This is a genomic window from Draconibacterium orientale, from assembly GCF_900111425.1.
GTDB lineage: Bacteria > Bacteroidota > Bacteroidia > Bacteroidales > Prolixibacteraceae > Draconibacterium > Draconibacterium orientale.
Map to the genome: position 1 here is coordinate 57,672 of NZ_FOHT01000009.1, position 57,671 is coordinate 115,342.

47 protein-coding genes (2 of these 47 cut by a window edge) are annotated in these 57,671 nt (G+C 42.9%); 27 read left to right on the forward strand and 20 right to left on the reverse strand.

What is annotated here, in order from left to right:
• On the forward strand, positions 1 to 204 hold the 3' portion of the coding sequence (locus tag BMW53_RS06885) for a DUF3810 domain-containing protein (RefSeq protein WP_168136397.1). 873 nt of this gene lie to the left of the window's left edge; only the last 204 of its 1,077 coding nucleotides appear in the window; its start codon lies off the left edge, out of view; its stop codon occupies positions 202 to 204.
• Positions 205 to 288: 84 nt separating this feature from the next.
• Complete coding sequence (locus BMW53_RS06890; protein WP_038556957.1) at positions 289 to 1,125, forward strand: MBL fold metallo-hydrolase; 837 nt, start codon at positions 289 to 291, stop codon at positions 1,123 to 1,125.
• A gap of 53 nt (positions 1,126 to 1,178) precedes the next feature.
• On the opposite strand, the gene rlmN is transcribed toward BMW53_RS06890, so the two are convergent.
• From rlmN to BMW53_RS06920, 6 genes are all read right to left on the reverse strand, one after another.
• On the reverse strand, positions 1,179 to 2,210 hold the full coding sequence (gene rlmN / locus BMW53_RS06895) for a dual-specificity RNA methyltransferase RlmN (RefSeq protein ID WP_038556958.1): 1,032 nt from the start codon (positions 2,208 to 2,210) through the stop codon (positions 1,179 to 1,181).
• Between the two features lie 278 nt (positions 2,211 to 2,488).
• Positions 2,489 to 3,472, reverse strand: coding sequence for a glycosyltransferase family 9 protein (locus BMW53_RS06900; protein ID WP_038556960.1), 984 nt, complete (start codon positions 3,470 to 3,472; stop codon positions 2,489 to 2,491).
• Positions 3,473 to 3,584: 112 nt separating this feature from the next.
• Entirely contained in the window at positions 3,585 to 3,827 is a 243-nt protein-coding gene (gene atpC / locus BMW53_RS06905) for an ATP synthase F1 subunit epsilon (protein ID WP_038556962.1), read from the reverse strand.
• A 17-nt stretch (positions 3,828 to 3,844) separates the two neighbouring features.
• Positions 3,845 to 5,350, reverse strand: a complete 1,506-nt coding sequence (gene atpD / locus BMW53_RS06910) for a F0F1 ATP synthase subunit beta (RefSeq protein WP_038556964.1) — start codon at positions 5,348 to 5,350, stop codon at positions 3,845 to 3,847.
• A 134-nt stretch (positions 5,351 to 5,484) separates the two neighbouring features.
• The gene (locus BMW53_RS06915) at positions 5,485 to 6,468 is read right to left on the reverse strand and encodes a polyprenyl synthetase family protein (RefSeq protein WP_038556966.1); all 984 of its coding nucleotides are present in this window, start codon (positions 6,466 to 6,468) and stop codon (positions 5,485 to 5,487) included.
• A complete protein-coding gene (locus BMW53_RS06920; RefSeq protein WP_038556968.1) occupies positions 6,468 to 8,870 on the reverse strand; it encodes an efflux RND transporter permease subunit in 2,403 nt (800 codons plus the stop codon). Before BMW53_RS06920 ends, BMW53_RS06915 begins: the two co-directional genes overlap by 1 nt.
• Before the next feature lie 510 nt (positions 8,871 to 9,380).
• On the opposite strand from BMW53_RS06920, the gene BMW53_RS06925 reads away from it, so the two are divergent.
• Positions 9,381 to 10,562: a hypothetical protein gene (locus tag BMW53_RS06925; RefSeq protein WP_038556970.1), complete on the forward strand. Its 1,182-nt coding sequence runs from the start codon at positions 9,381 to 9,383 to the stop codon at positions 10,560 to 10,562.
• Between the two features lie 30 nt (positions 10,563 to 10,592).
• Here BMW53_RS06925 and BMW53_RS06930 read toward each other — a convergent pair whose 3' ends face one another.
• The 3 genes from BMW53_RS06930 to BMW53_RS06940 are packed head-to-tail and all read right to left on the reverse strand — an operon-like array spanning position 10,593 to position 13,263.
• Positions 10,593 to 11,513: a HEAT repeat domain-containing protein gene (locus BMW53_RS06930; RefSeq protein WP_168136398.1), complete on the reverse strand. Its 921-nt coding sequence runs from the start codon at positions 11,511 to 11,513 to the stop codon at positions 10,593 to 10,595.
• A gap of 13 nt (positions 11,514 to 11,526) precedes the next feature.
• A complete protein-coding gene (locus tag BMW53_RS06935) occupies positions 11,527 to 12,537 on the reverse strand; it encodes a hypothetical protein (RefSeq protein WP_139178050.1) in 1,011 nt (336 codons plus the stop codon).
• A gap of 24 nt (positions 12,538 to 12,561) precedes the next feature.
• On the reverse strand, positions 12,562 to 13,263 hold the full coding sequence (locus tag BMW53_RS06940; RefSeq protein ID WP_038556976.1) for a protein-L-isoaspartate(D-aspartate) O-methyltransferase: 702 nt from the start codon (positions 13,261 to 13,263) through the stop codon (positions 12,562 to 12,564).
• Positions 13,264 to 13,495: 232 nt separating this feature from the next.
• On the opposite strand from BMW53_RS06940, the gene BMW53_RS06945 reads away from it, so the two are divergent.
• From BMW53_RS06945 to BMW53_RS06960, 5 genes are all read left to right on the forward strand, one after another.
• Positions 13,496 to 14,092, forward strand: a complete 597-nt coding sequence (locus BMW53_RS06945) for a YceI family protein (protein ID WP_051567681.1) — start codon at positions 13,496 to 13,498, stop codon at positions 14,090 to 14,092.
• 52 nt (positions 14,093 to 14,144) lie between these two features.
• Positions 14,145 to 15,308 (forward strand): porin family protein, encoded by a 1,164-nt coding sequence (locus BMW53_RS06950; protein WP_038556978.1) that lies wholly within the window; start codon positions 14,145 to 14,147, stop codon positions 15,306 to 15,308.
• A gap of 63 nt (positions 15,309 to 15,371) precedes the next feature.
• A complete protein-coding gene (locus BMW53_RS06955; protein WP_038556980.1) occupies positions 15,372 to 15,788 on the forward strand; it encodes a hypothetical protein in 417 nt (138 codons plus the stop codon).
• A complete protein-coding gene (locus BMW53_RS21480; protein ID WP_394331163.1) occupies positions 15,700 to 15,966 on the forward strand; it encodes a YceI family protein in 267 nt (88 codons plus the stop codon). The genes BMW53_RS06955 and BMW53_RS21480 overlap by 89 nt, the downstream gene beginning before the upstream one ends.
• A 12-nt stretch (positions 15,967 to 15,978) precedes the next feature.
• Entirely contained in the window at positions 15,979 to 16,407 is a 429-nt protein-coding gene (locus BMW53_RS06960; RefSeq protein ID WP_038556982.1) for an RrF2 family transcriptional regulator, read from the forward strand.
• A gap of 21 nt (positions 16,408 to 16,428) precedes the next feature.
• Here the strand turns inward: BMW53_RS06960 and BMW53_RS06965 are convergent, their stop codons facing one another.
• Complete coding sequence (locus tag BMW53_RS06965; RefSeq protein ID WP_038556984.1) at positions 16,429 to 17,826, reverse strand: PQQ-dependent sugar dehydrogenase; 1,398 nt, start codon at positions 17,824 to 17,826, stop codon at positions 16,429 to 16,431.
• A gap of 191 nt (positions 17,827 to 18,017) precedes the next feature.
• Between BMW53_RS06965 and BMW53_RS06970 the strand changes: the two genes are divergently transcribed.
• The 5 genes from BMW53_RS06970 (at position 18,018) to BMW53_RS06990 (ending at position 23,955) form a co-directional block, all read left to right on the forward strand.
• Complete coding sequence (locus BMW53_RS06970) at positions 18,018 to 18,797, forward strand: SDR family NAD(P)-dependent oxidoreductase (protein ID WP_038556986.1); 780 nt, start codon at positions 18,018 to 18,020, stop codon at positions 18,795 to 18,797.
• Between the two features lie 16 nt (positions 18,798 to 18,813).
• Positions 18,814 to 19,920, forward strand: a complete 1,107-nt coding sequence (locus BMW53_RS06975; RefSeq protein WP_081804786.1) for a metallophosphoesterase — start codon at positions 18,814 to 18,816, stop codon at positions 19,918 to 19,920.
• Between the two features lies 1 nt (position 19,921).
• Complete coding sequence (locus tag BMW53_RS06980; RefSeq protein ID WP_038556989.1) at positions 19,922 to 20,587, forward strand: NAD-dependent epimerase/dehydratase family protein; 666 nt, start codon at positions 19,922 to 19,924, stop codon at positions 20,585 to 20,587.
• 143 nt (positions 20,588 to 20,730) lie between these two features.
• Entirely contained in the window at positions 20,731 to 22,026 is a 1,296-nt protein-coding gene (locus tag BMW53_RS06985) for a transglutaminase-like domain-containing protein (RefSeq protein ID WP_051567682.1), read from the forward strand.
• Between the two features lie 3 nt (positions 22,027 to 22,029).
• Positions 22,030 to 23,955: a peptide-N-glycosidase F-related protein gene (locus BMW53_RS06990; RefSeq protein WP_051567683.1), complete on the forward strand. Its 1,926-nt coding sequence runs from the start codon at positions 22,030 to 22,032 to the stop codon at positions 23,953 to 23,955.
• Between the two features lie 79 nt (positions 23,956 to 24,034).
• Here BMW53_RS06990 and BMW53_RS06995 read toward each other — a convergent pair whose 3' ends face one another.
• A complete protein-coding gene (locus BMW53_RS06995; protein WP_038556991.1) occupies positions 24,035 to 26,761 on the reverse strand; it encodes a family 78 glycoside hydrolase catalytic domain in 2,727 nt (908 codons plus the stop codon).
• Between the two features lie 133 nt (positions 26,762 to 26,894).
• Between BMW53_RS06995 and BMW53_RS07000 the strand changes: the two genes are divergently transcribed.
• The 8 genes from BMW53_RS07000 to BMW53_RS07035 all read left to right on the forward strand — a co-directional run bounded on the left by BMW53_RS07000 (position 26,895) and on the right by BMW53_RS07035 (position 40,769).
• The gene (locus BMW53_RS07000; RefSeq protein ID WP_174416368.1) at positions 26,895 to 28,193 is read left to right on the forward strand and encodes a cysteate synthase; all 1,299 of its coding nucleotides are present in this window, start codon (positions 26,895 to 26,897) and stop codon (positions 28,191 to 28,193) included.
• 539 nt (positions 28,194 to 28,732) lie between these two features.
• Positions 28,733 to 30,289 (forward strand): acyl-CoA carboxylase subunit beta, encoded by a 1,557-nt coding sequence (locus BMW53_RS07005; protein WP_038556994.1) that lies wholly within the window; start codon positions 28,733 to 28,735, stop codon positions 30,287 to 30,289.
• Between the two features lie 11 nt (positions 30,290 to 30,300).
• On the forward strand, positions 30,301 to 30,486 hold the full coding sequence (locus tag BMW53_RS07010; RefSeq protein ID WP_038556996.1) for a hypothetical protein: 186 nt from the start codon (positions 30,301 to 30,303) through the stop codon (positions 30,484 to 30,486).
• Between the two features lie 41 nt (positions 30,487 to 30,527).
• Entirely contained in the window at positions 30,528 to 32,435 is a 1,908-nt protein-coding gene (locus BMW53_RS07015; RefSeq protein ID WP_038556998.1) for a pyruvate carboxylase subunit B, read from the forward strand.
• 228 nt (positions 32,436 to 32,663) lie between these two features.
• On the forward strand, positions 32,664 to 35,861 hold the full coding sequence (lacZ, locus tag BMW53_RS07020) for a beta-galactosidase, LacZ type (protein ID WP_051567684.1): 3,198 nt from the start codon (positions 32,664 to 32,666) through the stop codon (positions 35,859 to 35,861).
• 100 nt (positions 35,862 to 35,961) lie between these two features.
• Complete coding sequence (locus tag BMW53_RS07025; protein WP_038557000.1) at positions 35,962 to 36,651, forward strand: lycopene cyclase domain-containing protein; 690 nt, start codon at positions 35,962 to 35,964, stop codon at positions 36,649 to 36,651.
• Between the two features lie 11 nt (positions 36,652 to 36,662).
• Positions 36,663 to 37,901 (forward strand): 3-deoxy-D-manno-octulosonic acid transferase, encoded by a 1,239-nt coding sequence (locus BMW53_RS07030; protein ID WP_038557003.1) that lies wholly within the window; start codon positions 36,663 to 36,665, stop codon positions 37,899 to 37,901.
• 315 nt (positions 37,902 to 38,216) lie between these two features.
• Positions 38,217 to 40,769, forward strand: coding sequence for an adenosylcobalamin-dependent ribonucleoside-diphosphate reductase (locus BMW53_RS07035; RefSeq protein WP_038557007.1), 2,553 nt, complete (start codon positions 38,217 to 38,219; stop codon positions 40,767 to 40,769).
• Positions 40,770 to 41,497: 728 nt separating this feature from the next.
• Here BMW53_RS07035 and gcvH read toward each other — a convergent pair.
• Complete coding sequence (gcvH, locus tag BMW53_RS07040; protein WP_038557010.1) at positions 41,498 to 41,878, reverse strand: glycine cleavage system protein GcvH; 381 nt, start codon at positions 41,876 to 41,878, stop codon at positions 41,498 to 41,500.
• Between the two features lie 232 nt (positions 41,879 to 42,110).
• Between gcvH and tsaE the strand changes: the two genes are divergently transcribed.
• The 4 genes from tsaE to BMW53_RS07060 all read left to right on the forward strand — a co-directional run bounded on the left by tsaE (position 42,111) and on the right by BMW53_RS07060 (position 45,444).
• On the forward strand, positions 42,111 to 42,533 hold the full coding sequence (gene tsaE / locus BMW53_RS07045) for a tRNA (adenosine(37)-N6)-threonylcarbamoyltransferase complex ATPase subunit type 1 TsaE (RefSeq protein ID WP_038557014.1): 423 nt from the start codon (positions 42,111 to 42,113) through the stop codon (positions 42,531 to 42,533).
• A 107-nt stretch (positions 42,534 to 42,640) separates the two neighbouring features.
• Complete coding sequence (locus BMW53_RS07050; RefSeq protein ID WP_038557018.1) at positions 42,641 to 43,852, forward strand: alanine dehydrogenase; 1,212 nt, start codon at positions 42,641 to 42,643, stop codon at positions 43,850 to 43,852.
• A gap of 16 nt (positions 43,853 to 43,868) precedes the next feature.
• A complete protein-coding gene (locus BMW53_RS07055) occupies positions 43,869 to 44,717 on the forward strand; it encodes a LytR/AlgR family response regulator transcription factor (protein WP_038557022.1) in 849 nt (282 codons plus the stop codon).
• 214 nt (positions 44,718 to 44,931) lie between these two features.
• Positions 44,932 to 45,444, forward strand: coding sequence for a hypothetical protein (locus BMW53_RS07060; RefSeq protein WP_038557026.1), 513 nt, complete (start codon positions 44,932 to 44,934; stop codon positions 45,442 to 45,444).
• On the opposite strand, the gene pulA is transcribed toward BMW53_RS07060, so the two are convergent.
• The 4 genes from pulA to BMW53_RS07080 all read right to left on the reverse strand — a co-directional run bounded on the left by pulA (position 45,426) and on the right by BMW53_RS07080 (position 51,686).
• A complete protein-coding gene (gene pulA, locus BMW53_RS07065) occupies positions 45,426 to 47,372 on the reverse strand; it encodes a type I pullulanase (protein ID WP_051567685.1) in 1,947 nt (648 codons plus the stop codon). The genes BMW53_RS07060 and pulA overlap by 19 nt on opposite strands.
• Positions 47,372 to 47,920 carry a hypothetical protein gene (locus BMW53_RS07070; RefSeq protein WP_038557029.1) on the reverse strand — a complete coding sequence of 183 codons (549 nt, stop codon included), beginning with the start codon at positions 47,918 to 47,920 and terminating at the stop codon, positions 47,372 to 47,374. The genes pulA and BMW53_RS07070 overlap by 1 nt, the downstream gene beginning before the upstream one ends.
• A gap of 113 nt (positions 47,921 to 48,033) precedes the next feature.
• Complete coding sequence (locus BMW53_RS07075; protein WP_038557031.1) at positions 48,034 to 49,404, reverse strand: aminopeptidase P family protein; 1,371 nt, start codon at positions 49,402 to 49,404, stop codon at positions 48,034 to 48,036.
• Positions 49,405 to 49,829: 425 nt separating this feature from the next.
• Positions 49,830 to 51,686, reverse strand: a complete 1,857-nt coding sequence (locus BMW53_RS07080; protein ID WP_038557034.1) for a Xaa-Pro dipeptidyl-peptidase — start codon at positions 51,684 to 51,686, stop codon at positions 49,830 to 49,832.
• A 554-nt stretch (positions 51,687 to 52,240) separates the two neighbouring features.
• Between BMW53_RS07080 and BMW53_RS07085 the strand changes: the two genes are divergently transcribed.
• Entirely contained in the window at positions 52,241 to 53,545 is a 1,305-nt protein-coding gene (locus tag BMW53_RS07085; RefSeq protein ID WP_038557036.1) for an MFS transporter, read from the forward strand.
• The gene (locus BMW53_RS07090; RefSeq protein WP_217642902.1) at positions 53,538 to 54,506 is read left to right on the forward strand and encodes a glycoside hydrolase family 130 protein; all 969 of its coding nucleotides are present in this window, start codon (positions 53,538 to 53,540) and stop codon (positions 54,504 to 54,506) included. Before BMW53_RS07085 ends, BMW53_RS07090 begins: the two co-directional genes overlap by 8 nt.
• Positions 54,507 to 54,599: 93 nt before the next feature.
• On the opposite strand, the gene BMW53_RS07095 is transcribed toward BMW53_RS07090, so the two are convergent.
• The 4 genes from BMW53_RS07095 to BMW53_RS07110 all read right to left on the reverse strand — a co-directional run.
• A complete protein-coding gene (locus BMW53_RS07095; RefSeq protein ID WP_074780402.1) occupies positions 54,600 to 54,977 on the reverse strand; it encodes a hypothetical protein in 378 nt (125 codons plus the stop codon).
• 46 nt (positions 54,978 to 55,023) lie between these two features.
• The gene (locus tag BMW53_RS07100; protein ID WP_038557041.1) at positions 55,024 to 55,776 is read right to left on the reverse strand and encodes a LytR/AlgR family response regulator transcription factor; all 753 of its coding nucleotides are present in this window, start codon (positions 55,774 to 55,776) and stop codon (positions 55,024 to 55,026) included.
• Between the two features lie 95 nt (positions 55,777 to 55,871).
• Positions 55,872 to 56,249, reverse strand: a complete 378-nt coding sequence (locus BMW53_RS07105; protein ID WP_038557043.1) for a GxxExxY protein — start codon at positions 56,247 to 56,249, stop codon at positions 55,872 to 55,874.
• A 139-nt stretch (positions 56,250 to 56,388) separates the two neighbouring features.
• Positions 56,389 to 57,671 carry the final stretch of a sensor histidine kinase gene (locus BMW53_RS07110; RefSeq protein ID WP_175463506.1) on the reverse strand. Its footprint extends 1,726 nt past the window's final position, so the window shows 1,283 of its 3,009 coding nt (coding positions 1,727–3,009); its start codon lies beyond the right edge, outside the window — the gene reads right to left on this strand; the stop codon is at positions 56,389 to 56,391.

Sequence of the window (57,671 nt, forward strand, 5' to 3'; positions counted from 1 at the left end):
GCCGACATCAACAGAATAAGTGAACATTGGAACCAACTGCGCAATGCAACCATGGACAAAACAGCATCAAAACTCAACGATGCCTACCTGAAACACAACAATATAAAGTCGGGGATAAAAGATTACACCGGCGTGGTTGACCATGTTATGAACTTTACGTTAGATTCAGCTTTTCAGCAACGCCACGGACTTGCGCCCCATTAAAATCATTTATTTTTACAGCGATTAACAAAAGTTGGAAAAGGAAATGAAGTAAAAACCTCCTGTTTCCGACTTCAAACTTTTTATATGAAGCTAACACCGATTTCTGCCGGTCATTTTCATTGCGATGGAGGAGCCCTGTTTGGCGCCATTCCAAAAGTATTGTGGAACAAAGTTTACCCGTGCAACGACGATAATTTTACCCGATTAACTTTGCGTTGCTTGCTAGTTGAAACCGGTGAACGCAAAATATTGATCGAAGCCGGAATTGGAAACCACTATCCCGAAAAACACCTCCGAAATAATGGCGTAACTTCGGTTGATGCGTTGGAAAAATCATTAGCCGAAAAAGGTTATTCAGCTACCGATATTACTGATATATTTTTTACGCATCTGCACTGGGACCACTGCACCGGAGCCGTTAAAACTATTGACGGCAAACTGGAATTAGTATTCGCGAATGCCACTTTGTGGAGCAGCAAAACACAGTGGGAACATGCCAAAATTTCGAATCCGCGTGAACGGGCAGCTTTCCATCGCCCGGTGCTGGACTTTATGATGGAATCGGGAAAATTAAAGCTGATTGAAAAAGAAGGTGAATGGCTCCCCGGCTTTGAGATAAGACTATTCGATGGCCACACCCCGGGGCAAATGCTGCCCATCCTTCACACCGAAAAACACGTTTTTGTTTACACTTCAGATTTAATTACCACTGCGGCAAACATTCCTCTGCTTTGGATTTCCGCTTACGATCTTGATCCGGTGAAAGTGATGGAAGAGAAAGGCAAATTTCTGAAAGAAGCTGCTGAAAAAGACTACATCCTGTTTTTTGAGCATGATTATTATACCGAATGTGCCTCGGTGCAGGAGACCGAAAAAGGTGTGCAACTGAAAGAGAAGTTTAGCTTAGCAGAATTGGGTTAAAACAAATTTAGAACTCAGAAAGCAGTTTTCTGCGATCATCTGTTAAATCAGTGTCATCTGCGTTCAGTCTTCACCAGTTCCTTAGTAGAAAGCAAACCACAGGCCGCATAAATATCCTGGCCACGCGACGCACGAACAGTGGTAAGAATTCCCTTTTTATTCAGTGCATCTTTAAATCGCTGAATGGTTTCTTCACCCGGACTTTTTAACGGTGTTCCCGGCACGGGGTGAAAACGAATCAGGTTGATGCGGCATTTTAACCCACTAAGCAGGCGGGCCAGTTCATCAACATGCTTTTGTGAATCATTCAGGTCTTCGAACAAAATATACTCGAACGACACGCGGCGCTGACGGCCAAAATCCCAGCTTTTAATTTCGTCAATCACCTCTTCAATCGGGTAAGCCACCTGAACCGGCATAATTTTCTGACGCTCTTCGTGGAATGGAGTATGCAAACTCACGGCCAGGTGCGCCTCGCTTTTTTCAAGGAAAGTCAGCATGCCCGGAATAATACCGATAGTTGAGACGGTTATCCGTCGAGGACTCATGGCAAAACCCCATTCCGAAGTCAGGATTTCAAGGCTTTTCAACACTTCCTCAAGGTTATCGAAAGGTTCGCCCATGCCCATGTACACGATGTTGCTTACCTCTTCTACTTCATCGATACTTTTTATCTGATTGATGATTTCGCCGGCCGAAAGTTGCCCCTGAAAACCCTGTTTGGCCGTAAAACAAAACAGGCAACCCATTTTACAACCTACCTGCGAACTCACACAAACGGTTTTGCGGTCGCGCTCCGGAATCATCGCCGTTTCGATAAATTTATTCTGGATCGTAGGGAACAGGTATTTGCGTGTACCATCAATACTGGCACTTACTTTTGTATAAGGCGTTAAGCCAAATTCAAAACGTTCGCTGAGCAATTCACGGGCTTTTTTCGAGAGATTTGTCATCTCCTCAATCGAGCTGATCTGCTTTTTATACAGCCAATCGGTGATTTGTTTTGCCGTAAATTTTGGCAGCCCCAGCTCTACTACCAGCTCCTGTAACTCCCCTAATGTTTTCCCGAATAAACGCTCCTTCATACCTGTAAATTTGCTGCAAAGATAACGCAAAAATTTTTTGCAAGATTTCCCTCAATGAATTCGATACTTGTATCACCGCCTTAAAAGACGGTGCAAAGAATACTATTCGCTAAAGTTGATTACTGCTATCCAATGCAAGTTTCTTAAACAACAAATTTGAAGAAGAGTTTTATCCCATCAGCGATTTTTTAAAATCCAATGGGCAATTCGTCAACAAATCCCATGGGCTTCCTAACCTTCGGATTTCTATTCACAAAAGAGCCAAGGTGACATGGCAATCAGAAATTAGTGCTGATCCATTCAACAGCCTTTTCAATATCAATGTCTTCCATACATTTAAAATGCTTTTTGGGGCATTTCTGGTGGCCTAACTTGGAACAGGGCCGGCACCTCAAACCGGTTACCTGCATTACCTCCGACGACCCGCCGGGTTGGTAGGGCGTCATTCCAAACTCGGGAATGGTATTTCCCCAAAACGAATAGATCTTCTTTTTAAAAGCTGCTGCAATGTGCATCAATCCGGTGTCGTTCGTTAATACGAGGCGCGAATCGCGCAACAATGAAGCAGACTGGTTCAGCGAAATTTTTCCGGCAAAATTCAGCACATTCCCCTTCGACTGCGAAAGTACCTTTTCGCCTTCGTCGTATTCATTTTTACCGCCCAGCAATATTACCGGGTACGGAATCTGCTGGCATATTTCGCTCACCTTATGAACGGGCAGCTTCTTGGTGAAATAAGTTCCGGCAATTACAAAGGCCACATACCCGTTCTGAAAAGGTTCGGGCAGATCATCCTGTTTAAACGAAGTTGTTTCATCGATAAAATAATCGAGCCCTTTGTTGTCTTTTTTTACATCAAAAACCGTAACCGTTTCCAGGTAACGATCCACAATGTGCACATCGGGCAGGCGATTCATTTTTAACCGAATCATCAGAAACTTCTCCCAGTTGATTTTATTCACCGCAAACGACTGCATTTTTAGCCGGCGTTTTATTTTGTTGCTTCTGAAATTATTATGGAGATCGATGATATAATCGTAATTCTCTTTCGCCAAATCGTGAATTAGCGCGCCAATATTATCCTCGAGGAAATGGATTTTATCGATATAAGGATTGGAGTACACCAGGCAGGCAAATTTCTTTTTGGTAACAAAATGCACTTCGGCATTCTCTACCTGCTGCTTCAAACCACGCACAACCGGCGTTGTAAGAACAATATCGCCAATGGAGCTAAAACGTATTACCAGAAATTTGACCTTCATTTTTTACAAAGTATCTAAGATATCATAATTTTGGAGAACTTGAATTGGAGACACAAAAAATCCCCGCAGAAGATTTCTACGGGGATTCTTTAACTAGCTTATCTTTATCGTACTATGTCGATTCAACCAACACAATAATTTTATTTGCTTTATTTTCAATTACACCACCATCAACTTCAAAATGCTGCTCTACGCCACTGGTTTCTACAATTTTAAGTACTCCTTTTTCCAATGTTGAAATAATGGGAGCATGGTTTTTAAGTATTTCAAAGCCACCTTTGCTTCCCGGAAGCTGAATAAGCTTTACATCGCCCTCAAAAACTTTTTTATCCGGTGTAATTATTTCTAAATGCATGGTTTTCCTTTCCGATTTTAGTTGTCAGCTAACAATTTCTCGCCTTTTTCGATGGCCTCTTCAATAGTACCAACAAGGTTAAATGCAGCTTCAGGATATTTGTCCACCTCGCCGTTCATAATCATTCTGAAACCTTTGATGGTATCTTCGATTGAAACCAGTTTTCCTTCCAGCCCGGTAAATGCCGAAGCCACAAAGAATGGCTGCGAAAGGAAACGCTGCACACGACGTGCCCGGTGAACCACCAGCTTGTCTTCTTCCGAAAGTTCGTCCATACCCAGAATGGCAATAATATCCTGCAACTCGGTATAACGCTGTAACAACATAATTACATCCTGCGCGCAGTTGTAGTGTTCGTCGCCAACAATTTCGGGCGTAAGAATACGCGACGAAGAATCGAGCGGATCAACCGCAGGATAAATACCCAGCTCGGCAATTTTACGACTCAATACCGTTGTTGCATCGAGGTGAGCAAACGTTGTTGCCGGCGCAGGGTCGGTCAGGTCATCAGCAGGCACATAAACCGCCTGAACCGATGTAATCGAACCATTTTTAGTAGAAGTAATCCGTTCCTGCATCACCCCCATTTCGGTGGCCAGCGTTGGCTGGTAACCTACTGCCGATGGCATACGGCCAAGCAGTGCCGAAGTTTCAGCACCCGCTTGCGTAAAACGGAAAATATTATCAACAAAGAAAAGGATATCGCGACCACCTCCGGCAGAACCGTCGCCATCGCGCAAACTTTCAGCAATTGTGAGTCCTGAAAGCGCAACACGTGCACGTGCACCCGGTGGCTCATTCATCTGACCAAATACCATGGCCAGCTTCGATTTTTTCAATCGCTCCGGATCAACTTTCGAAAGATCCCAACTTCCTTCTTCCATCGATTTTTTGAATTCTTCGCCATAATCAACAATGTTGGCTTCAATCATCTCACGAAGCAGGTCGTTTCCTTCACGGGTACGTTCTCCAACACCGGCAAACACCGATAATCCCGAGTGCGCCAAGGCAATGTTGTTGATCAGCTCCTGAATCAATACAGTTTTACCCACACCGGCACCACCAAACAAACCAATTTTACCCCCTTTTGCATAAGGCTCAATCAGGTCGATTACCTTTATACCGGTGTATAAAACTTCGGTTTCAGTGGTTAAATCTTCGTATTTTGGTGGTTCGTTATGAATGTTCAAACCTTCTTTTGGCAATTGCTCCAATCCGTCAACCGAGTCGCCTACTACATTCAACAAACGACCCAATGCAATCTCTCCTTTTGGCATGGTAATCGGGCTACCCAAAGCATTTACGGCCGTCCCTCGCTGTAATCCGTCAGTTGAATCCATTGCAACACAACGAATGGTGTTTTCGCCAATGTGTTGCTGACATTCTATTATTAAACTTTCTTTGCCTTCGCGGGGAATTTCCAATGCATCGTAAATTGATGGAAGTTCACTGCCTTCACTATCGAAACTAACATCTACTACAGGCCCGATAACCTGTAATATTTTTCCTATGCTCTGAGCCATATTGGATTAGATTTAAGTCCGGTTGAAACCGTTTTTCGTTAAAATTTTTTAAACCCAACAAATTTAGCATTGTTTTGTTTTTATGCAAGATTGCGCCGGGCATTTGTTCGATAAATTAACTTCATCAAAAGACTTTAATGCTTACGTGTAAGCATTTTGTGCGCAAGATTCCGAAGTGGCTGTTTTACAACATCCTGCACATTTAAATCATCTAAAATGCGGATAGCACGATTGAAAAAGTCATTTACTTTTTCTTCGGCAATATTTTTTACTCCAATCGATTGATACAATCCGGTAACAGCAGCTATTTTTTCTTTCGGATCAAAGTCTGTTTTTTCGATCCAGCTTATTAGCGCTGCTTTCTCATTTTCAGAAGCTTTTGCCAGTGCGTTAATCAGTAAAAATGTTTTTTTATTAGCCAGAATATCGCCGCCGATTTGCTTGCCAAATACCGCCTGATCGCCAAAAGTATCCAGCAGATCATCCTGCAACTGGAAAGCCAGTCCCAGGTTAATTCCAAAATCGTAAAGCTGATTCGCCAGGTTTTCGGGCGCGTTGGCCAAAAGTGCACCAACTTTTAAGCTGCATGCCAACAAAACGGCTGTTTTCAGCCGGATCATTTCCAGGTATTCCGCTTCGGTAACATCCATACGCTGTTCAAAATCCATATCGAATTGCTGGCCTTCGCACACTTCTATTGCTGTTTTACTGAATACCTCCAGCACTTCGGGCAGCGCTTCCGAGCGTTGTTCAAGGAAATACCGATACGATTGAAAAGCCATGGCATCGCCGGACAAAATAGCTGCATTTTCGCTGAATTGTTTATGAACAGTCGGGCGGCTTCTGCGCACATCCGCTTTGTCCATTATATCATCGTGAAGCAGCGTAAAATTGTGGAAGACTTCAATACCAACTGCTGCCGGAATTGCCTTTTCAATAGCTTCGGAAAACATATTGAAAGCCAGTAAAACCAACACCGGGCGCAAACGTTTTCCGCCCATATCGAGCGAATACTTTATAGGCGCATACAATTCAACCGGTTGATTACGGAGCAGTTCTTTCGAGCGCTTTTCAATTTCGGCACTCACGCTGTTTTGAAGTTCTTCTACGGTGTACATCACTTTCCCAGGTTTAATTCGTCATCAGGAACAATTTCCAGGTCATCGAGTTCAATATCTTCTTCTTCATCGTAAATATGAAGCAATGGTTCTTTAAAGGCTTCGGTTGTTGTAAGCCGCTCGAGGCCCGACAATAACGATGGCAGCAATATCAGGTTTGAGGTTACAGCAACCAACAAGGTTAACGAAACCAAAATTCCCATGGCCTGTGTTCCGCCGAAATTTGAAATAGTAAAAATTCCGAAACCAAAGAACAGCACCACCGAAGTATACAACATACTAACACCGGTTTCTTTTAAGGCAATTACCACCGATTTCCGGATGTCCCAGTTGGTCATATTCAGCTCCTGCCGGTATTTGGCCAAAAAGTGAATCGTATTATCAACCGAAATACCAAAGGCAATACTAAATACCAGAATGGTTGAGGCCTTTATCGGAATTCCCGTAAATCCCATTACCGCCGCCGTAAATATCAGCGGAATAATGTTCGGTGTCAGCGATAAAATCACCATTCTCCACGACGAGAACATAATGGCCATAAATGTGGATATCAATAAAATAGCCAGGCCCAAACTCGAAAAAAGGTTCTTTAATAGATACTGGTTTCCTTTAAACGCAATAATACTCGATCCGCTAATGGTTACATCGTATTTGTCGGTAGTAAATATCGAGTCGATATCGGCATTAAACTGCGTATATAATTCTTCCATTCGTTTGGTGCCCACATCTTTTACGCGAATGCTGATACGCGTAATTTGCCGCGTGCTATCCATAAACGAATGTAACAATCCGGCATTCTCTTCGCCCGTTGCGGCATATTGCAGAATAAAGTTTTTTTCGCGGTTATTGGGCACACTGTAGTAGCGCTCGTGGCCATTATAAAAGGCTTGCTTGGCAAACTTTAACAGATTAAGCAAGGAGATGGATGCCGACAATTCAGGATATTCGGCCAGGCGTTCTTCCAACTGCTCTATTTTCTGGAAAGTGCTGAGCTGCATTACGCCCTGTGGCTTTTTGGTGTCCACCATAATTTCCAAAGGCATCAGGCCGTTAAAGTTGCTTTCAAAAAATTTCAGATCGACATACACTGGATCATCTTCCGGGATATCATCGAGCATATAACCCGAACTTTTCATCAGGGTAATTCCGTAAATGCTTACCACAATTATACCGATGGTAGCAAAATAAACCACCTGACGGTAATTTTGGGTAATGTGCATCAGTTTACGGATTATCGAGGTAACAAGCTTATTATCGAGGTGACCAACGTGGCGCGACGAAGGCGGTCCGATAAAACTGAATATAATTGGAATAAGCAGCAACGAAAGGATAAAAAGCCCCAAAATATTCAGCGAGGCAATGATACCAAACTGACGCAAAATATCGCTCTTTACAATAATAAATGTAGCAAATCCCGAAGCCGTGGTGAGGTTGGTTAAAAAGGTAGCGTTACCAATTTTAATGATCACCCGCTGCAGCGCTTTTATTTTATTTCCGTGGCTAACGTATTCGTGGTGGAATTTATTCAGCATGTAAATACTGTTCGGAATTCCGATAACAATTAGCAAAGGCGGTATCATTCCGCTTAACAGGGTAATTTTGTAGCCAAACAGCGACAACATTCCCATGGCCCAGATAACACCAACGATTACAATAAGCACCGGAACAAAAACAGCTTTAAACGACCGGAAAAACAGGAACAAAACCACGATACAAATCAACAGCGCCAGCCCACTGAACATATACAGCTCGCGCTTAATTTTTACCGAGTTTACTACCCTAATGTAGGGCATACCCGAATAATGAAGCTTCACATCTTCTTTCTGCTCGAAATTATGGCAAACCTCCTGAATTCCGGCAACCAGCTCTTCGCGCTCCTTACTTGCCATTTTATCTTTGTTTACCGTAATGGCCAGCAGATAGGTGTCGGTTTCGTCGTTATAAACCAGCTTGCGGTAAAAGGGCAGCCGCTTAAATTCGGCCACGCAAGCATCCAGTTCTTCCTGCGTTGAAATCGTATCCGGAAAGGTGTTTACAACTTCAAACTTCTTTTCGTCCTTGTTTTTTTCAAGGTTATAGGTGTTTGATACCGAAAGCAAATTTTCAACGCCATCCACCTTTTTCAAATCATTACACAGCGATTTCCATGCATTAAAATGATCGAGGCGAAAAAAATTCGTGTCCTGCACTCCAACAATGATCAGGTTCCCCTCCTGACCAAATACTTTTACAAAATTCTGATAATCTTTATAGGCTTGATCTTTCTTGGGCAGCAATGACGCATACTCGTACGACATTTCCACCTTTCGGGCATGATAGCCCAAAAAGACAGTAATAACAGCCAAAACTGAAAGAAAGAGGATCCGATTCCTAAGGATTACTCTGGATAGTTTAATCCACATGTTTAAATTTCTAAATAAGCGACGAAAGTATATAAATTCCTGAGTTTTGAAAAATGCTTTAATCCAAGGTTAAGCGAATTTAAAACTTTTTAAAATTCATCATTCCATTTCAGAAATAGCAATGACACTTTCGGCCGTTCGGAATAAAAGGTAGCCCCCGGCAATGGCCGGTGTCGAAATCGCGGTCTGTTCCAATTTATTCGTTGCTAAAAATTATACCCAAACCATTTTACAACTCTCATTTTGCCTTTGCTAATTTAGTGAAAGTTGACCGTTCTTAAAACTTTGATTTTTAATTTTTACGGCATGCATTTTAATCTTTCCTAACCGGGAAGCAATTTGTATATGGCAATCGGAAAGAAAACCATAATCATTTGTGGATCACCTGCTGAAACCCCTACCCGGCATTTTGGGTATAAAGACATGAAACCAAAATACTGGAAAACCAACTACCCATTGTTTGCATACAATTGATGAATTCCGGCTAAAAACTAATCGAGAACTAATAGCATGCGAAAAACACTGATCTACACCATTGTTTTTTATTTTGCCAGCCTCGCTTTCTCGTTTGCGCAAATACCCGAACCTCAGTGGCAAAAACAATCGGGCGCCAGGGGCTGCGACTTCTATACCGATATTATTGAAGATGCCAACAAAGGTTACGCTGTTACAGGCGCAATAAAAGTTTCGGGTCGTTCCTTCGATTTTCAGCTGATTCGTTTTGCAGAAAACGGCGATACGCTTTGGACAAAAACCATCGGAACAGAAAAAAAGGAAATTCCGAAGCGCCTAACACAGCTCACCGACAAAAGCTATGTTTTGCTGGGCACTTCTTACGAGGGCGAAAAGCAAAGTTGCCTTTTGGTGCGGCTGGATGAAAACGGAACGAAGCTATGGGAAAAAACATTAGCCCCACAATACCTGTCGGTTGACGATATTATTTCGCTGCCTGAAAACCGCTTTGCCATTGCCGGCTCGAAAAGCGAAAACCCCGACGATCCTAAGGTTTTAATGGCCACGCTGAACGAAAATGGAGAAATAACTATGGAGCAATTATTCATGACCAACATGTCGGGGTGTGCGCGGGCAATAAAAAAACTTCCCAACGGCGATTATGCCCTGGCTGCACAAATTAGCGAAACCGGCAAAAACAATTGCGATATAGTGGCTATACGCGTTAGTAATGCAGGAAAAGCAAAATGGTTTTCGTGGATTAAAACGCCCGACCAAAAGGTATGGCCCGAATGTATTTGCTGCTCGCCCGACAGTGCTTTAATGATTGTTGGCTGGAACGGGAAATGTTTAAACGACATTAACTCGGCCGATCCCATTTTTGATTACGATCTGGTTTTGAACAAAATCGATGCAAGCGGCGAAATTTTGTGGACCAAAAGTGTTGATCGCGAAGGCTCGGAAGGCGGAAATGCCCTTACCATTCGGCCCGATGGCTCTTTTATGGTTGCCGGAATTAAAGCCACATCGTTTCTCGGAAAAGTTGGGCCTTGGTTATTAAACATCGATCCGGATGGCAACGAGCTAAACGAAAAATTACTGAACCTGCATTTTAATAACGATAACGCTTCGCGAATTATAAACAGCTCCGACGGTGGTTTTGTAGTAATTGGCCCGGGGCTGCAAGACGAAACCAACACCCGAAGCGACGGCTGGATTATAAAGTTTGGTGCTTTGTAACAAGAACTTATACCAATTCTTTTTACACCATCAATAGGAATTATTTAACTCCCGGATTACCCAACGGGCATTGTTCCGCACCACCTCCGCTGAATCGTTTTGTAAAACCACCAGTTGTTTCAGCACCTCCTCTTTATTCAACTTTGTTAGCGCTATGGCGCTTTCAGTGCGAACCAGCCAACTTTCACTTTTCAAAGCCTCGCAAAAAAACGGAATGTTAGCTGAATTGATTCGCTGAGACAATACATAAACAATTCGCCACTGCACTTCTTCATCAATATCGGGCAAATAATAAACCGACAATAAAAGATCGGCATTTAGCGACGACGCGCTTATTAAACTGTCGATTGCCAAATTGGCTGTCATCCAATCCTCGCCCTGCAATGCGTTCAGGTACCAGTTGGTTGATTCGCCGGGACGAAGAAATGCGAGTTTTTGCAAGGCATTCCGCTGAATATGTCCATCCTGCGTTTGATAAAGTTCGTAAAAAGCACGGTAAGCCATGGCCGTATCGGCACTAAGAAGCAGATGGGCAATATTCGATTTGTAAAATTGATTTTCGAAGCCGGAGAACAACTCCCACAATTTAGTATTTACATGCGATAAGTCGAAACCCGATAATCCGGCAGTTGTCCGGTTTCTGATTTCCGGCGCTTCATTCTCATCGAATAAAATTTCAAGAGCAGGCTCCACCCACTGTTCCGAATGAATCGTATTAAGCGTTGTCATTATAATTCGCCGGTTCCACAGACTCAGGCTTGTATCCCGGGCATTTTCAATAAGAGCCGCCACGGCTGGTTCACCAATTTTAATTAAAGGTTCTGCATAAGTATTCCACTCCCTTCCGGCCGTTCGCATTTTATTTACCAACGAATCGATTTCAGATTGTTGATTTTGTGCCCGAATATTTAGTGAAAAAATCAGAAGTACTGCACTTATTGCGGTTATCACACCCTTTTTCATTTTACTCCGGATTTTCGGTGAAGTGCGCAATGAAGTATCCGTATAAATCACCGTTGGCAGATTGGTGAAGTTCGTTAATCGATTTTAAGCCAAACAAAGAAGCAACTGTAACCGGATCAACCCGATATTCGTTATGGCCTTCGTAAAACCCGTAGCGGTTAATGTAAAACAACACCATCTCTCCGGTGTGCAAATACGAGAGTTCTTTTTTTAGCTGTTTCATTTGTTCGGCTGATAAGTACTTGTATTTCTCGTTCAGAAATTCCTGTTCCTCATCAGTAAGTTCACGCCATATTTCCAAGTGTCCTGTTCCAAGAATCTCATCGTTAAAAATCGATTCCTGCCAGCCCCTGCTTCCCTGAACCTTAAATTCCAACTCTTTTCCGTTGTAAAAAAACGATGCCAACTGCAAGCAGGAATCTGGTTCTTGTTCCGCGTTGTATTGCTCCTGATAGTGCATGGCATTCCAGAAATGAAACAATGGTCGGGCCATATCGGGATGTGTAAGCCCAAGTTTTTCCACCGTTTGATTATCCGCCCATATCACCGACATTATGGTTTCATCGTCTGCAACAAAACCAACACCCGACGATCCCCAGGGCCGCGCATCAACGGTTATCTTTGCCACCGATAATCCGGTAATCGTTTTTGCATTGGCCAACTCTTCAGTAGTATGAATTCCTGTTTCGGCAAAATGAGGAAAGTCTTCGCCATCCGCTTTTAACTGGTTACCCTTTCCAGATAATCCTTGTTTATAATCGAAAGGCTCTCCGTTTTCAACCGTCACATCCATGCAAGTGTATTTGTTTGCAGCTGTTTTAAATAGTATAAACTCTCGGCTGCCATCCGAAACAACCGGCGAGGGCAAGTCTGGCTTTTCGTTTACACAGGCCGGCGCTTTAATCAGTTTTTCAGAACTTACTGTCGGAAGTTGGTGCTTATACGAATGCTGTGCCTGCAAGAAACAAACAGCCGGCAGCAGCATAACAAGGGTCAAAATGGTCTTTGTCATTTTAATTAAGGATTAATTATTCCACTAATACTTTGCCCCCCGCTCATCAAGCATCGGCACAAAACGCACAGGTAACACATCTTTCTTCCTTATCTTTCCTTTCTTTTTCTGCAGCAGAACCAGCTTTTGGATGTTGCCGGCTCCCACCGGAATAATCATACTCCCTCCTTCAGCCAGTTGCTCCTGCAAAGGTTCGGGCACGTGCGAGGGCGAACAAGTTACAATTATGGCATCGAAAGGCGCTTTTTCGGGCCAGCCCAAATAGCCATCGCCAACCCTACTATATATATTGTTGTATTCCAGTTTACGGAAAACCTTTGTTGCCGATTTGCTTAACTCTTCAAAAAGTTCGATGGTAAACACCGAATCGCACAATTGCGCCAAAATAGCTGCCTGGTAGCCCGAGCCGGTTCCAATTTCCAAAACCTGGTCTGACCGTTTAAGTTCTAAAATCTCTGTCATGTAGGCAACAACATAGGGCTGCGAAATGGTTTGCCCTTCGTTTATTGGCAAAGGCCCATCGGCGTAGGACCATTTCTTATACTCGGGCAAAACAAATTCGTGCCGCGGAACCAGTTGAAATGCACTTAAAACCATATCGTTGCTAATTCCCCGGTTTTTAAGCTGCACTTCCACCATTTTTTGCCGCTCGTAAAAAAATGCATCGTTTTGCGCACTACATTCCACTGCTGTTATTAAGCCTACAATTAAAACCAGTAACCTCATCGTATAAACTATCTGTCACAGCCTCAAATTATTAACGAAAGCGGTTTTATGAAGGTTACTGCTGAATGACTATTCCTGTCATTTTTCAATGTAAACTAATCGTTAATCAGAAGTTGTTTTTTTAGCAAAAATTAACAAATCTGACATTAGTCATGATTCGTGAATTTTTTCTTTATTTATCCTTGTCCTATCTTTTCTATAGGACTTATAGTTTTAGTAGTCACGAAAAAAAATGAAAACGTACCACAAATTGATTATAAGCCTATTTGCTATCCTTTTAGCAAGTAACTTATCGGTAGCTCAAGTAAGCTACCAGGAAAATGAGAGCAACAGTAAACTAATGGTTACCGGAACTTCATCGATCCACGACTGGGAAATGGCGGTTGAAGATTACGACTGTTTAGTATCGGCTTCGGCAAATGAAAATCAGGAAATTTCGATCGAATCCATCAAATTTTCGTGCTTAGCCGAGAGTATTATAGCCCATAACAAAATTATGGACAACAAAGCGCACAAAGCACTCGATTCTGACAACCATCCGAAGATCAGTTTTAGTGCTGGCGGAACTGTTTCGGCAACAGCCAACTCGGTTACCAAAACAAAAGGAAAACTTCAGATTGCGGGTAAAGAAAAAGAAGTTGAGTTGGAGTTTACCTTAGCTGAAGCACAAGCCGACCAGTTTAAAGTTAGCGGAAAAATCCCGGTAAAAATGAGGGATTTTGGCATTGAACCGCCAACCGCGATGATGGGAACCCTTAAAACCGGCGACGAAGTAGTTATCCATTTCGACATTGTTTTACAAAACATGCCAACCGGTAACGCAAAGTAACACCACACCACATATTTTATTGATATATAACCATTTAAAATTTAATTAGAAAATGAAAAAGTTAGCATTATTATTAACAGTCTTCCTGATTGGATCTGTGGCTTACGGACAATTTGAAAAAGCCAAACTTGATCCTACGACTTTCGAAGAAGTGAAAGTTAAAGTTGGAGGCGATTTTGCTATTCAGTTGCAGATGCTCGATCATGAAGCCGATGTGGAATTGATCGACCTGAAACATAACTTCAATTTACCAACTGCAAACCTGAGCATCACTACCGATTTGGCTCCTGGTATTCAGCTGTACATTAACAACTACATGTCGTCTCGCCACCACAACGAGGCCTGGGTTGAAGGTGGATACCTGATTATTGATTACATGCCTTTCCTGAAAGGCAGTGAGAAACTGATGCAATACCTGACCATTAAAGCAGGTGTTATGATGCCGGATTATGGCGATGCACACTATTTCCGCAGTAACAACGGTAATGTAATTAACAACCCTTTTGTGGGTAACTGGATTATGGATGCTTTTACCAGCAATCCGGGAATGGAATTCATGTTCAGAAAAGACGGTTTTATTGCCGTTGCAGGCGTAAACAACGGACGTATGAACTACGGACGTGCTAACGACATTGGCGAAGATCTTGCCTTTAACTGGAAACTGGCGTACGACAAAAACATTAACGACGATTTACGCGTTCGTGCCTCACTTTCAGGATTCCACGCTCCAGACGGACACAGTGGCGCTTACCTATGGGATGGCGACCGTGCCGGTGCACGTTACTACAACGTAATGCAAACAGCTGCAGCCGAAGGCGACAATTTCCGTTCAGGACGATGGAGCCCGGGCAGTGGCCAAACGGAACTGAACAGCTACATGGCCAACGTATTCGTACAATACAAAGGACTTGAGGTATTTGGTATTTACGAAACCATGAACGGCGTAAAACAAAATGCCGACCAGGATTTTACACAAACAGCTATTCAGGCCTTATACCGCATAGGAAGCTTTTACGTTGGAACACGCTACAACCACGTTTCTGATGGTCTTGACTCGGAAGTTAACCGCACCAACATTGGTGGTGGCTGGTTTATGACTCCCAACGTAGTTGTAAAACTCGACTATGTGAATCAAAAATATGATGGACCTGCTCACGGAGAGATTGATGGAGGGAAATTTAATGGCCTTGTATTAGAAGCAGCCATTTCATTTTAAACTGAACCGTTTGAGAAAAAATTGGAATGCCCGTATTGTTGCGGGCATTCCTAAACTCCTTACATGAATAAAACGTCACTTACATATTATCTTTTTTCGCTTTTCCTGATTTTCTCCATTGCCGGGGTTTCAGCCTCGGACAACCCGAATGGAAAGACACCTGAAAATTGCAGCAATTTCGTTCTTATTCAGGGCTCATCAAACATCAACCGTTTCGAATTTATACACGAAACACCCCGGCTGATAAGCAACAAACAACAATCCAACCGCTTTAACTGGCAGCAGGAAGTTATTGTTCCGGTAAAAGAATTTACAGGCGGAAACCAACATATGCGCAAAGATTTTCTGGAATTGTTAAAGGCCACCGAATATCCTGTTATACAAATTGACATTGAACCCAAAAACACAGAAGCAATTTCCAGCCCTGCTGAAAAAAAGGGATCTGAATGCAACAATTACACTGGCCGGGCATACCCATAAATATGTTGTTCCGTGCAAAATAAGTGCATGCGATTCTTCCGAAATCCTGATAAATGGATCGCTAAAAGTCAACCTAACCGATTTTAATATTGAGCCGCCTAAAAAAGTATTAGGAACCATCAAAGTGAATGATGAAGTTTTTATTACATTTGCTTTTAAACATGAGTTCGTAAGATAAAAACCAAAAACCTTGAAATTTAGCACTAAAACGAGATATGGTGTGCGGGCTATTCTTGAAATAGCTCAGAGCGATCCTGAAATCGGAATCTACCAGAAAGATATTTCTGCTAACCAAAACATTTCGTACAAGTATCTCGATCACATTATAAATTCGCTAAAAGTTGCCGGTTTAGTAAGCAAAGCCGGCGGAAGACGCAGTGGCTACATTTTAACCCGCAAACCCGAAGACATTACGATTTACGATATTCATAATGCATTTGAGCCCGGTATTTGTGTTGTTGACTGTTTGTCGCACAACTACACCTGCAAACGAAAAGGTATTTGTGCATCGCGCGGATTTTGGGGCGAACTGAACAACCAAATCATTGCTTACCTGAAATCGACCACAATTGCCGACCTGATAAACAACCAGGCAAAACTCGATGATGTTGTAGGCTGAAGCAAACGGTTTGCTACCTTCTTACTGCGGCGTTAATTTTATTACCGTTCCCGGATTATTCAACACTACATAAATAGCGCCTTCCGGCCCGGTTGACACATCGCGTACACGTCCCTGATTTTTTACAATTACCTCCTGGTGAACAACCTTATCGCCTTCAATTTGCAACAAACGCACTTCTTCGTATTTTAAAGCACCAACCAGCAGTTTATTTTTCCACTTGCTGAAAAGATCTCCGCGATAAAAATCGAGGCCGCAAACAGCTATCGATGGCCGCCAGTACAAATTAGGTTGTTCCATTCCCGGTTTATGCGTTTCTTCGGTTATAACGGTTCCGTTGTAGTTTTTTCCGTAGGTAATGGTTTCCCAACCATAGTTTTTACCCCACTCAATCCGGTTCAATTCATCGCCTCCCATTGGGCCATGCTCGGTTACCCAAAGTTCTCCGGTTTGCGGATGAACGGCCATTCCCTGAATATTTCGATTACCCAGCGAAAACAGCGACTTCACTGCACCTTCTTCATGAACAAACGGATTATCGGCGGGAATACTTCCGTCTTTATAAATGCGGTGCACTTTCCCGTTTGGCAGCGTAAAATCCTGTGCCTGGTATCCGGCACCACGATCGCCAATGGCAAAAAACAGGTGTCCCCACGGATCGAAAACAATTCGGCAACCATAGTGGTGGCGCGTGGTTCGATAGCTATCGTGCGAGGCTTCAAACAATACCTCTTCACTTGTCCAGCTGTTATTTTCAATTTTGCCACGCACAATTCGTGTCATCGCCGGTGGCCGGTTTCCATCGTATTCGCTTGCTAACACATGACTGTAGGCGAGGTAAACCCAGCCATTTTTATCATAATCCGGATCAATTGCAACATCCAGCAAACCGCCCTGCCCTTCGTTTAAAACTTTTGGCGTGTTTTTCACCGGCTCATCCAGCAATTTCCCGTTCTGCACAACCCGCAACCTTCCCGGACGCTCGGTAATCAATGCCGTATTTTCGTCAATAAAATCGATTGCCCACGGAACTTCCAGTCCTTCGGCAAAAATCTCTACATCTATTTTATAATCCAGCGTCTCAATTTCTTTGGCAATCGGTGGCTTCTTCGCCCCTACTTTATTCTCCGATTCACGGATATAAGAAATGATGGCGTTAATCTCTCCGTCGCTAAGTGTAGCTTCGTACGAAGGCATTCCCAAATGTGCAATTCCAAATTTTATATTCCGGAAAACATAACCATCTTCGGCTCCAAACTGCCAGATTCCGTCAACCAAACTTGCTGCATTTCCGCCACCTAAATTGGCACCGTGGCACGAAGCACAATTTTGCCCGTACAGTAGCGCACCATCCTGTGCATTTGCTGAAAATGTATGAAAGAGAAATAAACAGGTAAAAGTTAAAATTATCCGATTCATTGTTGTTGATTTACATTTTATTACACATGAAAAGATAAGGAAAATTTACCGATTTTGTTCATTCAGATTCAGTAAGCTCATTTAACATTTATTAAGATATTTCTGCATATAAACAGGAATTTTCAGACCTTTAGCTTTGTTATACAGAATAACTTTAAACATTCATTAAACAGAAAAATAGTTACTAAAAGATGAAAAATGTTGCATTAATAACCGGTGCATCTACCGGAATTGGCCGCGAGCTGGCCCACATTCATGCTGAAAAAGGAGGCGACCTCGCGATTGTTGCCCGTAGTAAAGACAAGCTGGAAGCACTAAAAACGGAGCTGGAAAAAAAACACGGCATAAAGGTTTATGTAATTGCCAAAGATTTGGGTTTGCCCGAATCGCCAAAAGAGATTTACAGTGAAATTAAACAGGCAGGTATCGAAATTGAGATTCTGATTAACAATGCCGGCTTTGGTGGAGTCGGTATTTTCCACGAACTGGATTACGAACAACACATGGCCATGATTAACCTGAATGTTACTTCGCTAACCGCGATGACCCGCCTGTTCCTGCCCGATTTTGTAGCGCGCAATTCCGGTAAAATACTAAACACCTCATCAACCGCCAGTTTAATGCCCGGCCCTTTGCAAGCCGTTTATTTTGCCACAAAGGCTTACGTAACTTCTTTCAGCAATGCGCTTTCGGAGGAGCTTGCCCATACCAACGTTACCGTTACCAACCTGATGCCCGGTGCCACCGAAACCGAATTTGGCGCCTCATCGGGAATGGACAAAACAGCGATGTTTAAGAAAACCGCAAGCGCGCGCAAAGTTGCCGAAGCCGGTTACAACGCCATGCAAAAAGGAAAAATCGACGTGGTTTCAGGATTAACAACGGCGCAAAAAATAATGACTTCATTTATTCCTTTTATACCCAAAAAGCTTCTTTTGAAAACGGTAAAAAGCATGCAACAAACCCAATAGTATCAGCACGAAAACTATGAGACAGATTATTCCCTGGTTAATTTTAATCGCATTTCTCGCATTTCTGGTTGGGGCAAATATGTACCTCGCCAAACGATTCACCTTTTATTTCGACATTCGAAAAGCCCGCTACTTGTATATAACTTTTGGCGCCTTAACTGCTTTTATGATTGCCGGCATCGCTACAACCACCAATGCACAGGCGGCTTTTGGCAATATGGTTTACATTGCGGCGTCGATAATTATGGGCTTTTTACTCTACCTTTTGCTTTCGGTGGCAGTTGTCGATCTGGTGAATGTTTTTACAAAATCAGTTCCCCGCTTATTGGGAATTTCAGCTCTTTCGCTGGCTGTTTTTGTTACCGCAGCCGGAATTATAAACGCACAGTACCGAAGGATTAGTGAAGTAGAAATTCCGATGAAAGGGCTAACGAGCGAAATTAAGATTGCCCACCTTTCGGATGTTCATATCGGGCATTTCTGGGGGCCAAAAACCCTGCAGAGAATAGTAGACAAAACCAATGCCCAACACCCGGATGTGGTATTTATCACCGGCGACCTTTTTGATGGGAAAATCCGTTTGAATAGTAAAAGCCTGGAGCCACTGAAACAACTAAATGCCCCGGTTTATTTTGTGGAAGGAAACCATGATGGTTACTCGGGCGCCGAAGAAATAAAGGAAAACCTGCGCGAAATTGGCGTTACCGTGCTGGAAAACGAGGTCACGCATTTTAACCAGATACAAATTATCGGGCTCGACCACATGCGAGCCGACAACAGCCAGCACGAAAATCCCGAAAGAAGAAAACGGCCAAGCGTCCGTTCGGTTCTTGATGAGCTAAACCTCTTCCCCGGAAAACCAACGGTTTTGCTGCATCACAGCCCCGATGGTATTGAGTTTGCCAATCAACACGGAGTTGACCTTTACCTTGCCGGGCACACGCACAACGGCCAGTTATTTCCGTTCAACTTTGTAGTGGGAATGGTTTACAAATACAATAAAGGACTGGGCGATTATAAGGGAACCCGCATTTATACCTCGCAGGGAGTGGGCACTTTTGGCCCGCCAATGCGTGTAGGAACAAAAAGCGAAATTGTGATTTTGAAACTAAAACCCGAATAATATGAACGTTATTATTACAGGTGCCACCGGAATGGTGGGAAAAGGCGTTTTACTCGAATGTCTCGATCATGAGTCGGTTGAAAAAGTATTGGTAATTGGAAGAAATCCGGTTCATATTTCACATCCGAAACTGGAAGAACTTATTCACAACGATTTCTCCGATTTTTCAACTGTTAAAGAGCAACTCGCCGGTTACGACGCTTGTTTCCAGTGCATGGGCATCAGTTCGGTTGGTATGAAAGAAAACGATTTTAAAAGGGTCACCTACGATTATACGCTTGCGCTTGCCCGCGAATTACTTCCGCTAAATCCGAAGATGACCATTACTTATGTTTCGGGCGAAGGAACGGATTCTTCGGAAAAAGGCAGAGTGATGTGGGCACGGGTAAAAGGAAAAACCGAAAACGACCTGATCAAACTCGGTTTTAAACAGGCTTTTATGTTCCGCCCGGGATTGATCATTCCTTTGCGCGGAATAAAGTCACGAACCAAAGCCTACCAGTTTGTTTACGACTATTTTATGTGGCTGGTACGCTTGTTTAAAGCCGTAGCGCCTAACGCTGTAGTAAACACCACGCAACTTGGCAAAGCAATGATCAATGCGGCGTTGTACGGCTACAACTCTGCAATTATAAAACCCAAAGACATTATTCAACTGGCTGAATAATAAAAATCAGCTCATTTTTCATTCATTCTGAGTAAATGTCTTTTGTTATGGCAAATGCAGAAGTCGTTTGTTTCAACAGCAACAGGTAGATAATTTTTTTTACTAGCTTTGCTATATTATTAAAATATTTTAATAACTATAAAATGAACAAACTTTATCTCATTGGTCTACTACTGCTTTTTGCCTGGTCATGTAAAACCAATTACCCCGACATTCCAAAACAGTATCATTCGCTTTTAGACTCAGCGCTGATAAAAGCCGGCGCCAATGCTCCGGAACTGGAAAAAGCGCTGGCAGAATCGGCTAAAAACCAAAAAGAAGGGATGGCATTTTTGATCAGTTATATGCCGGAACGTGACCTTACAACACTAAACGCCGACTTTCTGCTCGAAAATGTTGATTACGCCTACAAGGCTCGCGAGAAATTCAGCTGGTGCGCCCACCTCCCGGATTCTGTGTTTTTTAACGAGGTACTTCCGTACGCCAACATCTCTGAAGATCGTGATGCGTGGCGGAAAGACTTTTACGAGCGTTTTGCTGCCTACACCGACAACTCGGACAATGTGATTGAGGCGATCATGTCGATTGCCCGCAATATAAAAGACGAAGTGAATGTGGAATACAATACCAAACGCTCGAAGGTAGATATCAGCCCTTTGCAAGCCATGAAAGAACACATGGCCACATGCACAGGATTGTCGATTTTGCTTACCGATGCCTACCGCGCTGTTGGAATCCCTTCGCGCCTTGCCGGCACTGCCATGTGGACCAACTACAAAGGCAATCACACCTGGAGCGAAGTTTGGATAGATGGCGAATGGCAGTTTATTGAATATTACCCTGACACCTTAAACCAGTCGTGGTTTGTTGCCGACGCCGGAAAAGCCGATCCTGATAATATGTTGCACTGGATTTACGCAGCATCATACAAACCAACCGGACTGCCTTACTATGCCGCAGTTGATGCTCCGTACATTATGCAGGTGGTTGATACCAATAAACTCCCCGAACAAATGCGGCCTCGTTTTGAAGAAATGAAAAATGAAGCAACAAACGCAGAGCCTTACATTTGGGGCCATAACGTAACGCAGCGCTACATCGACATTTACCAGGAATCTATAAAAAACAGTAAATTGAATGAGGATGAAATGATGGCCAACATCGTTGTTTTTGCTGATGAGAATACAGCTGTCAGTGAATCACGTTTGAGTTGTCGGGTTGATGTTTTTGAAGGCGATAAAAACATTAACTTCGGTTATTCGCCGCGAAAAACCGACGATATGAATCAGTTTCTTCAGTTAAAGCTGAAAAAGGAATCCAACTACCGGTTTGTTGTTTCGAATCCGGAAAAACAGATCAAACAAGAATTTACGTTGGCTACAGAAAACAAGCCCACACAAGATATTCAACTTATTTTAACGAACCAGTTAAACAATTAATTCATGAAAAAACTAATTGTATTTCTAACGCTACTCATAGCAGCTCAGCAATTGCCGGCACAAACCACAAACGTGGTTACACACAATAAAGTCCTCATCAATACCGATCCGGCACAAGGCGTTAAAAGCTTTGTAAAGTGGGGCGATTTTCCTTCAGCCGACAAAGAGATCAGAAGAATTGTTATGAACCTGACACTTGCCTATCCGGAAGATCGTGCCATTGCCCACTGGGATTATATGGACCGCGTAAAGATTTTGCGAAAAGGCGGAGTTAACGGCGAAATGATTAATTACGAGATTGGCCGCATGCTGACTCCGTACGGAAGTAATTTTAAAGAAGGCTGGAGTTACACCTGGAGCATTGATGTTACCGATTTTCAGGCTTTTTTGCGCGACAGTGTCGAGATTGAATACATTCACTCGGGGTACGAATCGCCCGATTTGGGCTGGGATCTCACACTTGATTTCGATATTACTTTTGGCCCGCAGGTAGCCGATTTTATTTCGGTTGAAAAAATGTGGGATGGCAATTTTCGTTACGGCGATCCGGCTGATCCCATTGAAGAACAGCTTTCGCCAAAATCGGTTACGACTGCGGAGCATGCCAGCTTTGCACGATTTCGCATTCAACATACCGGGCACGGAATGGATGAACCCAGCGGTTGTAGCGAATTTTGCAGCCGTTGGCGCGAGTTAAAATTCGACGGAGAAGTTGTTGATCATCGCGACATGTGGAAAGACTGCGGCAATAATCCGCTGTATCCGCAGGGCGGAACCTGGATTTTCGACCGTGCCTACTGGTGCCCCGGCGATTTGCAAGTGCCCGATGTAGTTGATATTCCAGTAAAAAAAGGAAGTCACGAAATCGACCTCGACATGGAACCGTTTACAGCAACCAACAAAGATCAGCCACACGAGCAGATCACGTCGTACCTGTTCCAATATGCCGCACCAAACAACGAAAACGATGTAATTATTGAAGAAATTATTGCACCCAACCTGAAAGACAACTACAACCGTTTTAATCCTCGCGGTTTCAGTCCGCTCATCAAAATACGGAACCTGGGCAGCCGCGATTTAAAAAAGCTGAAAATCATCTATTCAACCAAAGGGTTTGAAGAGAAAACATTTCAATGGAAAGGCAACCTCGGTTTTTACGAAGCTGCCATTATTTCGCTTCCGGGAGAAATTGACATGAACGAAGGCATAAATACTTTTTCGGTGATTTTGGAAGAACCCAACGGAAAAGAAGACGAATGGGATGGGGATAACAATATGAACGTTGAATTTGAAAGTATTCCAACCATCCCGTCGAAATTTGTGGTAGAATTTATGACCAACAACAAACCCGAAGACAACTGGGTACATATTGTTAACAGCAGCTACGACACACTGTACACCCAAACACCCGAAACGCTCGATTCGGCAACAACTTACATCGACACACTTGAACTGGAAGAAGGCAATTATTTTCTGAATTTGGTGGATACTGCCGGCGAAGGACTGGAATTCTGGTTTTTGGCCGATGCCGGCTACGGGCGTTTACGCCTGAAAGACACTGAAGGCAACCTCATTCATTTATTTGAGAGCGATTGCGGAAACGGGCAGTTCTATGCCTTCAGAACCGATGACGATTTTAAAGTGGACACTAGCATCGCGCACCTTTCGGTAAATATTTACCCGCGCATGGTAAAAGATTATGCCACCATTTATACCACTACCAATAAACCATCGACGCTAAAAGTACGCATTACAAAAGATGGCGAATACATTGAAACACACGAGTACACCAACATTAAAGATGCGCAAACGGGGCTCGACCTGCGGCATTTGGAGGAAGGGCGTTATGTGATGGAAATATATGTTGATGGCGAACACAAAATGAACCGGCGCTTCAACAAAGTTCCACAAAGCGGATTCAGGAATTAAAAATACATTCTAAGAAAAAGAAAGAGTGATTGATACTACTGCTCAATCACTCTTTCTGCAACGCTTAAACACTTTGCACTTAATTGCTAAACTGATAGTTGCCGGCCCCTACCTTAATAATCAATTCGTCTTCTTTTTGTGAAACAAGCTGCACCTCAGCAACCTTTTCCATGGCTTTTCCGTCAGCCAAAAAATGGCCACCTGGCAAAATCACTGTTGCGGTACAGCCCACCGGCACAGTAACACCAACAGATAGTTTCCCTTCAGTCTGCTGCCATTTTATTCCGGCTTTACCGTATGGCGTTTTATTAAAATACTCAGCAAACTCCAGCTCCTTAATCGGCTGCGGATGAAAAATGATATGCCGGTATCCCGGATTTTTCTCATCGGCCTGCATTCCTGCCAACTTACGATATAGCCAAACCAGTCCGCCACCAAACATCGGGTGATTATGCGAACCATCGGTGTTCCAGTTCTCCCAGCTGGTGGTAGCCCCCAACGTTAACCAGCGGCCATAGCCCGGCTCCTCTTTTTTGTTCATCGCTTCGTAAGCCAACTCGTGCAAGCCGTTTTCACTAAGCACTTCAAAGAAAAACTGCGTACCAAATATTCCGGTATCCAAATGCCCTTTGTTCTTTTTAATATTTGCTTTCAGCGCATTTATCACGCGTTGATATTCATTTTCGGGCACGCCCATTTTCAATGCAAAAATATTGGCTCCGGCGTTTCCGTACGTTCCTTTTTCCGCATCGAAAAAACATTTATGAAAAGCGCTTTGGGTTGTTTCGGCCAATTCGCGATTCCTTTTAGCCTCCTTCCTTTTTCCCAGGATTTCAGCCGTTTTTGCAGTAATGTCAGCGCAGCGCCAGAAATAGAAAGTATGTACCAGGCTATCAGGCGGAAGATCGCCGGGAGTAACCCATTCGCCCAAATTAAACCATTGTAAAACGTTGCCGTCGAGCCCCACACGTTGCGAGTTCATTATCCCCTCGTTGTTCACCCAGGTTTGCATGTAACGAACGTATTCTTTCATCGGCTCGTAAGCCTCCTCCAGCATATCAACCGCACCGTAATGCACGTAAAATTCCCAGGGGATAATATTTATTGCTGCGCCCCAGGCTACTCCGCCGCCACATCCAGGCTGCCACGGCGCTCCGTTGGGCACATAACCGGTTTTCACATTCTGCGCCCCAATCATGTCGTGAATCCACTTGTAGTAGAAGTTTTGTGCATCGAAATTATGCATTACCGTAACACAAGCCACCTGCCCGTCGCCGGTGTAGGGCGAACGTTCGCGGTGCGGGCAATCGCTGGCAATGCCTCCGTGCATGTTATCGGTTTGGCTACGTTTCCAAATCTTGTTCACCTGGTTAAAAAGCGGATTTGATGTTTCGAAATGAGCCGATTCCTCGATGTAGGTGTTGATTGCTTCGGCGCAAATATTCTCGGGCGCCAGCACACCCGGCCAGTTTTCTATTTCCACTTCACGAAAAACAAACCAGTTAAAGCGGGCCGCATAATTCTCTTTGCCTTCGCCTTTAAAAATGTAGGAATTATCGCCCGAATAATTATTCGATAAATAATTGATTTTAACTTTATGGCCCTCGGGGCCTTCCACATTTTTCAGCCGTACCCAGCCCGAGATTTCTTCGCCAAAATCGACTTTATAGTTGCCGTTGTACATTTTCTCAATCCGCACGGGCTGAAGCGTTTCATACACTTTGTCGGGGTGTGCAGTGTGTGCCACCAGCTTTCCTTCGGGCGCTTTTCTTAAAATGGCATTTTCCCAGGCCGAGTCGTCGAAACCTGCAGAACACCAGCCATCTTGTTCCAAACGTGCATCGTAATGCTCGCCGTAATACACCATGTCCATTAAAATCGGGCTCTTAGAAACTTTCCAGCTTTCATCGCTTACGATTAGCTCCTCGGTACCGTCGGTGTAGGCTACATGAACCTGCACCAACAAACGAGGTGTTCCATAACCCAATGCCCAATGTTTGGAAGGATTATAAAATCCGTTACCGAGTATCGCCCCAAAAGTGTTTGCACCGGAAACCAGTTGATCCGAAATATCATAAGCCAGGTACATCACTTTGTATTCTTTGAAATTATCGTCAAGTGGAATGTATTGTTGCGTGAGAGCCGGTCGCTTCCCATAGTTGGTTTGATTGGGAACCAGCACATCATCGCCAACTTTTTCACCGTTCAGATAAAGCTCGAAGTACCCCAGTCCGGTGACATAAGCTACAGCTTTTTCAACCTGCTTTGTGGCATTAAATTCTTTACGGAACAGCGGCGCCGGCGGCGGTAATTCGCCTGGTAAAGTTGCTGCCGGCGAAGCTGGTTTTGGCAAGGTTTCCTCACCCTGCCAGGGTACACCTATCCAATTTGCCGTCCAGTCATTCTCGTTGAGCAAACCCATATGCCAGTATGCCGGCTCGCTCCATTCCGAAACTTCGTTGTTTTTATCCCACACGCGCACCTGCCACCAGCAATCCTGGCGCGAAACCAGCTTTTCACCATCGTATTTAACGCGTATAGATGCATCATCTTTCACTTTGCCACTATCCCACAAATCGGCATTCTCAAGCTTTTCTTTTAAACTGGCTACCCGAATCTGATAGGCGGTTTGCTCCTGCCCCCGCTCGCCCGCATCGGCTACATTTATCCAGGCCAAACGAGGCTGCAGCACGTCGACTACAGAAGGATTTTTAAGGTATTCGCAAGTAAGTTGTGTTGGTTTGATTTTAGCATTAGATAGAAAGCCAATTGCTAAAAAGCATAGACACAGCAATAGTTTTTTCATAGTTTTAGGTTTTGTTGAAATCGCTTAAAGTTATCAATTTGTTTATAATCCTAATTTTAAGATTTAAAAAATTTCGCTTGTTTTATGTCTGCATTTTCTACATTTGTCCTTCGCAAAATAAAACAGACGTGTAATGAGCAAAGATTTTTCGCCCACAAAATACATCCTGAAATCGTTTAAAACAGGTAAGGAATTTAATGATGAAGGCTGGATGCTTGACGCTCCGGGAGAGGCCGAGCCAACATTAATTCGTGCTATTTACGATAAAAAACAAATTGACGTAAAAGACGATTCGTGGGGCTTGTACAAATTTGCCGACTGGTTACCCATTGGACGAATGCTGGAAGGATCGTCGGCACCGGTGACCTACAAAAGCGAAGGTTTAGCAAAAGAATTGGGGCTCAAAAATCTTTGGATTACCTTTAGTGGCTACTGGCCCGAAAAAGGCACCAACATGAAAACAGCTTCGTTTAAAGAAACCGAAGCTTACTCGGTTTGCGGGCGTATGACCGAAGATATGAAACACACCTTGGTTGTTGCTTCAGCCGGAAATACTTCGCGTGCTTTTGCCAGAGTTTGCTCTGAAAATAATATTCCGTTATTAATCTGTGTCCCTGAAGATAATATAGATGCACTTTGGTTCGACTCACCGATTAACGACTGCGTAAAACTGATTTGCAGCAAATCGGGCAGCGATTATTTTGATGCCATCCACCTGTCGAATATCGTAGCCGGTATGGAAGGTTTTGTTGCTGAAGGTGGTGCCAAAAATGTTGCCCGCCGCGATGGAATGGCAACTACAATGCTTTCGGCGACTACAACCATTGGCGAAATCCCTGATTACTATTTCCAGGCAATCGGTAGCGGAACCGGAGCCATTGCAGCCTGGGAAGCTAACCTGCGTTTGATAGAAGACGGACGATTTGGCAACAAAAAAATGAAACTGATGGTTTCGCAGAATGCTCCGTTTACACCCATTCACGATGCATGGAAAGCCGATTCGCGTGCCATGCTGTCGTTAGATGATAACCTGGCCCGCGAGCAGGTAGAAGCGATTGTGGCAAAAGTATTATCGAACCGCAAGCCACCGTACCCAATTGCCGGAGGATTGTACGACGCCATGAAAGATGCCGGCGGCGATGTATTGCTGGCCTCAAACGAACAAGCCGCACTGGCTGGCGAATTGTTCCTGAAAACCGAAGGAAACGATATTCACCCGGCATCGGCCATTGCAACTGCTACATTAATTGAAGCAGCCAAAAACGGAACAGTAAAAAAAGATGACCTGATTATGCTGAATATTACAGGTGGCGGCGAAGAAAAATTCAAAGCAGAAAATGAGCTGTTCTACTTAAAACCTGAAATCGTTTTTGATATTAATCCGAACGAAGAAGAGGTAAAAGAAAAAGTGGCAAAGCTGTTTTCGAAATAAATCCAAAAACATAAATAAGCTATAAAAAACAAACCCGTATATGATCAGTATACGGGTTTTCTATTCTTATATGGATATTTATCAGTAATTTCACATAAACGTCCATTCCTGTATCGTATCGATAAAAAAAGGTATAACGACGCAGTAAAAACAGGAGTAAACTTCTGGCTATAAACCCATTGCTTCCCTCCCAAAAAGCAACAATACAGAGTACAAGATATTTAAGTCTTTCTTTTCAGAAACACAACCCCCTGACCAACAACTAATTACGAGACTATATTAATTCCTACTTGTTTTATTTAAGGATTTTTTTCTCTATTAAAACATTTAATAAATATTTAATAAATATTTCTACATACTCATTTTCTGCATTTTACAACATTTTTCCGATTAGAATATTCGGTTTAAAGATTTGAATAAAGAAATTTTTCGCTATTAAACACCGTTTCTAACGAAAATCATGCAATTAATATCTGAAAGGATTTAATTTTGCCCCTGAAAAAAATATTTGAGAAGCAATTTATAGATAAAACAGTGTGATGAAAGTGTCAGAAAAGATTGAGTTGTTAAAGAAAAAACGCGAAGAAGTCCGCAAAATGGGTGGAGAAAATCGCGTTGCGAAACAACACGAGAAAGGAAAACTTAGCGCTCGTGAGCGATTGGATCTACTTTTTGATGAAAACAGCTTCAGAGAGGTAGATATGTTTGTTGAACACCGTTCAGTAAACTTCGGACTTGATAAAGTTGAAGTACCTTCTGATGGTGTTATTGTTGGACATGGACTGGTAAACGGAAGACCGGTATTTGCCTATTCGCAGGATTTTACTTCGCGTGGAGGATCGTTAGGCGAAATGCACGCGGCAAAAATCTGTAAGATTATGGACCTTGCCGTTAAAGCAGGAGCGCCGGTTGTTGGATTAAACGACTCGGGCGGTGCTCGTGTTGAAGAAGGCGTTGACGCATTAAAAGGCTATGGCGAAATTTTTATGCGTAACTCGCGTGCTTCGGGTGTGGTGCCGCAAATTTCGGCAATTATGGGGCCTTGTGCCGGTGGTGCTGTTTATTCACCAGCAATGACCGACTTCGTTTTTATGGTAAAAAAACAAAGCCACATGTTTATTACCAGCCCTTATGTAATTAAAACCGTTACCGGAGAAGAAACCTCTTTCGAAGAGCTTGGTGGTGCAATGGTTCACAATACAAAAAGTGGCAATGCACATTTTGCATGCGAAAGCGACGAAGACACTATTGAAGCGATTAAGGAATTATTGGAGTTCTTACCCAATAACAACCTAGAGGAAGCTCCTAAAATTCCGATGGGCGACGATCCGGCACGTTTATGCGAAGAGCTGGACACTATTATTCCCGACGATTCGAAAGTACCTTATAACATGGTTGACATTATTGAATCGGTTCTCGATAATGGCGAGTTTATGCAGGTACACGAACATTATGCCGAGAATGCCATTGTTGGTTTCGGCCACCTGAATAACCGCTCGGTAGGTATTATTGCCAACCAGCCAATGATTCAGGCCGGATGCCTCGACATTGATGCTTCGGATAAAATCAGCCGCTTTGTTCGTACCTGCGATGCGTTTAATATTCCAATGATAACCTTTGTTGACGTTCCCGGATATCTGCCTGGTGTTCAGCAGGAATGGGATGGAATTATCCGCCACGGTGCAAAACTACTTTGGGCTTATGCCGAAGCAACTGTTCCGAAATTTACCGTTGTAACACGTAAAGACTATGGCGGTGCGTACCTTGCTATGTGTTCGAAACCATTGGGTGCCGACATGGTATTTGCCTGGCCATCGGCCGAAATTGCAGTGATGGGTGCCAAAGGTGCGGTTGAAGTAATTTCTACCTACCGCAAACAAATTGCTGAAGCAGAAGACAGAAAGGCAATGACCGAAGCTAAAATTCAGGAATACGAAAATGCCTTTAATGTGCCTTACCTGGCCGCAAAACGAGGCTATATCGACGATGTAATTTTACCAAACGAAACAAGGCTTCGTTTAATTGATGCCATGGAAATTATGTCGACAAAAACAGAAGTTCTTCCACCGAAAAAACACGGAAACATACCATTATAAAACAATTGATTATGACAGCCAGAGAAAAAAAGAGAAAAGCTGCTATGATTGCAGTTGCCTATTACCTGGAACAGGAAGCAGCTAAAAACAACATTGAAGAAAACGAGCACAAAGCATGGGCAGCGGCCGGAAAAGAGCTGATTATGGATAACCGCCAAATGGTTCAACGCCATGGCCGCCTCAGAAAACGTGCATAATTTTTTTTGATTACTACTTACAACAGAAAAGAAAAACAGAGATGAATTACGATAAACATGGTGTGTTGGAAATGTCGCCGCTTGAGTTTGGGCCCGACAGAACAAAAGCATCCAATCCGATTAAAATTAACGACGTAAGTTTGCGCGACGGACACCAGTCGCTTTTTGCAACACGCGGTCGTACCGAAGACATGTTGCCGGTTGCAGAAATGATCGACAACGCCGGTTATAACGCTGTTGAAACCTGGGGTGGTGCAACGTTCGATACCATGCACCGTTTCCTTGCAGAAGATCCGTGGGAACGTTTACGCACGCTAAAAAAACATATGCCTAAAACGCCATTTTCAATGCTGCTTCGCGGCCAGAATGTGGTAGGTTACAGAAACTATGCCGACGATGTGGTTAAAGCATTCGTTCAGCGTGCCATCGATAACGGAATGGATATTTTCCGCTGTTTTGATGCACTGAACGACTACCGCAACTTTGAAACGGCTGCACAGGTTATTAAAGACAACGGAAAGCATTTTCAGGGCGTAGTGTGTTACACCTTGAACCAACCGCGTTTGGGTGGCGATGTGTACAACATGGAATACTACCTGAACAAGGTAAAAGAACTGGAGAAATTTGGCGTTGATTCGATTTGTATTAAAGACATGGCCGGATTAATTGCGCCTTACGATATTTACAACCTGGTACGCGAAATCAAAAAAATTACCGATACGCCAATCAATCTGCATACCCACTTTACTTCGGGAATGGGCGACTTGTCAATCTTCAAAGCAATTGAAGCCGGTGTTGACATTGTAGATACCTGTATCGGTCCATACGCATACCGCACTTCTCATGCTGCAGTTGAGCCAATTATCATGTCGCTGCTGGGTACTAACCGCGACTCGGGAATGGACATCAACCAGATTACAGCTATTGCCGAAGAAATGGAAAAATACATTCCGAAGTACAAGCACCTGGATAACAGTCCGAAATATTCTACTACCGATATCAATGTATTGCTTCACCAAACTCCGGGTGGAATGTTGTCGAACCTGGTGAACCAGTTAAAGGCAATGGATGCACTGGATAAACTTCCTGAAGTTTTCCGCCTGCTACCTAAAGTTCGTAAAGATCTTGGGAACATTCCTTTGGTAACACCAACTTCGCAAATTGTTGGTGTACAAACAGTAAACAATGTATTGTTCGACTCGTACGAAGGCGAATACGCGCAAATTACCAAAGAAGTAAAAGACCTTTGCTTCGGGCTATATGGCAAAACTACTGAGCCAATTAACCCTGAAGTTCAGAAAAAAGCGTTAAAAGATTATCCGCGTGGCGAAGAGCCAATTACAGTTCGCCCCGGTTCAATCCTTCAGCCGGAAATGGAAGAAGTTAAAACACAATTCTCCGATCTTGCAAAAGATATTGATGATGAAGTATTGTGTGCGCTTTACCCGGTTACCGGAAAACGCTTCCTGAAGTGGAAGTACGGACAAGAAGAAGTGCCTGCCGAGTTCAAGGCAAAAACAATGGAGCAGGTAGAAAAAGAACAAGAATTGATTCGTAAAGCCCTTTCAGGAGAGCTCACCTCGAAAGGCAAAGGCGGTGCCACACGCGAATTAGAAGTAAAAGTTGATGGAGAGGTATTTACTGTTGAAATCAACGATCCGAATGCCGCCGCTGCTGCACCTCGTTTGCGCCGTGTGAAAAATAATGGAGCTAAAGAAGTAGCCGCAGAAGGAAGCATCCCTGCTCCTATTCCGGGAATGATTTTGGAATACAAAAAGAAACCCGGCGATAAAGTAACTGTTGGAGAAACCGTAGTTATACTTGAGGCGATGAAAATGATGAACAATCTCGACTCAACAGTAAACGGCGTTGTTAAAGAAGTTAAGTTCGAACAGGGCGATTCGGTTGCCAAAGGCGATATACTGATGGTAATCGAACCGGTTGAATAAAATAGAATTTCTAAAAAAAAGAAAAGGCTGTCCGAAAAAATCGGACAGCTTTTTTTTTATCCCCACCCCACAACAATCAAAATTATATTTTCGTTTTAATCCTTCCCGACTCTGATTTTGACCGTTTTGTTATACATTTTTGCATGTTTTGTTACAATAGAAAGTAGGTACAAAAGCTATATTTGCTGTCACATTAAGTAGAAAGTAGTAAACACTAATTCCACTATCATGATAAAAAAATCGTATTTAACACTAACATTATTTTCAATCGCACTAATCGCATTGGTTTCGTGTAACAATTACACCGACTACTCCAATGTACCGCACGACGAACCCAGTCCGAAACCCTGGGAAGATCCGGGAATTTACCAGATAAACAAATCCGAGCCACATGCTCACTTTATTCCTTTTGCCTCGGCCGAACAAGCCCGCACCGAAGACAAATGGCAATCGCCAATGCTAAAATCGCTAAACGGAACATGGCAGTTTCACCTGGCCCAAAATCCGTCGGAACGCCCGTTTTGGTTTTTCAAAAACGATTTCGACACCCGCAAGTGGGACGAAATTCAGGTGCCCGCCAACTGGGAAGTGGTAGGTTTTGATTACCCGATTTACACCAACGTAAAATACCCGCACGAAAAAACACCTCCGTTAATTCAGGAGCACTACAACCCGGTGGGATCGTACAAACGTACTTTCGAAGTTCCTGCCGAATGGGACGGCAGCGAAATCATTGCACATTTTGGCGCAGTTTCGTCCAATATGAACCTTTGGGTAAACGAACAATACGTGGGTTACAGCGAAGACAGCAAAACACCTGCCGAGTTCAACATCACCAAATATTTGGTGCCCGGAGAGAATACCATGGCTGTTGAGGTTTTCCGCTGGAGCGATGCTTCGTATCTGGAAGATCAGGATTTCTGGCGCTTAAGCGGCATCACCCGCGACGCTTACCTTATTGCACGTGGACCACAGGCTTTAAAAGATTTCCGCGTTGGTTCATCGCTTGACGATACCTATACCAACGGTTTGTTTTCGCTTGATGTTGAACTGGCCAATAACGACAACCTAACTGTTGAAGCTGTTCTTTCGGATAACGGAAACATTGTGAAGGAATTCTCGGAAACTACCGATGGAACAGCAGTGAATTTTGCAGCTGAAATTCCAAATGTAAAACAATGGTCGGCTGAAATTCCAAATCTTTACGAACTGGTAATTACCTTAAAAAACGGAGAAGAGGTTGTTGAAGTAATCCGCCAGGATGTTGGTTTCCGTCGCATTGAAATCATCGATGCAACCCTTCGCGTGAACGGAAAATACGTTTACATTAAAGGTGCCAACCTGCATGAGCACAACGACAAAACCGGCCACGTTCAGGATAAAGAAACCATGTTGCTGGACATTAAAACCATGAAGGAAAACAACCTGAATGCTGTTCGTACATCGCACTATCCTCAACCGGAGTTGTGGTACGAACTGTGTAATAAATACGGTTTGTACATTGTTGACGAAGCCAACATCGAATCGCATGGAATGGGTTACGGCGACGAATCGCTGGCTAAAAACGAAGACTGGAAAGCAGCGCATTTGTATCGTACAAAAAATATGTTTGAGCGCGACAAAAACCAACCTTGCGTGGTTATCTGGAGTTTGGGTAACGAAGCCGGAAACGGTGTAAACTTCATGGCCACTTACGATTACCTTAAATCGGTTGACAGCACACGCCCGGTACAATACGAGCAGGCTCACGGCGGAGCAAACACCGACATCAACTGCCCGATGTATATGCGCATGGACGGTATGGAACGCTTTGCCAAAGAAAAGGCCGACAAACCTATGATCCAATGTGAATATGCGCACGCCATGGGTAACAGCGTTGGAAACCTGCAAGACTATTGGGATTTGATTGAAAAATACGACGTGCTGCAAGGTGGATTTATCTGGGACTGGGTTGACCAGGGCTTGTGGACCACCAACGAAGACGGCGAAGGATTTTGGGCGTACGGTGGCGACTTTGGCCCCGACACGGTTCCTTCTGATGGCAACTTCTGCAACAACGGCCTGGTTGATCCCGACCGTGCTGTAAAACCACATCTGTTGGAGGTGAAAAAAGTTTATCAGCACATTGGTTTCGATGCGGTTGATTTGAAAAAAGGAGTGATCTCGATCGAGAACAAATATGCATTTATAAATCTGTCGGCTTTCGACTTTGTTTGGGAAGTTACTGCCGATGGAAAAATAGTTGACAGCGGCGATCTGGGAAGCATCGACCTGGCTCCGGGTGAAAGCAAAAAAGTAACTATTGATTTTGACGTAAAACCGGAGGCCGGTGTTGAATATTTCCTGAATGTTCATGCAAAACTGAAAGAAGACTGGAGCCTGGTTGAAGCGGGTTGGATTTTGGCTGAAGAGCAATTTGAAATTCCGTTCGTTGTTCCTGTGACACTGGAGTACAAAATGCCGGAAATGCCCGATGTAAGCCTGGAAGAAACAGATGAAACTGCAACCGTTTCGGGCGAAGGATTCGCGGTAACTTTCGATAAAAAAGCAGGTATTATTTCCAGTCTCAAAAAAGGCGAATCGGAGATGTTGATTAGCGGCCCGATTCCAAATTTCTGGCGTGCACCAATCGACAACGATTTTGGAAACAACCTGTACAACCGAAGCCGCGTTTGGCGAAAAGCCGGCGAAAACCGCGAAGTTGCCAACGTTTCGGTAAAAAAATTAAATATAAATACTGTTGAAGTAGTTTTCGATTTTGATTTGGTAAACGAGGCCAAAGAAAAAATTGCTTCGTACAAATCGATTTACACCGTTTACGGCACAGGAGACATTGTGGTTGAAAACAACTTTAAAATGACAAAAGACGAATTGCCTGAAATCGTACGCATGGGAATGAACCTGGTAATGCCACGCAAATTCGACCAGATGAGCTGGTTCGGACGCGGCCCGCAGGAATCGTACTGGGACAGAAAAACCGGTGCTTTCGTTGGCTTGTACAGTGGCAGTGTTGCCGATCAGTACTGGGCCTATCTTCGTCCGCAGGAAAACGGAAACAAAACCGATGTTCGCTGGGCAACCATTACCGACGAAGCCGGAAACGGACTGTTATTCGCAGGTATGCCATTGCTTGAAGTTAGCGCACACCACAACATTATGGAAGACTTCGAAAGTGTTGAGCGTACCGATGGCCGCCAGGTAGAAGGCGTTGAAGTAATCAACCGCCACATTAACGATGTTAAACCGCGTGACCTGACTTCGATTAACATCGATTACAAACAAATGGGTGTTGGTGGCGACGACAGCTGGGGTGCCTGGACACACGACCAGTACCGCCTTACCGGCAAAGAATACAGTTATGCATTTAAAATTAGCTTCATTTCGCCCGAAGAAGATCCGGCAAAAAAAGCAAAGGCTAAATTCTAGAAAAGTATAGTTTTACCAGAATAAAAGGCGCAGCGACAAAATGATCGTTGCGTCTTTATTTTTACGACAAATCCAATACCTTTGCTCAAAATTCAGAAAAATGGAAATTCAAAACCTGTCGTACCTGTTGCTACTGCTGATCTACCTGGTAATTCCGGTGGCACTCTGCTTTCAAAAAAAGGTGCGGTTTGTTTTCAGGCTAAGGTATATTTTGCCTGCCATAATTTTTGCCGGGGCTATTTTTATTATGTGGGATCTCCGGTTTACCCAAATGAGAATCTGGACCTTTAACCCGGATTACCTTACCGGAATTGAACTGCTCCGGCTACCCATCGAGGAATGGCTGGCATTTTTAATCATTCCGCTGTCATCCATTTACATTTACGAGTGGCTGAAAATTCGTTTCGAGGATTTTGAAAAGCCCAATGTTTTTGTGATTATCAGCCTTGTGCTTTTGCTTGCAACAGGAGTTTTAGCCTATGTTTTCCGCACCCGCATTTTTAGCTTCTTTACCTTCTTCCTGTCGGCAATATACCTGGGGTACACCGTTTTTCGCAACCGTTTCAGAAAATATTACACCAAATTTTACCTGGCGCTGGCCATCTCATTAATACCCTTTTTAATTGTCTCGGCACTGTTAAATTCGTTGCCGGCAATTGTTTACGATTCGGCCCACACCATGGGATTAGCCGTATTCGGCGTTCCCGTTGAAAAGATTGGTTACCTGTTTTTACTACTACTCATTAACGTAACCATCTACGAATATTTGAGCAACCGAAAGCAACAATAATTCAGAAAACGATGAGCTTACTTTACAACCTTGGAATTTTGTTTTACGGATTCTTTATCCGTGTTGCAGCTTTATTTAATGAGAAAGCAAAACTGTTTGTTGACGGACGTAAAAACTGGAAAAAGAAGCTCGGTTCGGCTGTTGATAAAAACGCCTCGTACATTTGGTTTCATTGTGCATCGCTGGGCGAGTTTGAGCAGGGCCGGCCGGTACTGGAGGAAATAAAAAAACAGTATCCGCAATGCAAAATCGCACTCACTTTCTATTCGCCTTCGGGTTACGAAATCCGAAAGAATTATGAAGTTGCCGATATCGTGGCCTATTTACCCATCGACACCAAAAAGAATGCGCAGGAGTTTATTCGCCTGATTCACCCCGAAAAAGTATTCTTTGTGAAATACGAATTCTGGTACAACTACATTACCGAACTCAAACGCCAACAAATTCCGCTTTATATTATCTCAGCTATTTTCCGCGAGAACCAGCAGTTTTTCAAATCAACGCCCTGGGGCAAATGGTATAGAAAAATGCTTCACAGCTTCGAGCATATTTTTATACAGAACGAAACTTCAGCCCAACTGCTTGAGCAGATTGGCATCAAAGACTATACGATTTCAGGCGACACACGCTTCGATCGGGTGGCCGAAATTGCCCGTGGTGCAAAAAAGTTTGAAATTGTGGAAAAGTTTAGAGGTAATAATGTAACCCTGATTGCCGGAAGCACCTGGAAGCCTGATGAGGAGCTGCTTGCAGCGTTTATTAACAACAGCAGCGATGTAAAAGTCATAATCGCGCCACACGAGGTTGCACCCGCAAATATTAACAGAATTCAGGAATTGTTTAAAAAACCGGCCATTTGTTTCAGCAAAGCCGATATTTCCGATATCGACAACTACAATGTGTTAATAATTGACTCCATCGGAATTTTATCATCACTGTACCAATACGGAAACATAGCATATATAGGCGGTGGCTTTGGTGTTGGCATTCACAATATTTTGGAAGCAGCCACTTTTAAACTGCCCGTTTTGTTCGGACCAAACTATTTAAAATTTAAAGAAGCGGTTGACCTGGTAAACGAAAAAGGAGCCTTCCCCATACAAAATTCTACCGGTCTGAAAGCTACACTTAACAAGCTCATCAACGATAAAACAAGCCTGCAAAATGCCTCCGGAATTTGCAAAAAATATATAGAAAAAAACGTGGGCTCAACAACACTTATCATCAATAAAGTTTTTAACAAAAAATAAAAAACTGCACGCTTTTTGTTAGCAAATAATTATTCGAAAAATTGAATTTTTACAAGTAATATTCCGTTAACAAAAATCTTCATCAGCTAATATAAATTTTCAGTTTTGGTAAACTTTTCTCAACTATCAAACACATAACTATCTATACCTCTGCTATATAACAATTTAAAGTTGATAACTTTTAATTAATTAGCTCCCGAAAAAATTCCAAATATTTGTTTTCTATTCTATCTTGCATTACACAATTTGTTGTGATTGACATCTAAGAAAATCGAATATACATTCTTATAACTTTTAATACACTTACAGAAAAAAATGGCAGTAAACGAAGTATCTGTAAAGGCCCCGGCGGGCAAAAAAATTTACGCTCAGGAAGAAGCAGTAAATGCCTCGCTCGAGTACTTCAAAGGAGACGATTTGGCAGCAAGAGTTTGGGTGAACAAGTACGCCCTTAAAGATTCGTACGGAAATATCTTTGAGCGAACACCGGACGACATGCACAAACGCCTTGCAAAAGAAATCGCACGCATTGAAGAACGTTACCCAAATCCATTAACCGAAGAGGAAATCTACAGCGTCCTTAAAGATTTCAAGTACATAGTTCCGCAGGGAGGACCAATGACCGGTATTGGAAACGACTATCAAATCGCGTCACTATCCAACTGTTTTGTAGTTGGCAACGATGGCGACTCCGATTCGTATGGCGGAATTATGAAAATTGACCAGGAACAGGTGCAATTAATGAAACGCCGCGGAGGCGTGGGACACGACCTGTCGCACATCCGCCCAAAAGGCTCTCCGGTAAAAAACTCGGCATTAACATCAACCGGTATTGTGCCGTTTATGGAACGCTACTCCAACTCAACACGCGAAGTTGCGCAAGACGGACGCCGCGGTGCATTGATGCTTTCGGTATCGATTAAACACCCCGACTCGGAAAGTTTTATCGACGCAAAAATGGAGCAAGGCAAAGTAACCGGAGCCAACGTATCGGTAAAAATACAAGATGATTTTATGCAGGCTGTTGAATCGGGAACGCCTTACACGCAGCAATACCCGATTAACGGAAAAGCCCTGTACACCAAAAATACCGACGCCGGTAAAATCTGGAAAAAGATTGTAAAAAATGCATGGAAATCAGCCGAGCCGGGCATTCTGTTCTGGGATACCATTATTAAAGAATCGGTACCCGATTGTTATGCCGACCTGGGTTACCGCACGGTTTCTACCAACCCTTGCGGAGAAATTCCGTTGTGCCCTTACGATAGCTGCCGCCTGTTAGCCATTAACTTATACTCGTACGTAGAAAACCCGTTTACCAAAGACGCAAAGTTCAATTTCGAATTGTTTAAAGAGCACATCCACTACGCGCAACGCATTATGGACGACATTATCGATCTTGAGCTGGAAAAAATTGATGCCATTTTAGAGAAAGTTAAGGAAGATCCGGAAGCTGAAGAAATTAAATTCACCGAAAGAAACCTTTGGGAAAGCATTCGCCGGAAAGCAAAAGAAGGCCGTCGTACCGGAATTGGTATTACTGCCGAAGGCGACATGCTGGCTGCATTAGGATTACGCTACGGAAGCGACAATGCAACTGATTTCTCGGAAGAAATTCATAAAACAATTGCCGTTGAAGCATACCGCTCGTCGGTACACCTGGCAAAAGACCGTGGTGCATTTACCATTTACGATGCCGAGCGCGAAAAAAACAATCCGCTTATCAACCGTATTAAAGATGCCGATAATGGCCTTTACGAAAAAATGGTAAAATACGGCCGTAGAAATATTGCGCTGTTAACCATTGCTCCAACCGGAACAACCAGCCTGATGACACAAACAACATCAGGTATCGAACCGGTTTTCCTGCCGGTTTACAAACGCCGCCGCAAAGTAAATCCGAACGACAAAGATGTTCGTGTTGATTTTATTGACGAAGTTGGCGACTCGTGGGAAGAGTACACCGTTTTCCATCACCATTTTAAAACATGGATGAAAACAAATGGTTACGATACCTCTGTTGAATATTCGCAGGAAGATCTGGACAAAATGGTAAAAGACTCGCCTTATTTCAAAGCTACATCAAACGATGTTGACTGGCTGAATAAAGTGCGTATGCAAGGCAGAATACAGAAATGGGTTGACCACTCGATTTCGGTAACCATTAACCTGCCTGCCGATGTTAAAGAAGAGTTGGTTGGCGACTTGTATTTCGAAGCCTGGAAAAGCGGTTGTAAAGGTGTTACCGTTTATCGCGACGGATCGCGCTCGGGCGTGCTGATTTCGAACGACGACAACAAGAAAAAAACCGAAGACGGTGCATTCCCGCTGAAACGCCCTGAAAAACTGGAAGCCGACGTTGTACGTTTCCAAAACAACAAGGAAAAATGGATTGCATTTATCGGTTTAATGGATGGCAAACCTTACGAGATTTTCACTGGTTTGCACGACGATGAAGACGGAATTCTGCTGCCTCGCTCGATAACAAAAGGTAATATCATTAAAAGCTGGGAAGGCGAAGAGTCGCGTTACGATTTCCAATACGCCAACAAACGTGGCTACAAAACCACTATTGAAGGATTGTCGCACAAGTTCAACCCGGTATACTGGAACTACGCCAAGTTAATTTCGGGAACATTGCGCCACGGTATGCCAATTCATAAAATTGTTGAGCTGGTAACCAGTCTGCAACTGGATAATGATACCATTAACTCGTGGAAAGCGGGTGTGGCACGCGCACTGAAGAAATACATTCCGGACGGAACGATTGCCGATGATGCCAAGTGTGGCGAATGCGGATCGGACGATGTAGTTTATCAGGAAGGCTGTTTAACCTGCCTCTCATGCGGATGCTCGAAATGCGGATAATTATTAATTCGACTATACTAAAAGAGCCGGGATCAATTTTGATTCCGGCTTTTTTAATGAAAGTCTCCATCTTTTTATGTGTATTGCCTTCTGAGTTTCGTCCGGGAAAACCATCTGGCTTCGATCTGCTTTCTTAACCGGACGATTTCGCTTTGGTCATTTCGCCCCGGCGCTACGTACCAGGCTACCTGCCTGTCATCAGACAGGTTCACATTCAACGCTTTCAGCGCCATAAATAGTTTTTGATGTGTCGTAAATGCGCTTAGCGGGTTGAAACCGCTTAGCGCTTGTAAATTTGCAGAATCGTAACGCAAAAGCGATCAATTTTGATTCCGGCTTTTTTGTGCAAAACAACAAACCAATAGCGCACAAACATTTGTTAATAGCCCACTTTTTGCTTGCTGATAACGCAAACATTTGTTTATGCCCTTAATTTGTTATCGGGAATGGCATAAACAAATGTTCAAGCCCCCAATTTTTATTTTTTGATGTCGCAAACAAATGTTTAACACATGAATTACGAGTAAAACAAGCCTTGAACAAATGTTTAAGGACCGAAAAAATGTTTTTTCAAGGCTTAAACATTTGTTTGAGGGAGCAAAAAGTATTTTTTAGTGACTTAAACATTTGTTAATACCTGAAAATGACAGGAGGAGCTTATCAAACAATGGCACAAAAAAATGCCCCATCGAAAAACGATGAGGCATTTATTTTATGCTGTAAATCTTTTAAGCTTCAATCATTGCTTTGTAAGCGTCAGCGTCCATCAGGTCGTCCAACTCTGCAGCATCGGCAATATTCACTTTAATCATCCATCCTTTTCCGTAAGGATCTTTGTTTACCAATTCAGGATCGTCAGCCAGGTCTTCGTTAAACTCGGCAACTTCACCTCCAACTGGCATAAACAGGTCAGAAACGGTTTTCACTGCCTCAACTGTACCAAAAGTTTCACCTTTATCAAGTGTTTCACCTTCAGTTTCAATTTCAACAAACACAACATCACCCAGTTCTCCCTGGGCAAAATCGGTAACACCTACAACAGCTACATCTCCCTCAACGCGTACCCATTCGTGGTCTTGCGTATATTTCAAATCAGCTGGAATATTCATATTTTTAGTTTTAAATTATTTAAATCAAATCGATTGAAAACCACCTTCTAAATCTATCGTTTTACAAATTCGCCGGGTGCATTTTCATTAAAGATATTTGCCAAAATTAAAACATTTTAATGAAAAACAACCCCCTTACACCCATGCATTTCTCTGATTTTTATCGCATTTTATCTCACGGGGTACAAAATATGTGGTGCTTTTTGTATAATTGCAAAAATTGTAGAAAGAAATGTATTCAAAAAAGATCAATTCGCCCAACGATCTCGAAATTGCTGCAAAGGAGCTAATTACAGCATTTAGCAACGACCGCGTTTTTGCATTTTACGGCAAAATGGGTGCAGGAAAAACAACTTTTATCCAGTCGGTTTGCCGTGCATTAGGATCAGACGATAATGTTACAAGCCCCACTTTTGCGCTGATAAACGAATACAATACTGCCGATCTTGATTCAATTTTTCATTTCGATTTTTACCGGATAAAAGACATCGAGGAAGCTTACGACCTGGGCTACGAAGACTACATTTACAGCGGAAGTTACTGTTTGATTGAGTGGCCGGAAATGATCGAATCGCTGCTGCCCGAAAAAATGGTGGAGGTAAAAATCGAAGTCCTGGAAGATAATACCCGCCTGATTACCGCACAGGAAATATAGCCAGCCAATATCGCTTTCTACTTCCCGCTTAATTTTCTTTGAAAACTCCCCTTTTGCTTGTAAATTGCTGCTGTTGATTTCGTCAGGTAAATTCATTAAGTTCAACTATGGAAAAAGCAAAAGAAAAGGTATCGATACCAAAAACCATGCTTCTGCCCAAAGAGGAGATGTTGGAGGTAAAAAAGAAGGGCCAGAAAATAAAAATTGGCGTTCCTTCTGATCTGTCGAAAGTTGAATACCGGGTACCTTTATCGCCGCAAGCCGTTGATTTACTGGTTTCGTACGGGCACGAAATACTGATCGAACGCAATGCCGGCAAAGCGGCCAGTTACAGCAACGAAGATTACCAAAAAGCCGGCGCTACCATTGTTGAAACCAAAGAAGAAACTTTTCAGTGCGATATCATTTTACGCATTGCGCCATTTGATTGCGACGAAATAGATGCTTTGCGTGGCAACCAATTTATTATTTCAAACATGCAGATTCAGGCTCATTGCACTGAATCGATTCAGAAAATGATGCAAAAAAAGGTAACCACCATTGCCTTTGAATACCTCGAAAACGAAGATGGTTTTCTTCCTTTTGTGCATCAAATGAGCCAGATTGCAGGCGTTACTTCCATTACCATTGCCAGCGAATACCTGAGTAATTCGCGCAACGGAAAAGGTGTTCTGTTTGGCGAAGTTACCGGTGTTACACCTGCCGAACTGGTAATAATTGGCACCAGTACAGCGGCTGAATATGCAGCACGCGCAGCACTCGGACTGGGGATTTTCGTGAAGGTTTTTGATACTTCGGTTTACGAACTCAGCAAACTGGAAGAGAAATTGGGCCGGCGCATTTTTACGTCGGTATTCTACCCCAAGGTTTTGCGCAAAGCACTTATTTCGGCCGATGCGGTTATTGGAGCCACCTCCTTTAACACGCCGCCCAAATTTAAAGTGTCGGAAGATTTGGTAAAACAGATGAAAGAGGGTTCGGTAATTATCGATCTGAACGTGAGCCAGGGAGGCTGTTTCGAAACCTCAAAATGTACCGATTTCAACAACCCAACTTACACCAAACATGGCGTTGTACACTACTGTGTTCCGAATACTCCGGCTATGGTAGCCCGAACTGCTTCCATTTCGTTGAGTAATATTTTAATTCCAATTTTGCTTGCCATTGGCAACAACGGCGGAGTTGAAAACTACATAAAAGTGTCGAAGGGATTCCGGAAAGGCGTGTACATCTACCACGGCATTCTCACCAACCACGATGTTGGCCGCATGTTCAACATCCCGTCGAAAGATATCGATCTCCTATTGGCAGTTTTTTAAACAAGAAAAATATATTATGCTATACTCGCTAAACAAAAAATATCCGTTTAACGACAATTTAAAGGTAAATACGCGCTCCATATCATCCGTGAGCCTGGGCATTTTTTTGTTTCTTTTGTTCTTTCAGCCCTTCGAAATTCAAAATCCCGATTTCAACAACCGCCTCATCATTCTTGCAACATTTGGCGCAATAACCCTGGTGCTGCTCACTATTTTCAGGGTGGTTATCCCTTCCATTTTCATCACCGCATTTTCCGAAAGCCGCTGGACCATACTAAAAGAAATCATCATCGATTTTCTTTTTGTAATTTGCAACTCGGTAGCCTTTGCATTTTTTGCACGTTATGTTGGGCGCCTCCCCATTACTTTCCCCATTGCAATCAATATCGTCATCATTTCAATAACGGCGTCAGTAGTTGTGGTAATTACCAACCAGTTTTACTTGTTGAAAAAGAAAGTACAAAAGCTGGAGCCTGCCGCGGAAGAAGTGATTAATAATGAGTTGATGGAAACTCCGAAAGAAATTGAGTTTGAATCGGAGAATAAAACAGAATATTTCACGCTTTTTCTCGAACAGCTTATTCTTATAAAGTCGGCCAACAATTACATTGAAGTGATTTACAAACACAACGATGAGATTAAGAAAAAACTGATCCGGAATACAATGAAAACCACCGAGAACCTGTTACAAAAATACCCCGAGATCATTCGTTGTCATCGCTCGTGCATGGTAAATAAAAACTACATCAAAAAAGTGTCGCGGGGCTCCGATGGTTTGGTGCTGAATCTTTTCGATTACCCGCAGGAAATTCACGTTTCCAGGCAATATGTGCTTCGTTTAAAAGAAGCATTAAAAGCATCCTGATACGAATAAACAACCCCTTACAAACGTATAAAAACCTTCCGGATTGCCTATTAATAAGGCAATTTGGGATTACTGCCGCTTATCCCTGATAAATGACAGAAATCCCAAAAACTCGTAAATTATCACTTTTAAAAGCAGAAAATCCCAAAAGCTTTTTTTTCGAATAAAATGGCCGTTTATTTGAAAAACTGAAAACAATGTAAATTTTATTGCCATGAATATACTACTGATTTATCCGGAAAAAGAGAACAATTCGAAAGGATTTGAGGCCTTCTTTCAAAAGCTTTTTAACAAGACAACCGAAGATCCATTGGAGCTGATTGAAATTTCTATTCAGCTGCCAATTACCTGGGAAAGAAAGCTGCGCGACCTGAACCAAAAAACATTAAACTCCAAAGATCTGGAATGGGCAGATTATGTCATAATCAAAGCAGAACCAAAACAGCGCACTTCAACGGTAAAACTTATTGAAAAATGCAAAAGTGCAGGGAAAAAGATAATAGCTGAAGGAGCATTGTTTGATTCTCAACCGGCCGACTTTGAAAATGTAGATCACCTGATTCTGAACCAGGCGACATTTGATCCGTTTGTACGGGATATGGAAGACAATACTACTCAACGCATTTACAACGCTGACTACCGGAAAGAGAAATTACGCAAAACCGCGTATTCATTGTTGGGATTTTCAGATTACTTATCGCGAAACATTCACCCGTTTTCGGCGTGAACAAGGATTTTTAACGAGATAGGTTCCACCACAACCGTGTCTTCAACAACTTTTACCCCCTCCTCATTAATACTGTTGGCATCGGCTACAACTTTGTAGCGGCCTTCGGGTAAGGGCAATTCAACTTCCTCTTCGTTCCCATTAAAAATGAGGAATACTTTCGACCAACTGTCGCCAGCCGCCTTTCCATCCAGACAATAGGAAACCACCCCTATTTTATACTCGGCACAAAAATTCAAATCCCGCCTTATTGCATCGGCCGAAGTCATACGAAAAGCCGGATGATTTTTCCTCAGCTGAATCAGTTTCTGAAAGTATTCAAAAACATCGAGGTATTCATTTTTGCGGCTCCAGTCGATCTGATTTACCGAGTCGGGCGATTTATAGGAATTTCCGTTTCCTCCTTTTGTACGGCAAAAATCAACACCGGCATGTAACAGCGGCACTCCCTGCGAGGTTAAAACCAATGCTCCGGCTAATTTTACACGTTTGCGCAAGTCCTCATCCGTCGCTTTTGGCAAACTTTGTTTCAGTTTGTCCCAAAGCGTGTAATTATCGTGGCACGACACGTAGTTGATACACTGATCGGGTTCGGCAGCCCAGGCAGTTTCAACGGTATCGATATATCCGTAATTTACCTGCGGATGATAAACGGCTGCAGTAATTCCAAACTTTATAGCCTCCTCGCGCAGGTTTAGCCCGCTTATAAAACCTTTCGATTTTTTATCGCCATGGTTCCCTTTCAGGGCATCGCGAAAATCGTCGTTAAAGCTGGCTATTCTTCGCATTGCCGAAGTATTCTTTTTAACGGCCCGTTTCGATTCCGGCATCGGACTTTGATCGGCAGCCCAGCCTTCGCCATAAAGGAACAATCCGCGGTCGATCTTATCCAGCGACTTCCGGATTTCCTGCATGGTTTTCAAATCGTGAATTCCCATCAAATCAAAACGAAAACCATCAACATGAAATTCCTCCACCCAGTAGTTAAGCGTGTCGATAATGTATTTACGCACCATCTCGCGCTCCGAAGCCACCTCGTTGCCACATCCCGATGCATTTGAGAACGAGCCATCTTCTTTCTGACGGTAGAAGTACCCGGGCACGATTTGGTTAAAAACCGACTCTTTGGCGTAATAAGTATGGTTGAAAACCACATCCAGAATTACTCCAATTCCGTTGGCATGCAGGGCTTTTACCAACTTTTTAAATTCTACAATTCGTTTGCGTCCGTCGTAAGGATCGGTTGCATACGAACCTTCCAGCGCATTATAATGCATGGGATCGTAACCCCAGTTGTATTTTTCAAGTGGCTTTTCTTCGTCAACGGTTACAAAATCGTTCACCGGCAGCAAATGCACATGCGTAACTCCCAACTCTTTTAAATGATCGATACCCGTTTTTACTCCCTCCGGCGGGCGTGTTCCTTCTTCGGTAAATCCCAGGAACTTTCCTTTGTTTTCAATGCCTGAATTTTCGGCGATGGAAAAATCGCGCACATGGGTTTCGTAAATCACCGCATAAGTAAAACTGTTGTAGCGCGGGCCATTATCGAAAACCCACTCTTCCGGATTAGTGGTGTTCGGATTATAAATCATTCCGCGCAGACCGTTGGCGCCAACACAGCGGGCATAAATTCCGGCAACCTCATCCAGCCATTCACCATCGTTCACTCTGAAAGTATAGAATTTACCTTCGTAATCACCGGTAAGAATTGTTCCCCAGGTGCCGTTCTCTTTTTTCTGCAGATTCGTTTTATAATAGGATTCACCATGCACACCATCTTTGTACAGGCGCAGTTCAACCATCTGAGCTGTAGGTGCCCAAATTTTGAAGGTCGTTTTTTCGGGCGACCAAAAAACACCTAAATCCTTACCCGAATAACCGGGATAAGTTGAAAAATCGATATGGTTAAATTTCCAGTTTCGCATTAAAATTTAACTAATGTTTTGCGTAAAAAAACAGCTTTGCTTCCTAGCTTTTTACCTGTCACATCTTTCAGATAAATTTTTGTTTTTGGATATTTCTTCAACGATTTATCGTGCGAATAAAACCGATTCAGATCAATCGTTAACTGATGCGATTTCCCGCCCTCGAGAAACAAGGGATAAAAACTGTAATTATCCATTCCTTTGAGCTTGAACTTTCGCTTCATCCAAAAATTATCGAATACTAAAAGCGGCTGATCAAGATCGATAGCCGTTGAGCCGGTATTTTTTACCGTAAGAACTAATTCACCGGGATAGAATTTTGTATCCTTCTCGAGTTTAATACTTAGCTTCCTCAGTTTTAAAAACGGCTGGCGCTCCTTCTTCGATTTCTTGTTAAAAGAACGGCCGCTAATAATAAAAACCGCGGTAACAGCAGCCAGAAACAGAAATACCCACAACAGTTTATGTCCTTCGGGGCCTACCTCGTTTTGGGCAAAAAGCCACAACGAATTCAATAATAAAACCGCAAGAATACTTCCCTTCTTCATTGTTGCTAATTTGAGGCAAAAGTAAAGTTTTTATTGATTTAAGATCGATGATGCTTACTGGTTTCACGAGAATACGTTTCATCCTTAACATGAAACCGGTAAGCATCAACACCTTATCCTCTAAGTGCTTCTACATCCTTAATGGTTTTTGGCTTTGGTTTGCCGAGTAACTGCACACCGTTTTCGGTCATTACAAAATCTTCTTCGTTGCGTATTCCGCCGAAGTTACGGTAGCTGTCAACTTTTTCCCAGTTAATAAAATCGTTGAATTTGCCTTGTCCGCGCCACAGATCGATCAATTCAGGAATAAAATAAACTCCCGGCTCGATGGTAAATACATGACCGGCTTTTAGCGATTTTGCCAGGCGTAGCGATTTTAATCCGAACTGTGTACTTTTTGGCTGGCCGTCGTAACCCACCCAAACTTCACCCAAATCTTCCATATCGTGCACATCCATGCCCATCATGTGGCCGGTTCCGCATGGGAAAAACAAAGCGTGTGCCCCCGCCTCAAATGCATCCATGGCATTTCCTTTTGTAAAGCCCATAGCTTTTAGCCCGTCGAAAATGGTGGTAGCCGCGGCAATGTGCGCATTTTTATAGGGCTTGTTCAACTCAAGCGCGCTGATGGCAGCTTCGTGTGCAGCCAATGAAATTTCATAGATCTCTTTTTGCTCAGGCGTGAATTTTTTGCTTACCGGAAAAGTACTCGACAAATCGCCCGAGTAGCATAATTCATTTTCGTAACCGGCATCTACCAAAAACAGGTCACCTTCTTTTATGGTATTTCCATGAAAATGATTGTGCAATGTTTGCCCGTTTTTCGTAGCAATTATCGGGAAAGCAATATTACCACCGGCAGCCAGTGCCACTTTATGAATTTCGGCGGTTACCTGTGCTTCCGTCATTCCCGGACGTGCAAATTTCATGGCTGCAACATGCATATCAACCGACACATTCACCGCCTGATGCAGCTGTTCAATCTCTTCTTTTGATTTGATCTCGCGCTGACTAACAACAGCTTTTACCAAATCAAGCGAGTAAGTATTCGCTACATCTTTGGGCGCTACATCAATCAGCTCCATCAACTTAATTTTGTTCTCGGGGCGGTAAAGCGGCAGGAAATGAATCTTTCTGCTTTTCTCCACCACCGAAGCCAGTTTTTTCGTCGGAAAAACCGCTGAAACGCCACATTTAGCAGCACGTTCAGCAATCGTTGGCTGTGGCCCCATCCACACAATATCGTCGATGGTGTAATCATTTCCGAAAATAATCTCCTTGTTGTTATCAATATCGATTACCGCAGCCAGCCCCGGATGCTGAATTCCAAAGTAGTACAAAAAGGTGCTGTCTTGCCTGAAATGGTAGGTGTTATCCGCATAATTCATCGATGATTCGTCGTTACCAAACAACAAAATCAATCCTTCCCCAACCTTCTCTTTAAGAACTTTTCTTCGTTCGATGTAAATCTCTTTCTGAAACATTTATGCAATTTTTTTATGAGAACGTGAATGTAATAAATTCTCAAATTCGCACTATGACAAATGTTCGTAATGCTTTTACAAGGTTCAGCGCGAAAAGTATTTTGGGCGAGACCTAAGGTATTTTTTGTAAGAAACAGGTGTTGCAGCAACAAAATTAATAAGCCACGCAACCTTTAGCGCACATTGTCCATCTGTTAACTAAACAAAAGAAAATAAGAGTTCAGTACTTTTTCCTGCTTAGCTTGTTTTTGCCGGCTTTTGTTTTATAAATAGGGTAGAATCAGTTGCGGTTTCCTAACCAATTCGAATATAAAAAGAGCCTTACTTGTCTGAAAAGATCAATGTAAGGCTCTTTTGCTTTTATATGCAAAACGCTAATAAATTTATTCCTTCAGGTTATACCAAATTGACCACAAAATACCGCATTATTGAATGGCATTTTTGTAAGCTTCTATTCCGCCAACAACCGGGATTTCGATGCTTGTTCCGTTCAAATCGACTGTTAATTCTGTTCCGGGTTTTGGCCGAAGTGTAAAATCGCGGTCGCTCGACAAGATCATGAGCCCGATTTGTTGTCCGGCTTTAATCACCTGGTCATCGGGTTGCAGTTCGAAAGTCATTTCGTAAAACTTACCCGGTTCCAGCGGTTCACTCTCGCGTAACGTTTTATAATTCTGCAAATCGGCCCAACCACGGGTTATCAGATTATCGGTAATTTTTGCTTTTCGCCATTGCGAATTGCTCCAGGGTAATGAAACCAGGTAAACCGAAAGATTCACTGCCGGTTTGCTACTGGCTGCCCTGATGGTAATTTTTGCTTTTCCTGAGATATGCAGGTCTTCTTTCAACACCGGGCTTACATAAATTAACCGGTGCTCAGTAATTTCGGCTTGTGCCAATGCCTCTGCCGAAAATGAGTAATTATCCACCAGGATTTCAGTTGCCTGCTTCGGCGGTTTTTCGGTAAGCAAATCTCCCTTTTCAGGAGCACCGGCGGTAAGGTATAATTTCACATCACGGGCATCCGGGTTTGGATAATCTTTGTATGGTGTTGGCTTATCGCGCTCGTCATCTTCGCGAACAATCCAGGCTTTTGCATCGTTTTCCACACCATTTTCTATTCCGAACAAATAACGGGTAAACCAACGGTTCATCATACGAACTGGTGGCGGTCCGCCGTGTCCGTTCTGGTGATAGTAAATTTGAGTGGGGATTCCCTTTGCTTTTGCAGCTTCGTAAATACGGAAACTGTGCTCGGGCATTACATTCCAGTCGTTAAATCCGTGCGACATCAAAAGTGCCGCTTTCATGGGCTCCATATCGTTCAGGTAATCGCGGCCGGCCCAAAAGTCGTTGTAATCGCCGGTAACGCGGTCTTGTCCGTTTTTCATTTCATCATCGCGAACATGCTCACGTGCATAAGCTCTTTTATCCAGATCGCCACTGTGAATAAAATCGAAAAGCACACCAACATCCTCACCCAAATAACCTCCCGGAGAACGAACCAAACCATTGGATCGGTAATAATGGTAATACGATGTATTTGGTGCTACGGGAATAATCGCTTCCAGGCCTTCAACCCCTGTAGTGGCGGCTGCCAGCGGCAATGTTCCGTTATACGAAGTTCCGGTCATCCCCACTTTTCCGGCACACCAGTAAGCCTCAACTTCTTCGTTTCCGCGGCGGGTTTTGTAGCCTTTGGCGCGTCCGCAAAGCCAGTCGATTACCGCTTTTGGAGCCAGCGATTCATTGTCGCCGCCAACAGTTGGCGAGCCATCCGACAATCCTGTTCCGGGCGATGATGAATGCACAACAATATAACCACGAGGCAGCCAGGTATCGACATGCCCTTTTGAAATGATTGGCCGTTCGCCGAGGCGCTGAATTTCGGGTGGATGTACATGTTGTTTGGGTTGCTCACCAAGCTCCTGATGAACATCCCAGAAAAATTCGGGATTATTACCGGCCACTCCTGCAAAATAAGGGCTTGAGTTATAAATAACCGGAAGTTTTAATCCTTCGCTTTCGGTTTGCCGCTGACGTGTAACATCAACGTGCATGCGATCTAAAAGGCCATCGCCATCCGAATCAAATTCGGTTTCCACCCACAGGTCTTCGCGAATCCAGTAGGCCGGATCTTCAAACGCTTTTACAATTTGTGCCTCTCCATCTTTAAAAACAGGTTTTATCGGCTCGTTTTGTTGTGCACGGCTACTAACAGCCCACAACTGAATAAGCATCAAACAGGCAACACTTAAACTCAGGTTTTTTCTAATCTTCATTCGTTAAAAAAATTTTATGCAGCCCTTAAACAGCGATACAAAAAATCGGCCCCGGATTGCTTTTATTACAGTTTTTTTTATGATTTATCTCCTCAAAACAGAGGTAACCAGCCTATTTTATTTGAATAGCTAAATATAACCACACTCAACTTTTATATGATGATGAATGACAGACTTTGTTAATTATTTGTAAGGAATTAAAGAGCACCTCATCCTTTTTTGACTTAAAAGAGTTATTTGTATTTTATTTATATCAGCTATTAACACGACAGCTATGAGACAATTGGTTTGCCCCATATCGAAAGATGTGGTGGATGAAAAAAATTTCACTTATATCGTACTACCATTTTATAAATAATTCTACTTAATACAATTTTTCAGTTTTAAGGCTTCTGTCGGTTGACGGAGGCCTTTTTTATTGAAGGTCCCGCCAAAGCCTCCCTATCAATGGTGAAATTCGAATTGTTCATCCGAACTTTTAAACAGTCTAAACAAGTGTGCAAAAAAGAAAAACACTATTTTTCCGGCTTCAATCTTAAACGACTAAACCATCGATGATAAAAGCAATAAAGAAAGCTACCAGTCCGGCAATGTGGGTTCCAACGGCCTATTTTGCAATGGGTTTACCTTTTATGGTGCTTGCACAGTCAACGGCTATCATGTATAAAAATATGGGGATCTCCGATTCCAAAATTGCATTCTGGACCTCGCTGATTATGCTGCCGTGGACCTTAAAACCCTTATGGAGCCCGGTTTTAGAGATGTTCAAATCAAAAAAATTCTTTGTGGTTACCAGCCAGTTTGTTACCGCAATTACTTTTGCGTTGATTGCATTTGCGCTTCCGCTACCCAACTTTTTTGCTTACACCATCGCACTGCTTGCTGTTATTGGGTTTAGCGGTGCCACCAACGATATTGCTACCGACGGTGTTTACCTTAGCGTTCTTTCATCAAAAGATCAGGCCCGATACATTGGATGGCAGGGCGCTGCATACAATGTGGGTAAATTTTTGGCTTACGGCGGTTTTGTTACCATTGCCGGAATTCTTGAAAAACAATTGGGTGTAGTAAATGCCTGGGTTGCCGTAATGCTTGGAATTGGTGGCGTGATGGCGCTGGTGGGCCTTTATCACTCGCGAATGTTACCCGGAGGAGAAGCATCAAAATCAGAAGTAAAAAGTCTGAAGGAAGGATTTGACACACTTTGGGATGTGTTAAAAACATTCTTTCAGAAAAAATACATTTACTGGTACATTGCTTTTATCGTATTGTTCCGTTTTGCCGAAGGATTTGCCATAAAAATTGCGCCGCTATTTTTTAAAGCTGCCGTTGCCGATGGCGGATTGGGGTTAACCACCACCGAAATTGGCGTTGTTTACGGAACTTTCGGAACCGCAGCCTTTGTTGCCGGATCGTTACTGGCCGGTTATTTTATTGCACGCCGCGGCCTGAAAAGGGCTTTACTTATTTTAGTCAGCACTTTTAATATCCCATTTTTGGTGTATGCCTTACTGGCCCATTATCAACCTTCGAGCCTATACCTGATAGGGGGCGCTGTGGTTTTTGAGTATTTTGGCTATGGCTTTGGTTTTGTGGGACTGATGCTGTTTATGATGCAGCAGGTAGCACCCGGAAAATACAAAATGGCGCACTACGCTTTTGCCACCGGAATTATGAATCTTGGTTTTATGGTGCCATCGATGCTGAGTGGTTATTTCAGCGACTGGCTGGGCTACAAATTGTTTTTTGCCTGGGTGCTGGTGGCTACCATTCCGATTTTTATTGCTGCACGGTTCGTTCCTTTCGGACACCCCGACAATGTTGATGAAGAAACAATAGAAACAAATAAAAATGACTAAAAAAGTAAACATACCTTTTGAAGAACGCCCGCAAGGTTGCACCGATGTAATGTGGCGCTACTCGCAGAATCCGGTAATTGGCCGGTATGCAATTCCAACTTCAAACAGTATTTTCAACAGTGCTGTTGTTTCTTTTGAAGACGGTTTTGCCGGCGTATTTCGCTGCGACAACAAAGCTGTGCAAATGAATATTTTTGCCGGTTTTAGTAAAGACGGTATCAATTGGGAGATCAATCATGAACCCATTGAAATGGTTGCCGGAAACACCGAGATGATCGAGTCGGACTACAAGTATGATCCGCGTGTTACCTGGATTGAAGACCGCTACTGGGTAACCTGGTGTAACGGTTATCACGGACCAACAATCGGGATTGCATACACATTCGATTTCAAAACTTTTCACCAGTGCGAAAACGCCTTTTTGCCTTTTAACCGGAATGGCGTTCTTTTTCCCGAAAAAATTAACGGGAAATATGCCATGCTGAGTCGCCCGAGCGACAATGGACATACTCCGTTTGGCGACATTTACATTAGTTACAGCCCCGATATGAAATACTGGGGCGAACACCGCTGTGTAATGAAAGTTACTCCGTTTGAGCTGAGCGCCTGGCAGTGTACAAAAATTGGTGCCGGATCGGTACCGATTAAAACGGAAGAAGGGTGGCTGGAGTTCTACCACGGTGTAATTAACACTTGTAATGGTTTCCGCTATTCAATGGGTGCTGCTATTCTCGATCTGGAAGATCCGTCGAAAGTATTGTACCGTACACAACCATACTTGCTGGCTCCTGCAGCGACATACGAACTGGCCGGCGATGTGCCGAATGTGGTTTTCCCTTGTGCCGCACTTAGCGATGGTGAAAAAATAGCGGTGTATTACGGTGCAGCCGACACGGTTGTGGGAATGGCATTTGCTTACCAGCAGGAATTGATTGATTTTATTAAGGAGAATTCCATCTAAAAAAGGAGTTCACGCAAAGACACAAAGGTTTCGCAAAGTACGCTGAGAAAAATATTGAAAATAGTGATGCTCTCACTTGGAGTGAGGGTATCACTATTTTCCGGGATCACCTCCAAAACGTTTTTCCTTTATAAAATACATATTTGTGGAATCGGGTACCGCAACCGGCATATTCCAGAAGTTATCTGAAGGTTTTACCACCGGCATATTATCACCCAAAGCCATAAATACATCTGTTGTTAATTTTAAATATAAATTATCAATCAAGTTTTCTGTGTTATCATCAAAAAATGATTGGGGTAGTTCGTCATCCAATTTCAATTGAGGTGAGATTGTTAGATAATCGTGTTGTTGCTGTTTCTGAAAATCGTCAAATTCAATACGCGGAAGCGGTTTTATAGCATACTCATTTTGACTAAATGAAGTAAAGTTCAAACAACAAACAAATATCAAAAACACTATTGTCTTCATAACTTTAATTTTGTTTCAGCAAGTTAAAAAAGAGCACTAAAAATAGCTAAGCAATTGAGGTTTTTAACATTTGTAGAACCTCATCCTTTCGTCGCCTCGATATGAAAATTTTATCGCTATTTGAAAGTTCGAGCGTTCCTCCGTCGGTTTTTGAATACGCCACCACATGCTTTAAGTTTACCAGATGGGATTTATGCGTGCGCACGAAAGAATATTCCTTTAAAAGATCTTCAAATTCAACCAGTGTTTTTGCTACTAATAAATGCTTTTTTTCATGCAGATAAATATGCGTGTAATTGCTTTCGCCCTTACAGTGGACGATCTTTTTCACTTCTACAAATTCAATACGATCGTTGGTTGGCAGCCCAATTCGTGGATTATCGGGTTGCAAAATATTACGATTCAATTCGCGAATTTGTCTGTTCTCTTCTTTCTTCTGAATGCGCTTCGTAACCTTTTCAACCGCGGTTTTTAGTTCGTTAAAGTTGATGGGTTTAAGAATATAATCGGCAGCCGAAAAGCGAATGGCCTTTATGGCATAATTGTCATAGGCGGTTACAAAAATCACCTCGAAGTTAATATCCGCAAAATGCTCAAGCAACTGAAATCCATTTTCCCCGGGCATTTCAATATCGAGAAAAACCAATTGCGGCTTTTCATTTTTAATAAGCTGGATAGCAGACTTCACTGAATTTGCCAGTCCCACCAAGATTACTTCCGGGCAGTGTGATTCAAGCAGTCCAGCCAAATTTTCGCGGCCGTGTTTTTCGTCGTCAACTATAATTGATTTTATCTGCATTTTAAAAAGTTCTTGCAAAGTCACAAAGGTTTCGCAGAATTCGCCAAGTACATCTGCGAACTTTGCGTTTCTTCTTTTTTTTGCGTGAAACAGTATTACAAATTATTTACAATCCGATGGATCCCATCTTTTAGGACACTGGTGTTAAAATTAATCAAAAGTCCAAGTTTCAAACCCGACAACTTCAAATAGGTTAAAGTTTGAGCATAATGAACCGGAGCTAGTGTTGCAACCGATTTCACTTCTACCAGAATCTTATCATTAATAACCAAATCAATTCTGTAACCAACATCTTGTTTTACTTCTTTGTACACAAATGGCATTGGTACCTGCTGTTTTACTTCAAGACCTATTTCCCTCAATTCAAAAGCTAATGCATTATCATAAGCCGACTCTAAAAGCCCCGGGCCAATAATTTTATGTATTTCGATTGCGGCTCCGATTGTTTTGTAAGAAAGGTCGTTTTCATTCATTATTTGCGAGTTTACAATTTATGATGAACAATTTATGTAAAAATGCAGGTTCACGCAAAGAACACTAAGATTTCGCAAAGGAAACAAAGAAGTTTTTTGCGAACTCTGCGTTCCTTCTTTACTTTGCGTGAACTCTTCTTTACTTTTCTTCGGGCAAAACAATTTCCACAAGTGTTCCTTCTTCCAAATCAGTGGTTGTGAGTTTATATTTCTCGCCCTGTTTTTGCTGAAGGATATTGAGGCGTTCTTTCATCAGTTTTGTGCCTTTCCCGTTCTTTTGTTGCTGTATTTCTTTTGCGGCTTTACGGCCAATTCCGTTGTCGGTGATTGTGATTAATACAAATGCGTCTTTCTTCATAACATCTATTTTTAAATGTTTCTCACCTCTTTTATTCTGAAGACCATGAACGATGGCATTTTCAACAAAAGGCTGCAAAAGTAGCGATGGCACCTGCGTATTGTGCGCATCAATTGTTTCGTCAACAAGAACCTCAAATTCAAAATCAAAACGCAGTTTTTCAAGGTTTAAATACTGCCTAATCAGTTCCAGCTCTTCGGCCAGCGACACCTCTTCCTTTTCTGAATTATTCAGCACTTTTCGAATCAATCCGGCAAAATCGCTTAAATACAAATGGGCCTCGCGGCCCTTGTTTTGCTGAACCAGGTTTTGCACCGAGTTCAAACTGTTAAAAAGAAAATGGGGGTTCATCTGACTCCGGATAGCCGTGAGTTCCAACTCCCGGAGTCGCCTTTTTTGCTCCTCCTTTCGGAATTGCCGCCGAACCCGCCATTTCCATAGTAGTAAACCTATTATTAAAATGGTTAGGATGCTGAGTAATACTACTATTATAATTTGCAACTGCGATTTATTCAGTTCTTTTTTTTTAGGCTGCAGGTTTTGTTTGCATAAATTCATACCACTTACCATATTTCGGTCAAATCCTATTCGAACACCATCCTTATCGTAAGCAATAAAATGTCCTTTACCGGATTTAAAAATGGAGCCTAACTGAACTTTGTGGTTAATTAAAAATAGCTGATATGCAACAGGATTGGCCCGTTTGGTATAGTCCATCCACTCCTGAATGTTGCTTCCTTCGGTTACCAGAACAAAATTTATCTCCGGATTTTCTTTGGCAAGCTCATCAAAGTAATAGCGCTCTTTCGACCAATTTTTAGTTACATAGAACAAAGCGGGCTTGTTACCCAAAAAGTCTTTTAAATATTTCGCCTCTCCTTTTTCATTAAAGAATTTGGTATTGGGCACATAATCCTTTTTGTCCCATTCAGATTGCGTGCTTATAATGCCTTCAAGCGATTGACTAAATCCTGGATCATTGCATAAGCGCAGCATCAAATCAAGGTATTTTTCAACTTCATTTTTACGATATATTTGAGCTTCTGATTCCTGATTATAAATAG

What these genes read in the sequence shown, in the direction of transcription:
- BMW53_RS06920 (WP_038556968.1), bottom strand. Translation starts at nt 8,870, where the DNA reads ATGTGGATTAAACTATCCAGAGTAATCCTTAGGAATCGGATCCTCTTT.
- BMW53_RS07100 (WP_038557041.1), bottom strand. Translation starts at nt 55,776, where the DNA reads ATGCAGATAAAATCAATTATAGTTGACGACGAAAAACACGGCCGCGAA.
- BMW53_RS06940 (WP_038556976.1), bottom strand. Translation starts at nt 13,263, where the DNA reads ATGAGGTTACTGGTTTTAATTGTAGGCTTAATAACAGCAGTGGAATGT.
- lacZ (WP_051567684.1), top strand. Translation starts at nt 32,664, where the DNA reads ATGATAAAAAAATCGTATTTAACACTAACATTATTTTCAATCGCACTA.
- BMW53_RS06915 (WP_038556966.1), bottom strand. Translation starts at nt 6,468, where the DNA reads ATGTACACCGTAGAAGAACTTCAAAACAGCGTGAGTGCCGAAATTGAA.
- BMW53_RS07105 (WP_038557043.1), bottom strand. Translation starts at nt 56,249, where the DNA reads ATGAATGAAAACGACCTTTCTTACAAAACAATCGGAGCCGCAATCGAA.
- BMW53_RS07005 (WP_038556994.1), top strand. Translation starts at nt 28,733, where the DNA reads ATGAAAGTGTCAGAAAAGATTGAGTTGTTAAAGAAAAAACGCGAAGAA.
- BMW53_RS06990 (WP_051567683.1), top strand. Translation starts at nt 22,030, where the DNA reads ATGAAAAAACTAATTGTATTTCTAACGCTACTCATAGCAGCTCAGCAA.
- BMW53_RS07035 (WP_038557007.1), top strand. Translation starts at nt 38,217, where the DNA reads ATGGCAGTAAACGAAGTATCTGTAAAGGCCCCGGCGGGCAAAAAAATT.
- BMW53_RS06945 (WP_051567681.1), top strand. Translation starts at nt 13,496, where the DNA reads ATGAAAACGTACCACAAATTGATTATAAGCCTATTTGCTATCCTTTTA.
- BMW53_RS06890 (WP_038556957.1), top strand. Translation starts at nt 289, where the DNA reads ATGAAGCTAACACCGATTTCTGCCGGTCATTTTCATTGCGATGGAGGA.
- BMW53_RS07070 (WP_038557029.1), bottom strand. Translation starts at nt 47,920, where the DNA reads ATGAAGAAGGGAAGTATTCTTGCGGTTTTATTATTGAATTCGTTGTGG.
- BMW53_RS07030 (WP_038557003.1), top strand. Translation starts at nt 36,663, where the DNA reads ATGAGCTTACTTTACAACCTTGGAATTTTGTTTTACGGATTCTTTATC.
- BMW53_RS06900 (WP_038556960.1), bottom strand. Translation starts at nt 3,472, where the DNA reads ATGAAGGTCAAATTTCTGGTAATACGTTTTAGCTCCATTGGCGATATT.
- BMW53_RS07050 (WP_038557018.1), top strand. Translation starts at nt 42,641, where the DNA reads ATGGAAAAAGCAAAAGAAAAGGTATCGATACCAAAAACCATGCTTCTG.
- BMW53_RS07080 (WP_038557034.1), bottom strand. Translation starts at nt 51,686, where the DNA reads ATGAAGATTAGAAAAAACCTGAGTTTAAGTGTTGCCTGTTTGATGCTT.
- BMW53_RS06935 (WP_139178050.1), bottom strand. Translation starts at nt 12,537, where the DNA reads ATGACAAAGACCATTTTGACCCTTGTTATGCTGCTGCCGGCTGTTTGT.
- rlmN (WP_038556958.1), bottom strand. Translation starts at nt 2,210, where the DNA reads ATGAAGGAGCGTTTATTCGGGAAAACATTAGGGGAGTTACAGGAGCTG.
- BMW53_RS07075 (WP_038557031.1), bottom strand. Translation starts at nt 49,404, where the DNA reads ATGTTTCAGAAAGAGATTTACATCGAACGAAGAAAAGTTCTTAAAGAG.
- BMW53_RS06970 (WP_038556986.1), top strand. Translation starts at nt 18,018, where the DNA reads ATGAAAAATGTTGCATTAATAACCGGTGCATCTACCGGAATTGGCCGC.
- BMW53_RS07000 (WP_174416368.1), top strand. Translation starts at nt 26,895, where the DNA reads ATGAGCAAAGATTTTTCGCCCACAAAATACATCCTGAAATCGTTTAAA.
- BMW53_RS07060 (WP_038557026.1), top strand. Translation starts at nt 44,932, where the DNA reads ATGAATATACTACTGATTTATCCGGAAAAAGAGAACAATTCGAAAGGA.
- BMW53_RS07025 (WP_038557000.1), top strand. Translation starts at nt 35,962, where the DNA reads ATGGAAATTCAAAACCTGTCGTACCTGTTGCTACTGCTGATCTACCTG.
- atpD (WP_038556964.1), bottom strand. Translation starts at nt 5,350, where the DNA reads ATGGCTCAGAGCATAGGAAAAATATTACAGGTTATCGGGCCTGTAGTA.
- BMW53_RS07015 (WP_038556998.1), top strand. Translation starts at nt 30,528, where the DNA reads ATGAATTACGATAAACATGGTGTGTTGGAAATGTCGCCGCTTGAGTTT.
- BMW53_RS06955 (WP_038556980.1), top strand. Translation starts at nt 15,372, where the DNA reads ATGAATAAAACGTCACTTACATATTATCTTTTTTCGCTTTTCCTGATT.
- BMW53_RS07055 (WP_038557022.1), top strand. Translation starts at nt 43,869, where the DNA reads ATGCTATACTCGCTAAACAAAAAATATCCGTTTAACGACAATTTAAAG.
- BMW53_RS06975 (WP_081804786.1), top strand. Translation starts at nt 18,814, where the DNA reads ATGAGACAGATTATTCCCTGGTTAATTTTAATCGCATTTCTCGCATTT.
- tsaE (WP_038557014.1), top strand. Translation starts at nt 42,111, where the DNA reads ATGTATTCAAAAAAGATCAATTCGCCCAACGATCTCGAAATTGCTGCA.
- gcvH (WP_038557010.1), bottom strand. Translation starts at nt 41,878, where the DNA reads ATGAATATTCCAGCTGATTTGAAATATACGCAAGACCACGAATGGGTA.
- BMW53_RS06995 (WP_038556991.1), bottom strand. Translation starts at nt 26,761, where the DNA reads ATGAAAAAACTATTGCTGTGTCTATGCTTTTTAGCAATTGGCTTTCTA.
- BMW53_RS07095 (WP_074780402.1), bottom strand. Translation starts at nt 54,977, where the DNA reads ATGAAGACAATAGTGTTTTTGATATTTGTTTGTTGTTTGAACTTTACT.
- BMW53_RS07085 (WP_038557036.1), top strand. Translation starts at nt 52,241, where the DNA reads ATGATAAAAGCAATAAAGAAAGCTACCAGTCCGGCAATGTGGGTTCCA.
- pulA (WP_051567685.1), bottom strand. Translation starts at nt 47,372, where the DNA reads ATGCGAAACTGGAAATTTAACCATATCGATTTTTCAACTTATCCCGGT.
- BMW53_RS06965 (WP_038556984.1), bottom strand. Translation starts at nt 17,826, where the DNA reads ATGAATCGGATAATTTTAACTTTTACCTGTTTATTTCTCTTTCATACA.
- BMW53_RS06925 (WP_038556970.1), top strand. Translation starts at nt 9,381, where the DNA reads ATGCGAAAAACACTGATCTACACCATTGTTTTTTATTTTGCCAGCCTC.
- BMW53_RS07090 (WP_217642902.1), top strand. Translation starts at nt 53,538, where the DNA reads ATGACTAAAAAAGTAAACATACCTTTTGAAGAACGCCCGCAAGGTTGC.
- BMW53_RS06980 (WP_038556989.1), top strand. Translation starts at nt 19,922, where the DNA reads ATGAACGTTATTATTACAGGTGCCACCGGAATGGTGGGAAAAGGCGTT.
- BMW53_RS06950 (WP_038556978.1), top strand. Translation starts at nt 14,145, where the DNA reads ATGAAAAAGTTAGCATTATTATTAACAGTCTTCCTGATTGGATCTGTG.
- atpC (WP_038556962.1), bottom strand. Translation starts at nt 3,827, where the DNA reads ATGCATTTAGAAATAATTACACCGGATAAAAAAGTTTTTGAGGGCGAT.
- BMW53_RS07010 (WP_038556996.1), top strand. Translation starts at nt 30,301, where the DNA reads ATGACAGCCAGAGAAAAAAAGAGAAAAGCTGCTATGATTGCAGTTGCC.
- BMW53_RS06985 (WP_051567682.1), top strand. Translation starts at nt 20,731, where the DNA reads ATGAACAAACTTTATCTCATTGGTCTACTACTGCTTTTTGCCTGGTCA.